This is a genomic window from Nonomuraea sp. NPDC050310, assembly GCF_040655795.1.
Lineage (GTDB): Bacteria > Actinomycetota > Actinomycetes > Streptosporangiales > Streptosporangiaceae > Nonomuraea.
Genome location: NZ_JBFAKP010000020.1, coordinates 1 through 56,935 on the forward strand (window position 1 = coordinate 1; position 56,935 = coordinate 56,935).

Below are 56,935 nucleotides of genomic sequence, written 5' to 3' on the forward strand. Positions count from 1 at the left end.
CCCCGCTCGACGGCGGGCGCGCGCGGGGGCACCAGGAGACAAGGCTGTGCGGCGTGCCAACCGCGACCGCCGAGGCAGGAGACGCCTCTGAGAGCGGGGTCAATTGGTGGGATGATCCTCTATGCTGGATCAGGCAAAAGATGGGATGACCCTCTGTTATGCGTAGGGACAAACCCTGGATAGCATCGGTTTACGTGACCACTGTGCGGCTGAACTCAGCAGACCCTGTCTCATATGACACCGACGCTCTGATCGTCGGATTCCACTCCGGCGCGGCCGGTCCCGCCGTCGCGGCGGGCGTCGAGGGGCTCGACGGTCTCGACGCGGCCTTCGGCGGCAAGCTCGGCGCCACGCTGGCCCAGCTCGGCTTCCACGGCAAGGCCGGGGAACTCGCCAAGGTGCCCACGTTCGGCGCCGTCACCGCCCCGCTCCTGGTCGCCGTCGGCCTCGGCGAGGAGACCAGCGTGGAGGGCCTGCGCCGCGCGGCCGGCTCCGCCGTACGCTCGCTGAAGGACACCAAGCGGGCCGCGCTGGCGCTGCCCGCGGGCAGCGCCGAGGAGGCCGAGGCGGTCGCGCTCGGCGCGCTCCTGGGCGCCTACACCTTCGACCGCTACCGCGCCGACAAGCAGCAGGCCGTCGAGACGATCGAGGTGCTGTCCGCCGCCGGGTCCGAGGCCGGGGAGCGCGCCTCGGTGCTGGCCGAGTCGGTCGCCCTGGTCCGTGACCTGGTCAACACCCCGCCGTCCGACCTGTGGCCGGGCAAGTTCGCCGAGATCGCCGAGGAGCGCGGCGCCGAGGCGGGCATCAAGGTCGAGGTGCTGGACGAGAAGCAGCTCAAGGAGGCCGGTTACGGCGGCATCCTGGGCGTCGGCCAGGGCTCCTCGCGCCCGCCGCGGCTGGTCCGCCTGTCCTACACCCACCCCGAGGCCGCCAAGACGCTGGCCTACGTGGGCAAGGGCATCACCTTCGACTCGGGCGGCCTGTCCATCAAGCCGTCGGCGGCGATGGACTGGATGAAGTCCGACATGGGCGGCGCGGGCGCGGTGCTCGGCGCGCTGATCGGCATCGCCAAGCTCGGCCTGAAGGTCAACGCGATCGGCTACCTCTGCCTGGCCGAGAACATGCCCTCCGGTACGGCGCAGCGTCCCTCCGACGTCCTGCACAGCTACAGCGGCAAGACCGTCGAGGTGCTCGACACCGACGCCGAGGGCCGCCTGGTCCTCATGGACGGCATCGCCCGCGCCGCCGAGGACGACCCCGACCTGATCGTCGACGTCGCCACCCTGACCGGCGCGCAGATCGTCGCCCTGGGCTGGCGTACGGCCGGCGTCATGTCCAACGACGACGAGGTGCGCGAGGCCGTCGTGGCCGCGGCCGACGCCGCCGGCGAGGGCGCGTGGGGCATGCCCCTGCCCGAGGAGCTGCGCAAGGGCCTCGACTCGCCGACCGCCGACATCGCCAACCTGCACCCCGAGCGCTGGGGCGGCATGCTCACGGCGGGCATCTTCCTGCGGGAGTTCGTGCCCGCGGGCGTCAAGTGGGCGCACATCGACATGGCCGGCCCGGCCTTCAACAAGGGCGAGCCGCACGGCTACACCCCCAAGGGCGGCACGGGAGCCTACGTCCGCACGCTGATCGGACTGGCCGAGCGGCACGCATCCAGCGCCGGCAAGTGAAAAGATGACGGCATTGAAACCGGACAAGGAGCAACCCCGTGGCCTATGACATCGTCGTCCTGGGTGGCGGTAGCGGCGGCTACGCCTGCGCGCTGCGCGCGGCCGAGCTGGGCAAGTCCGTCGCGCTGATCGAGAAGGACAAGATCGGCGGCACCTGCCTGCACCGCGGCTGCATTCCCACCAAGGCGCTCCTGCACTCCGCCGAAGTGGCCGACGAGGCCCGTGACGCCGCGGCGTACGGTGTGAAGGCTCGCTTCGAGGGCATCGACCTGCCCAAGGTGCACGAGTTCAAAGACAAGATCATCACGCGCGCCTGGAAGGGCGTCCAGGGGCTGCTCAAGTCCGCCGGGGTGACCGTCATCGAGGGTGAGGGCCGCCTGGTCGGCCCCAACCGCGTCCAGGTCGGCGACGAGGTCGTCGAGGGCGCGAACGTCGTCCTGGCCACCGGCAGCGCCCCGAGGTCGCTGCCGGGCCTGGAGATCGACGGCGAGAAGATCATCACGAGCGAGCACGTCCTGAAGATGGACCGCCTGCCCAGCTCGGTGGTCGTGCTCGGCGGCGGCGTCATCGGCGTCGAGCTGGCCAGCGTCTATAAGTCGTTCGGCGCCGAGGTCACCATCGTCGAGGCCCTGCCGCACCTGCTGCCGACCGAGGAGGAGTCCAGCTCCAAGCTGCTGGAGCGGGCCTTCCGCCGGCGCGGCATCAAGTACGAGCTCGGCGTCTTCTTCGAGGGCGTCAAGACCACCGACACCGGCGTCGTCGTCTCGCTGGCCAACGGCAAGACGCTGGAGGCCGACCTGCTGCTCGTGGCGGTCGGCCGCGGCTCGGTCAGCGCCGGGCTGGGCTTCGAGGAGCAGGGCGTCACGGTCGAGCGCGGCTCGGTCGTCGTCGACGAGTTCTGCCGCACCTCGGTGCCGGGCGTCTACGCCATCGGCGACCTGATCCCGACGCTGCAGCTCGCCCATGCCGGGTTCGCCGAGGGCATCCTGGTCGCCGAGCACATCGCCGGGCTCAACCCGCCGCCCATCGACTACGCGGGCGTGCCGCGCATCACCTACTCCGACCCCGAGGTGGCCTCCGTGGGCCTGACCTCGGCGCAGGCGGCCGAGCGCGGCATCGAGATCGTCGAGCAGGTCTACGACCTGGCCGGCAACCCCAAGAGCCAGATTCTCGGGACGGGTGGCGCCGTCAAGGTCATCGCCCAGAAGGACGGGCCCGTCGTCGGCGTCCACATGGTGGGCCGCCGCATCGGCGAGCTCGTCACCGAGGGACAGCTGATCTACAACTGGGAGGCGCTCCCCGCGGAGGTCGCCCAGCTCATCCACGCCCACCCGACCCAGTCGGAGGCTGTCGGCGAGGCCATGCTGGCTCTCGCGGGCAAGCCCCTGCACGTACACAACTAACAGGCCCTCGAAAGAGCGAGAGAAGAAACGATGCCGGTCTCCGTACAGATGCCCCAGCTCGGCGAGAGCGTGACCGAGGGCACCGTTACCCGTTGGCTGAAGAAGGAGGGCGAGCGCGTCGAGGCTGACGAGCCGCTCCTCGAAGTGTCGACCGACAAGGTCGACACCGAGATCCCGTCTCCGGCCGCCGGCGTGATCACCAAGATCGTCGTGGCTGAGGACGAGACCGTCGAGGTCGGCGCGGAGCTGGCCATCATCGACGAGAACGGCCAGGCCGGCGCGCCCGCCGCGCAGGAGGCCCCGGCCGCCCAGCCGGAGCCGGAGCCCGAGCCGGAGCCCGCTCCGCAGCCCGAGCAGCCCGCCTCCTCGATCCCGCAGCCCGCGCCCGCGCAGCCCGAGCCGGCCCAGGCGCCCGCGCCGCAGGCCGCCCAGCCCGCGCAGCAGGCTCCGGCCGCGCCGCAGCAGTCCGCTCCGGCCCAGCAGGCGCCGGCCCCGCAGGCTCAGCAGACGCAGGCGCAGTCGACCGAGCCCGCCCCGCTGCCCTCCTCCGGTGAGAGCCCCTACGTCACGCCGCTGGTGCGCAAGCTCGCCAGCGAGCACGGCGTGGACCTCAACACCCTGACCGGCACCGGTGTCGGCGGCCGTATCCGCAAGCAGGACGTCCTGGAGGCGGCCAAGGCCCAGCGCGAGCAGGCCCCCGCCCCGGCTCAGGAGGCCCCGGCCGCCCAGGCGCCCGCCGCCCAGGCTCCGGCTCCGGCCGCCCAGGCCCCCGCGGCCCAGGCTCCGGCCGCCGCTCCCGAGCCCGTCGCCGTCGACACCACCCTGCGTGGCCGCACGGAGAAGATGTCGCGCCTGCGGCAGACCATCGCCAAGCGCATGGTCGAGTCGCTCCAGACCGCCGCGCAGCTCACCACGGTCGTCGAGGTCGACGTCACCAAGATCTCCCGGCTGCGTGACCAGGCCAAGGCCGAGTTCCAGCGTCGTGAGGGCGTCAAGCTCTCCTTCCTGCCCTTCTTCGCCATGGCCGCCGTCGAGGCGCTCAAGCAGCACCCCAAGCTCAACGCGGTCATCAACGACGAGACCAGCGAGGTGACCTACCACGACGTCGAGAACCTCGGCATCGCGGTCGACACCGACAAGGGCCTCATCGTGCCGGTCGTCAAGGGCGCGGGCGACCTCAACATCGCCGGCCTCGCCCGCAAGATCGCGGACGTCGCCGACCGGACCCGCACCAACAAGATCAGCCCGGACGACCTGGCCGGCGGCACCTTCACGCTGACCAACACCGGCAGCCGCGGCGCCCTGTTCGACACCCCGATCCTGAACAAGCCGCAGGTCGGCATGCTCGGCACCGGGTCCGTCGTCAAGCGCCCGGTCGTCGTCGACACCCCCGAGGGCGAGGTCATCGCCGTGCGGTCGATGGTCTACCTCGCGCTCACCTACGACCACCGTCTCGTGGACGGCGCCGACGCCGCGCGCTTCCTGACCACGGTCAAGAAGCGCCTGGAGGAGGGCCGCTTCGAGGCTCAGCTCGGGCTCGCCTGAGCTACGCGGTAGGCGGTAACCGAACCCCGGCCGGGGCTTCCCGGCCGGGGTTCCTCTTTTCCGGCCGCCGCGTGCCGCGCCGTCCTTCTTCTCTCGTACGGCAGGCAGACGAAAGGCCGCCCGCCGTAACCGGCGGGCGGCCTTCCAGGGATACGGTCACCGGCCGCGCCGCGCACCCGCCGCGACGCCGGGCCGGGGGTCAGGAGTCGCGGGTGTCGGTCCAGCCGCGCTGGATCTGGGTGACGGAGTTCCAGACCGCCCCCGCCTCGAAGTCCTTCTGCAGCCCGCCCGGCGTGACCACCACGCTCTCCCGGGCCAGCGCGGCCCCGGCCGCCTCGTCGATGATCAGCCGGTCCTGGAGCACGCCCCGCTCCCCCGTCCGGGCGATCGAGTCGGTCTCGATGGCGACAGCCGTACCGGCCCGGCCCCGGGCGTCGGTGACCTGGCCGGTGGCGGTGACCGAGGGCAGCGCGGCCAGCATCCGGAAGGCGGCGGCCCGGACCCGGGCGCTGACCGGCATGTCGGTGATCAACCCGGCGGTGGTCTGGAAGAGCCACGCGTCCTGTCCCATGGGCCGGTCGGACTCGGTGTCGTGCCCGGCGTAGTAGCGCAGGAGCCACTTCTTCAGCCCGTCCGGGTCGTCCGGCAGGGCGCGCAGGTCGGCCATGGTGACGTTGCGGCCGAGCCAGAAGATCTCCTCGCCCGCGGCGTGCCCGGGCGACGGCTTGCCGGGCGCGGTGGAGAGGGTGATCGTGCCCTTGCCCGGCACCGCGACCTCGATCTCGGCGGGCGCGCCCGCCTCCTGCCACTTGGCCCGGTCGGCCTCGGAGGCGGGCTGGACGCCCAGAGGCTGGGTGACGTTCCAGTGGCCGCGGGCGGAGACCCACGTGCGGATCCGGGTCTCCTCGGCCACCAGGTAGCCCGCTGAGGCGCGGTAGAGGGTGCGCTGGAGGAACTCGGTGTGCCAGTAGGTCCCCGAGGCGGGCGGCTGCTTCTCCGCCGAGGTGGCGGCGACCAGGAGGACGTCCCTGGCCGACAGCTCGACCGGAGCCGGCGGGCCGGACGGGGTCGCCGTGCCGCCGGAGGCCGCGGTCGGCACGGGCTGCGGGGCCGTACCGCCGGGCAGGCCGCCGGTCACGACCACGGCGGTCGCCGCGGCGGCGGCGACGGCCAGGCCGAGCGCCCAGCCCCGGCGGCCACGCGCCGGGGCGCGGCGCGGCTCCGCGGGCTCGCCCTGGGCGAAGGCGTGGGCGAGTTCGGTCTCGCGGGTGCGCTCGTCCGGCGTGGAGGCGGCCAGGTGGGCCGGCCGGGCGGCGCGCAGGTCGTCGATCGGGTTCATGAGGGCTCCCTGGACAGGTCGAACCGGGACACGGCAGTAGGGGCGGGGCGGTCCAGCTCCTGCTGGAGGCGTTTGCGCGCCCGGTGCAGCCGGACGCGGAAGGTGGGCGCCGAGCAGCCGACCACCTTGGCCGCCTCGCGCGGCGTGAGCCCCTCCCAGGCGACCAGCAGGAGCAGGTCACGCTCGTCCTGGGTGAGGCCCTCCAGGGCCTTCAGGAGCGCGAGCCGCTCGGCGACCTGCTCTCCGACGTCGCCGGCGACCCATTCGCGCAGCTCGCGGCGGAAGCCCTCGCGGCGGGCCTCCTCCCTGATGTTCTCGCGCAGGACGTTCCTGGCGATCCCCAGCAGGTACGGCAGGGCGTCGGCGGGCAGGTCGCGGAACTTGCGCCAGGCGATGGCGAACGTCTCGCTGACCACCTCGTCCGCCACCTGCCGCCCCGCCCGGCTGACCACGTAGGCCCAGACCTGTTGCCGGTGCCGGTCGTACAGGGTGGTGAACCGCTGTCGATCGTGCGTCACCGCCTCAACTCCTCATGTCCCGGTTTCGGATTGACACTAGGGAGTGCTCCGGGCGGCCCGATCGTTACCGGCGATTTTCGCAACCGGGCGAAAACGGTTCGCCCGGGGGACACAACCCTTCTAGGGTGGCCGACCATGACCGACTCGATGCCACAGTTCACCGGGGCCATGCTCGACTTCAACGCCCCGCTCTCCCAAGCCCGTGCCGACCGGCTGGTCGCCCTCCTGGCCGCGCGGAAGCCGGCCACCGTGGTGGATCTGGGGTGTGGCTGGGGCGAGTTGCTGCTGCGGCTGCTGGAGGCCGTGCCGGAAGCGCACGGGACCGGGTTCGATCTGCGGCCGGAGGCCGTCGCGCGCGGGCGGGCGAACGCGAAGGCGCGCGGCCTGGACGGCCGGGTGGAGCTGAAGGAGGAGAGCGCCGAGGGGTTCGGCGGCACGGCCGACCTGGTGCTCAACATCGGGGCCTACCACGCCTACGGCACCATCGACGAGGCGCTCAAGGAGATCCGGCAGCGGCTGGCGCCCGGCGGTCGGCTGGTGTTCGGGGCGGAGTTCTGGGAGCGGCCGCCGAGCGAGGAGCGGCTGGCGCAGATGTGGCCGGGCACCTCGGCCGACGACTGCGTGGACCTGCCCACGCTGGTGGACCGGGCGGTCGCCGCCGGGTTCCGGCCGCTGGACATCGGGACCGCCACCCGGGTGGAGTGGGAGGAGTTCGAGTCGGGCTTCGCCGCCGAGGTCGAGGCGTGGCTGCTGGACAACCCCGGGCACCCCGAGGCCGAGGCCACCCGGGCCAAGCTGGACGACAACCGGCGGTACTGGCTGCGCGGCCACCGCGACCTGATGGGCTTCGCCTACCTCGTGCTCGGCTGAGCGAGGTCAGATCTGGACGTGCTCGCCCAGCGCGCGTAGGACCGCCTCGCGGACGACCCCCTTGAGCACCTCGGGGTCGTCCAGGTCGGCGCCCACGGCCAGGCCGTCGCGCAGCAGCACGAGGATCGAGGCGATCCGCTCCGCCTCCGGGTGTCCCGCCGCCGCGACCAGGTCGCGCACGGTCGAGCGGAACCACGCCCGCTGCGCGGCCACGGCCTGCCGTACCGGGTGGGCCGGGTCGGGGTACTCGGCGGCGGCGTTGATGAACATGCAGCCGCGAAAGCCGGGCTGGCGGCTCCACTCGCCCAGGGCGTCGTACAGGGCCAGCAGCCGCTCGCGCGGCCCGTCGCCGGGCACCCCGGCGATGGCGGCCCGCTGGAGCCGGCCCTGGTCCTCGATGTAGGCCCTGACCAGCTCGTCCTTGCTGGGGAAGTGGTGGTAGAAGGTCGCCTTGGCCACGCCGGCCTCGGCGATGATGCGGTCGATGCCCACCGCGTGGATGCCTTCGGCGTAGAAGAGCGCGGAGGCGGTCGCCATGATCCGGTGGCGGGCGGGGCTTTCCTGGCGGGCCATGACTTGACGATACCAGACAGATCTGTCTACTGTGGATTCGAGCCAGACAGACCTGTCTGTACAGAAGGAGTCCAGCATGAGCGCGCTCTACACCGCGATCGCCACCGCCAACGGCCGCGAAGGCCGCGGCGTCACCAGCGACGGCAAGCTCGACGTCACCCTCGCCCCGCCGAAGGAGCTGGGCGGCAGCGGCGCCGGCACCAACCCCGAGCAACTGTTCGCCGTCGGCTACGCCGCCTGTTTCAGCAGCGCGCTCCAGCTCGTCGCCAAGCGGATGAAGGTGGACGCCGCCGACGCCTCGGTGACCGCCGAGGTCGGCCTGGGCCCCAACGGCGACGGCGGCTTCACCCTGGACGTCACGCTGCGCGTGGAACTGCCCGACCACGTGGACCGCGAGCAGGGCGAGGCGCTGGTCGAGGCGACCCACCACGTCTGCCCGTACTCCAACGCGACGCGCGGCAACATCCCGGTCACCCTCGTGATCGAGTAGGACCCGGCATAGGCTGGACGCATGGTGATCGTGGTCACGGGAGCGTCCGGCCTGCTCGGCACCGCGCTGGTCCGCGCGCTGACCGAGGAGGGTCACGAGGTCGTCCGGCTGGTACGGCGAGCACCACGCGACCCCGGCGAGCGCACCTGGGACCCGACGGCCAAGGAGCCCGCGCCCGGCCTGCTGGACGGCGCGCAGGCCGTGGTGCACCTCGCCGGCGCCCCGATCGGCCGCCGCTGGAGCGCCGCGGTCAAGCGCGAGATCGTGCGCAGCCGCATCGACTCCACCCGCCTGCTCACCGAGGCCGTCCGCCGGACGGCCACCCCGCCCGAGACGCTGGTCTCGGCCTCCGGCATCGACTTCTACGGCGACACCGGCGAGGCCGTGATCGACGAGAGCACGCCGCGCGGCACGGGCTTCCTCGCCGAGCTGTGCGAGCGCTGGGAGCAGGAGGCCCGCAAGGTGCCCGCCCGCTCCGTGCAGCTCCGCACCGGCCTGGTGCTGAGCCGCGACGGCGGCGCGCTCGGCCCGATGCTGCCGATCTTCAAGCTCGGCCTGGGCGCGCCGCTGGGCTCGGGCCGGCAGTTCTGGCCGTGGATCGCGATCGACGACTGGGTCGGCGCGGTCCAGCACGTGCTGCGCACCCGCGAGGTTTCCGGCCCGGTCAACGTGGTCGGCCCGGACCCGGTGCGCAACCGCGACTTCACCCGCGAACTGACCGCCGCGCTGCGCCGGCCGATGATGCCGATCCCGGTGCCGAGGCTCGCGCTGGGCCTGGCGCTGGGCGACTTCGCGCGCGAGGCGCTGCTGTCCAGCCACCGCGCGCGGCCGAAAAAGCTGGAGGACAGCGGCTACGCGTTCCGCCATACCCGCCTCGATGGGGCACTGGCCGCCGTACTCTAACCAAGCGCCCTGGCGAGGCGAAGGGGTAGGGTGCGGGCTTGTTCGACCAGCACAACCACGTGGGAGTTCCAACCATGAGCAGCGGCCAGTCTCACATTCTCGCGATCGGCGGCGGATCGTTCCGCGCCACCGAGCGGCACGGATTCATCGAGGCCAGTCCCCTGCTGCGCTACGCGCTCGATCTGACCGGCCAGGACCGGCCGAAGCTCGGCCTGCTGGCCACCGCCACCGGCGACGACAGCGACTGGCTGCTGAAGATGTACGGCGCCTTCGCGGGCTGGGACGTCGAGGTCAGCCACCTGACCGTCTTCCCGATGCCGAACGTCGAGGACCCGCGCGCCTGGATCCTCGAGCAGGACATGATCTACGTCAGCGGCGGCAGCGTCGCCAACCTCGCCGCGCTGTGGCGGCTGCACGGTCTCGACGAGGCCTTCGCCGAGGCCTGGAAGGCGGGCGTGGTGCTGTCCGGGCAGAGCGCGGGCGCGCTGTGCTGGCACGTGGGCGGCAACACCGACTCCTTCGGGCCGACGCTGCGGGTGTGGGCCGAGGGGCTGGGACTGCTGCCGTACTCGTGCGGGGTGCACTACAACTCCGACCCGCAGCGGCGCGAGCTGCTGCAGGCCTCGGTGGCCAGCGGCGAGCTGCCCGAGGGGTACGCGGCCGACGAGGGCGTGGGGCTGCACTACGTCGGCACCGAGTTCATCCAGGCGGTCACGGTGGACCCGGCAGGCTTCGCATACAAGATTGAAAGGGACAAGGAGTTCCGGATCGAGCCTCGGCTGCTGACCGCCTGACATACCCTTGCCTATGTGCGCACGAATCCCTCCCGTCTCGCGCTTGTCCGCCTTGGGGTAGACGTCCCCTATGAACAGGCCTGGACCTTGCAGCGGAGTGTGCACGCCCAGCGGGTGGCCGACGCCGTCACCGACACCGTCCTGATGCTGGAGCACGCGCCGGTCTACACCGCGGGCCGGCGCACCGCCGCGCACGAGCGGCCCGCCGACGGCACGCCCGTCATCGACGTCGATCGCGGCGGGCGCATCACCTGGCACGGGCCCGGGCAGCTCGTCGCCTACCCGATCATGCGGGTGGCCGACGTGACCGAGTACGTGGGCCGGCTCGAAGAGGCGATGATCCAGATCTGCGCCGACTTCGGGGTGACCGCCCGGCGCATCCTGGGCCGCGGCGGCGTGTGGGCGATCGGCGACGCCGCGCTCGGCCTGCCCGACCGGCAGCTCGGCGCGGTCGGCGTCCGGGTGGCGCAGGGCGTGTCGATGCACGGGCTGTCGCTCAACTGCGCCAACGACCCGCGCTGGTTCAACCGGATCGACCCGTGCGGCATCGCGGGTGCCGGGGTCTCCAGCCTCAGCGCCGAGACCGGGCGGCGGATCGTGGTGGAGGAGGTCCTGCCGATCGCCGAGAAGCGGCTGGCCGAGATGTTGCGGCGCGAGCCGTACGACCTGCACGAAGAGGACCTGCGGCGGATGTGACCGGGCCGGTGCGGCCGGATCCCGCGATGGACGTAAGCTGGAACAGTGACCGTTGCTCCTGACGGGCGCAAGCTCCTCCGCCTGGAGGTGCGAAACGCCCAGACCCCAATCGAGCGCAAGCCCCCGTGGATCAAGACCAAGCTGAAGACGGGTCCCGAGTACACCGAGCTGAAGTCTCTGGTGCGCCGCGAGGGCCTGCACACGGTCTGTGAAGAGGCGGGCTGTCCCAATATCTACGAGTGCTGGGAAGACCGCGAGGCGACCTTCCTCATCGGTGGCGACCAGTGCACGCGCCGGTGCGACTTCTGCCAGATCGACACGGGCAAGCCCAAGGAGTACGACAAGGACGAGCCGCGGCGCGTGGCCGAGTCGGTCCAGCAGATGGGCCTGCGTTACGCCACGGTGACCGGCGTCGCCCGCGACGACCTGCCCGACGGCGGCGCCTGGCTCTACGCCGAGACCGCCCGGCAGATCCACACGCTGCTGCCCGGCTGCGGCGTCGAGCTGCTGGTGCCCGACTTCAACAACATCGACGAGCAGCTGGAGGAGGTCTTCTCCAGCAAGCCCGAGGTGTTCGCGCACAACATCGAGACGGTGCCGCGCATCTTCAAGCGGATCCGGCCCGCCTTCCGCTACGAGCGCTCCCTCGAGGTGATCACCAAGGCCCGCGCGGCCGGCCTGGTCACCAAGTCCAACCTGATCCTGGGCATGGGCGAGACGCGCGAGGAGGTCGTCGAGGCCATGCGCGACCTGCACGGCGCCGGCACCGACCTGCTCACGATCACGCAGTACCTCCGTCCCACCCCGCGCCACCACCCGGTGGAGCGCTGGGTCAAGCCGGAGGAGTTCGTGGAGCTCCAGGCCGAGGCCGAGGCGATCGGTTTCGCCGGCGTGCTGTCCGGGCCGCTGGTCCGGTCGTCCTACCGCGCCGGACGGCTCTACCAGCAGGCCATCGAGGCCCGGCAGAGCGCCTGACCCGTCGTCCCGTCGAAGGGGCCGCACCGTCATCGGTGCGGCCCCTTCGCGTTTCCCCACGAACCGGCAAAGGTAACGCAATGGTCTCAAACCTATCGAGCAGTCGGTTAGTTGGGTAACACTACCGACGTGGACTTCGACGCATTGATCAACAAGCTGGACCTGCCGACCAAGATCCGCCTGCTCACCGGCGCGGACATGTGGTCGCTCACCCCCCTCCCCGAGATCGGCCTGGACCGCCTGGTCATGAGCGACGGCCCGATCGGCGTGCGCGGCGAGCAGTGGAGCTCGGCCGACCCGTCGATCGCGCTGCCCTCCCCGACCGCGCTGGCCGCCACGTGGGACCTCAACCTGGTCCGGCAGGTCGGCCGGCTGCTGGCCCAGGAGGCGCGCCGCAAGGGCGTGCACGTGCTGCTGGCGCCGACGATCAACCTGCACCGCAGCCCGCTCGGCGGGCGCCACTTCGAGTGCTACTCCGAGGACGTGCACCTGACCGGCGAGATCGGCGCGGCCTACGTCGAGGGCGTGCAGGACGGCGGCGTCGCCACCACCCCCAAGCACTTCGTGGCCAACGACTTCGAGACCGACCGCTTCACGGTGAACGTGAAGGTGACCGACAAGGTGCTGCGCGAGGTCTACCTGCGGCCGTTCGAGCGGGTCGTGCGGGCCGGCGCGTGGGGTCTGATGTCGGCCTACAACTCGGTCAACGGCACGACCATGACCGAGCACTCCGACCTGGTCAACGGCGTGCTCAAGGACGAGTGGGGCTTCGACGGCTGCGTCGTGTCCGACTGGACCGCGGTGCGCAGCACCGAGGCGACCGCGCTCGGCGGCACCGACGTGGCGATGCCCGGCCCGCACGGCCCCTGGGGCGAGAAGCTGGAGGCGGCCGTCCGCGAGGGCCGCGTGCCCGAGTCGGCCGTGGACGACAAGGTCCGCCGGATCCTGCGCCTGGCCCACCGCACCGGCGCCCTGGGCGGTGCCGAGCGCGCCGAGCAGGCGGAGATCGACGGCATCGCCCTGGCCCGCGAGGTCGCGGCCCGTTCCTTCACCCTGCTCAAGAACTCCGGCGACCTGCTCCCGCTGACCGGCGTGCGCACGCTGGCGCTCATCGGCTCGGCCGCCGCCGAGGCCCGGATCATGGGCGGCGGCAGCGCGCAGGTCTTCCCCGACCGCGTCGTCTCCCCGCTCGACGGGCTGCGCGAGTACGGCGGAGCCGAGGTGCGCTACGCGCTGGGCACCGACCCGCGGCTCAAGCTGGCCCCGATCGCCGAGCCCGCCCGTGCGCTCTTCCTCGACGCCAGTGGCGAGCTGCTCGCCGAGCACGAGCTGCCCAACTCCGAGGCCCGCTGGGTCGGCCAGGCCCCCGCCGACGTGGACGTGGAGCGGCTGGCCGCGGTCGAGATCCGCGCCACCTGCACCGCCGAGGTGGCCGGCGAGCACCAGTTCGCCATCTCCGGCGTCGGCCGCTTCACGCTGACCGTCGACGGCACGACCGTCTTCGACGACACCATCGCACCCGCCGGCGACGACCCGGCCGTGGCCTTCCTGCACGCGCCCGAGAAGCGCTTCCCGGTCACCCTCGCCGAGGGACAGCGCGTCGAGGTCACCCTGCGCCAGCACTCGGTGGCCAGCTTCAACGGCATGGTCCTGATCATGTTCGTGCTCGGGCACGCCAACCCCACGCTCGGCGAGGACGAGCTGCTGGCCGAGGCCGCCGAGCTCGCCGCCGCCAGCGACGTGGCCGTCGTGGTCGCCTCCACCACTCTGGAGGTGGAGAGCGAGGGCTTCGACCGCAAGAGCCTGGCTCTGCCCGGCCGCCAGGACGAGCTCATCTCCGCCGTCGCCCGCGCCAACCCGCGCACGGTCGTCGTCGTCAACGCCGGCTCGCCGGTCGAGATGCCGTGGCTGGACGAGGTCGCCGCCGTCCTGCTCACCTGGTTCCCCGGTCAGGAGGCCGGCGGGGCCCTGGCCGACGTGCTGTACGGCGAGGCCGAGCCCGGCGGGCGGCTGCCCACGACGTGGCCGGTACGGCTGGCCGACTGCCCGGTCGTGGACGTCACGCCGGTCGACGGGGCGGTGCCGTACGAGGAGGGCGAGTACATCGGCTACCGCGCCTGGGCCCGGCACGCCGTGCCGCCCGCCTTCTGGTTCGGGCACGGCCTCGGCTACACGTCGTGGTCCTACGACGCGATCGACGCGGGCAACGGTTCCGTCACGGTCTCGGTGACCAACACCGGCTCGCGCCGAGGCCGCGAGGTGGTCCAGGTCTACCTCGCCGCGCCCGGCGGCGACCCCAGGCTGGCCGGATTCGACGTGGTCGAGGCCGGGCCCGGGGAGAGCGTGGTGACGACGGTCTTCCTGCCCGAGCGGGCGGTGCAGGAGTGGGACGGCTCCGCGTGGCGGGCCGTTCCCGGCGAGTACACCGTGACCGCCGGGCGTAGCTACGCCGACCGCCCCCTGACCGCCTCCCTCACCGTCTAGCAGGATTTACTGCCACAAAGCGGGTCCACTCCGATGCAGGAGTGGGCCCGCTTTCTCGATATCCTGGACAACATGGCGACGTCCGACGAGAAGCCGGGGCGCATCAAGCAGCTCCGCATGATCGCGCAGATCATCCAGCAGGCCAACCCCAAGGGCATGCCCATCGTCTTCCTTTCGGCGGTGGCCACCCTGGCGGTGGTCGTCGTGGTGGGTGTGCTGCTGGGCTTCGTCTGGTATGCCGTCTTCCTCGGCCTCATGCTGGCCGTGCTGGTCGGCCTCATCGTCTTCGGGCAACTGGCCCAGAAGGCGCAATACTCCATCCTCCACGGCCAGACCGGCGCCGCGGCGGCCGTGCTGCAGGGCATGCGCGGCAACTGGCAGGTCACCCCGGCCATCGCGGTCAACCGCGACCAGGACCTCATCCACATGGTCGTCGGCTTCCCGGGCGTCATCCTCGTCTCCGAGGGCCCGAAGAACCGCGTCGGCAAGATGCTGGCCGCCGAGAAGAAGCGCGTGGCGCGCGTCGTGCTCGGCGTGGAGATCTACGACATCCAGTGCGGTGACGACGAGGGCCAGGTGCCCATCGCCAAGCTGCAGCGGCAGATCATGAAGCTGCCGCGCAACCTCAAGAAGCCCGCGGTCAACGAGGTCAAGGACCGGCTGCGCTCGCTGCCGAAGAACCTCCCCATGCCCAAGGGCCCGATGCCCAAGGGCACGCGGATGCCGCGCGGCCCCAAGATGCGCTAGGTGCGCGGCTCCACCCCGGACGCGCCCGGCTCGGGCGCGTCCAGCGCGGCCAACCGGCACTGGTGGGACGGCAACGCCGACGACTACCAGCTCGAACACGGCTCCTTCCTCGGCGACGCCCGCTTCGTCTGGGGTCCCGAGGGCCTCGACGAGGCCGCCGCCCAGCTCCTCGGCCCGGTCTCGGGCCGGGCCGTCCTGGAGCTCGGCTGCGGCGCCGCCCAGTGCGCCCGCTGGCTGGCCGGCCAGGGCGCCCGGGTCGCCGCCTTCGACATCTCCCACCGCCAGCTCCGCCACTCCCAGCGGCTCGACCTGGAGACCGGGCTGCACGTGCCGGTCGTGCAAGCCGACGCCGAGGTGCTGCCCTTCGCCTCCGGCGCGTTCGACCTGGCCTGCTCGGCCTACGGCGCCCTGCCGTTCGTCGCCGATCCGCTCGCCGTGCTCACCGAGGTCCGGCGCGTGCTGCGGCCCGGCGGCCGGTTCGTCTTCTCGGTCAGCCATCCGATCCGGTGGGCCTTCCCGGACGATCCCGGGCCTCGTGGCCTGACCTCTGACCGGTCCTACTTCGACCGGACCCCGTACGTCGAGCGCTCGGGGGCGGTGGTCACGTACGTCGAGCACCACCGGACGCTGGGCGACTGGATCTCGCTGATCGTCGCCTCCGGGCTGCGGGTCGACGGCCTGGTCGAGCCGGAGTGGCCGGAGGGGCACGACGGCGTCTGGGGAGGGTGGAGCCCGTTGCGCGGGCGCCACCTTCCGGGGACGGCCATCTTCACCTGCTCGGCCGGCTGATCGGCCGCCTGCCGTACCCCGTCAGCGGACGGTGTTGCGGTAGGGCGGCATGAAGCGCAGCCGGGGCATCTGGTCGGCGAGGACGCCGCCGTCGACCACCAGGGTGGAGCCGGTGACGTAGCGGGCCTGCGGCGAGACCAGGTAGAGGACGGCCGCGGCGACGTCGGCGGGGGTGCCGTAGCCGCCGCGCAGCGGGATGCGCGCGGTCCAGGCGGCCTCGAAGGCCTCGCGGTCGAAGGGGAAGTCGCCGTCGATCGGCGTGGCGATCATGCCCGGGGCGACCGCGTTGACGGTGATGCCGTGCGGGCCGAGCTCGGCGGCCAGCGACTTGGTGACGAGTTCGAGGGCGCCCTTGGAGGCGTTGTAGTGGGCCAGACCGGCCTCGGCCATGAGGCCGTTCTTGGAGGAGATCATCACGATCCGGCCGGGGATCCGGTCGGCGATCATGTGCTCGGCGGCGCGCTGGGCGAGGAAGAAGGGCGCGTCGCAGTTGACGCGCATGACCCGCCGCCAGTCGGCGACGGTGATCTCGTTGAAGTGCTGGAGGGCGGCCACGCCGGCGTTGTTGACCAGGATCGAGACGGGGCCGTGCTCGGCGCGGACGGTGTCGATCAGGCCGGGGAGGGCTTCGGTGTCGGCCAGGTCGAAGCCGTAGGCGGCCGGGTCGTCCTCGGGGAGGGTGCCGGGCAGGTCCACGGAGACGACCCGGGCGCCGGAGTCACGCAGGAGGTCGGCGATGGCCCGGCCCAGGCCGCGGGCGGCGCCGGTCACGACGGCCAGCTCACCCTCGAGGCCGCCGGGGAGGCCGGTCATGACAGGCCCAGCAGGTCGAGGGACGGGCGGTGGATGAGCTTCTCGATCTCGTCGCGGTCCAGGGGCGGCAGGCCGGGGATGCCGGGGACGGCGCCGACCGCGCGCAGGCCCTCGACGGAGGCGTCCACGGTGGTGAAGGGGTAGTCGCTGCCGAACAGCAGCTTGCCCCAGACGCCGTAGTCCTGCGCCAGGCGGAGGCTGTGCCAGAGCTGGAAGGGCCGGTAGTGCAGGGCCGAGACGTCGGCGTAGACGTGCCGGTGCTTGCGGATGACCGCGATGCACTCCCCCTCGTAGGGGTGGCCGAGGTGGGCGAGCACCATGCGGAGCGAGGGGTGGCGGATGGCCACCTCGTCCAGGTGCACCGGCAGGGCATAACGCAGCGGGGCGGCCGAGACGAAGGTGGTGCCGGTGTGCACGAGCAGCGGCAGGCCGTGCCGCTCGGCGTAGCCGTACAGGAACTCGTAGGCCGGGTCGGCGGGGTCGAACCCGGCGTACATCGGCATGAGCTTGATGCCGCGCAGCCCGAGGTCCTGGTGGCCGTGCTCCAGCTCGTCCTGCCAGCCGGGCTGGGTGGGGTCGAGGGCGAGGTAGCCGATCAGCCGGGCGGGGTGGCCCGCGACGTAGCGGGCCACCTCCGCGTCGTCCACCCAGAGACCTGACCTGCGCGCCTTCCCGCCGACCACGATGGTGCGGGTGTCGGCGGGGCTGCTGGCCGCGTACTCCTCCCACCGCACGGTCAGGTCCACGTGACCGCCGTGCGCGCGGGCCGACTCGGCGGCGAACGGGTCGCCGACGTGCGAGGGGCAGGAGAACAGGTGCGAGTGGACGTCGATGATCATTTTTCCGGCCTAACGGTCACGCTTTTCCCAGCCTTCGGCGAACATGTTCCAGAAGCGGTGCGAGGGCGGGTGCTCCTCGAAGACCTCGTCGACCAGTTCGATGCCGAGCCCGGGCGCGGTGGGCAGGCCGATGTGGCCGTCCACGATCGGCAGCGCGCCGCGCACCGCGTCGTGCACGTGGGCGTCCACCATGCCGTCGAAGGTCTCCAGGATGTGGAAGTTCGGCAGGCCCAGGACGGCGTGCACCGAGACGGTGGTGCAGACCGGCGAGTTGGAGTTGTGCGGCGCGACCAGCATGGCGTGCACGTCGGCCTGGGCGGCGAGCTTCCTGACCTCGGTGAAGCCCCCGGCCATGGACAGGTCGGGCTGGATGATGTCGACCGCGCCGGTGGCGAAGAGCCGGGCGTACTCGTAGCGGTTGTGGAAGTGCTCGCCGCCGGAGATGGGCATCGTGGCGCGCTGCCGGAGCTCGGCGTAGCGCTCGATGTGCGTCCAGGGCAGCGGCTCCTCGAACCAGCCGAGGTCGAACGGCTCCAGCTCGTGCACCAGCCGCATCGCGGTGGGCATGGCGAAGCGGGCGTGGCCCTCGACGAACAGGTCGGCCTCGGGCGCGGCCTCGCGCACGGCGGCGACGATGTCGATCGAGCGGCGCAGTTCGGCCCGCGACAGGGTGCCGAGTCCGGCGCCGAAGGGGTCGAACTTCAGCGCGGTGTACCCGCGGGCCAGCGCCTCGCGGGCCTTCTCGGCGAAGGTGGCGGGGTCGCGCTCGCCGGTGTACCAGCCGTTGGCGTAGACCCGGACCTCGCTGCGGCAGGCGCCCCCGGTCAGCCGGTAGGCGGGCACGCCGAGTGCCTTGCCCATGAGGTCGTAGAGCGCCTGGTCCACGCCGGACACGACGATCCCGCCGACGTCGCCGCCGCGCAGGAAGTCGCCCTGGTACATGCGCAGCCAGATCTCCTCGACGTCGAACGGGTCGGCGCCCAGCAGGTGGCGTTCGGCCATCGCCTCGGCCAGCGAGCAGGTCTCGCGGCCACGGTAGGGATGGGTGATCTCGCCGACGCCGGACAGGCCCTCGTCGGTCCAGATGCGGACGTAGGAGAAGTCCCGCCAGGCGGTCCCGAGGGTGAGGGTCTCGACCCGGCTGATCCGCCCGGCCTGGCCGGTGGGCCGGCTCTTGTCGATGGTGAGCATCAGCCGGCCGCCCCGCCCATGGTGCTGGCGCCGGTCAGGTCGAGCTCGCCGCCGGCGGCGAGCTGCGCGCGGGCCGCGACGGCGGCCGACTCCAGCAGGTGGTCGACGTCGGCGTCGGTGTGCGCGTAGGACACGTGACTGCGCTTGAGGTTGAGCGGCAGCTCGAAGATGCCGTGGTCGAGCAGCCGGCGCCGGTAGCCGATGAACATGGTGGCATCATTGCGCAGCAGGTCGTCGTAGGTGCGGGCGGGTCCGGTCAGGAAGTACTCGACGAAGACCGAACCATAGCCGGTGACCAGCGCGGGGATGCCGAGCGAGCCGAACACCTCGCCCAGGCCGGTGCGGATGCGCTCGCCGAGGCGGAAGACGTGCTCGTGCACGGGCTCGGTGCGCAGCTTGCGCAAGGTGGCGAGGGCGGCGGCCACGACGGCGGGGTGGCCGTTGTAGGTGCCGGCGAAGAAGGCGGGTCCGCCGGGCCGGGAGCTGAACAGGTCCATCAGGTCGGCGCGGCCTCCGAGCGCACCCACCGGGTAGCCGTTGGCGATGGCCTTGCCCAGGGTGGTCAGGTCGGGCGTGACGCCGGAGATCGCCTGCCAGCCGCCGAGGTGGTGGCGGAAGCCGGTGATGACCTCGTCGAAGACCAGGACGCTGCCGGCGCGGGTGCACTCGGCGCGCAGCGCCTCCAGGAAGGGCTGCTCGGGCAGGAGCGCGCCGACGTTGTGCGGCACCGGCTCGACGATGACCGCGGCGATGTCGGCGCCGTGCTCGGCGAAGGCGCGGCGCAGCGCCTCGACGTCGTTGAAGGGCAGCACGAGGGTGGCGTCGAGCACCTCGGGCAGGATGCCGGTGGAGATCGGGTCGTGGCCGCCCACCCGGTCGGGCGCGGAGATCACGTTGAGGCTGACCGCGTCGTGCCAGCCGTGGTAGCAGCCCTGGAACTTGACCACCAGGCGGCGGCCGGTGGCGGCGCGGGCCACCCGCAGGGCGTGGAAGGTGGCCTCGCTGCCGGTGCTGGTGAGCAGCACCTTCTCGATGCCGGGCACCAGCTCGGCGAGCGTCTCCGCCAGCTCGATCTCGCCGCTGGTGACGCCGACGCCGCACAGGTCGAGGGTACGGCCGGCCTCGGCGACCGCGGCGCTGACGTCGGGGTCGTTGTGGCCGAGCAGGGGCGGGCCGAAGGCGGCGTGGTAGTCGACGTACTCCCGGCCGTCCTGGTCGCGGAAGCGGGCGCCCGCGGCCTCGGCGATGACGAGCTCGCTCAGGCCGGGGACGTTGCGCTGCCCGCTGTTCACGCCGCCGGGGATGACCCGGCTGGCGCGTTCGGAAAGGACACGCTGGTTCAAGATCTCTCCTCGGGTGCGCACGCCGGGCCCAGCCCGGTCCGGCGAGCGCTGCTCTTCCGCCGCGTTTTGAAAAACACCGAACACTGTTTGGTCTTACCGAACAGATGTGGAGGACGATAAACAGCCATGAGGCTGCGTGTCAACGGGGACAGCGGCTAAGCTGTTCGGCTGTGACGAACACCCCTGCTGAGGATTCGCGTTATTGGGTGCGGAGCGTGGCCCGTGCCGCCGAAGTGCTGGAGGCCCTGGCGCGCAGCCACGGGCACGAGGGCATGAGCGTGACCGACCTCGCCGCCGCCTGCGGACTGAGCAAGAGCGCCGCCTTCGCCACCCTGTACACGCTGCGCCAGTACGGGCTGGTCGCCGACGACGGCGAGGGCATGAACCGGCGCTACCGGCTCGGCATGGGCCTGGCCAGGCTCGGCGCCCGCGCCCAGGACCAGCTCAGCCTGCGCGACGTGGCCCGGCCCGCGCTGGTCGAGCTGACCCGGCTGACCGGGATGAACTCCCGGCTGGCCGTGCCGGACAACGGCCAGGCGGTCGTGGTCGACCAGGTCAGCAACGGCGAGCGCATCCAGGTCGACCTGCGGATGGGCACCCGGGAACTGCCGCACTGCACCGGGCTGGGCAAGGCGCTGCTGGCCGAGATGGACGACGCCGAGGTCGCCGAGCTGGTCGGCCGGATCGGCCTGCCGTACCGCACCGGGCACACGATCACCGAGCTGCCCGTGCTGCTGGCGCACCTGCGGACCGTGCGCGAGCTGGGCTACGCGGTCGACGACGAGGAGGACGCCGACGGCGTCTTCTGCATCGGCAGCGCGTTGCGCGACCACACCGGCGCCTGCGTCGGCGCGATCAGCATCACCTCGCTCAAGCGTGACCTGCCGGCCTGGCGCTACCAGGAGCTCGGCAGCCAGGTCAGGACCGCCGCCGAGCGCATCTCCCGGGAACTCGGCGCTTGACAGACCCCCCGGCGCTTGTTTAGCGTCCTCGCCAATCGTTTCGGGCGAATTCTCTGGCTCCCGTCGCGCCGCAGCCCCGGCGCCGGAAGTTCTGGCCAGCAGCACCGCCGCCTGCACGCCTTCCCTGCGTGTCGCCCGGCATGGACCCCCTTGATCCGAAGGCCAGAACCCCATGAAACAGGTGGCCGGCGTCGCGCGCCTGCTCGCGCTCGATGCCTCCAAACTCGCCGACGGCACGCTCGTCCGTGTCGCCGGCTACCACGCCCCGGGCGACGGGGGCGGGATGCTGGTGCGCTGGGACGCGGCTTCCACCGCCCCGGCCAACGGCGGCACCGTCCTGGGCGGCTCCCGGAAGGGCCGCTGGCACCAGTTGCACGACGGATGCCTGGATTTCCGGACATTCGGCATCTTCAACGCCGACACCCCCGCCGACGACGCGCTCGACGCCATGGTCAACGACCCCGCGGTCGCCCGTATCGAGGCCCACAGCGACCTGAACTTCGTCCGGCGGCACACCTTCCGCCGCTCCGGCCTGGAGCTCGACTTCGGCGGCCACCTGGTGAGCACCGAGGGCATCGAGAAGAACGCGCACGACAACCCGTTCGGCGCGGTGCTCTTCTTCCAGGGCGAGCGGACCGACACCACGCTCACCACCACCCTGACCGCTCCCATGCCGGATATGTCCGATATCTTCGAGGCGGATTCGAGCAGGTTCCAGGTCGGCCAGTGGTGGACCGTCGAGGTCGACCCGCTGGCCGGGAAGTACGAGCGCGAAGTGCAACGGCTGGTCCAGGTCACCCAGATCGTCGACGCGACCCACATCCGCGTCGGCTACAAGAACGGCTGGGACCTGGCGCCCGGCCGCACGCTCACCTGGACCAGGGTCCACCCGGTCGAGCGCGTGCACGTGCGCAACCTGCGCTTCACCGGCGTGCCCGCGGGCGACCAGTACACCGGCTCGCACCCGCTGGCCTACGAGTACGCCGTGCACTGCGACGCCTCCGACATCCACGCCACCGGCTCGTTCTGGCCGGTGATCATGCGCCGCTGGAACACCCACTTCACCACCCGCCGCTGCAGCCTGAAGAACCCGCCCACCGTCATGTACGGCGGAGCCGGCTACCTCACCCAGCAGATCTACTGCCTCTACGGCCACGTCGCCGACTGCACCACCTCCAACGTCCGCCACCTCAACGACTTCACCGCCAGCGCCTACTGCACGGTCGAGAACTGCCACGGCGACGGCGACGACGAGGGCGGCAACCCCTTCACCACGCACGGCCAGTACGAGCACGACCTGGTCTTCACCGGCAACTCCGGCCTGATGGACCTGGCCAACTCCGGCGCGCTGTGGGGCACCAGCGCCAAGCGGATCACCGTCCGCAAGCACCTGTGCTCCTGGTTCGTCGCGATCACCAAGATCACCGACCTGACCCTGGAGGACGTGCGGGTCATCCCCCGCTCAACCTTCGACCCGGCCGGAACGCTCCAGGTCAACGCGGACGGCGTCCAGATGCGCGGCTGCACCGCGAAGACCTTCGCCATCGGCCAGCGCTCCAACCGCTCCGGCCGCCCCAACGTGATCGAGGGCTGCGCCTTCGACCTGCCCAAGGACCAGGTCGTCGTGCAGACCCCGGTCAGCAACCCGGTGCACTTCAAGGAGTGCGTCTTCACCGGCCTGGACGGCGCGACCCTGCGCGGCTCCGGCCCGCTGACCTTCACCGGCTGCACCCTGTCCGGCACGGACCTCACCCTGGGCAGCGCCCGCACGGTCGTCACCGGCGGCCGGATCGACGGGGTGCGGGTCAAGCTGAGCGCGGTCCGCGACCAGTCGCTGCGGCTGCAGGGCGTCGAGCTCGAGGACGCCACGCTCACCCGCGCCGAGGGCCCGGGCCGCACCTCGTGGGAGCTGGCCGGTTGCCGCAGCACCACCGAGGGCGCCCACCTCGACCTCACCACCGGCGACAACCGCTACGTGGCCACCGGCAGCTCCTTCACCGGCGGCCGGCTCGTGCTGAGCGCCGCCTCCGCGCTGCTGCACAGCGGCAACGTCGAAGAGCGCGTCGAGCGCGCTTTACCGCAACCCGGACCGCGTGTTCTGGTCGCCCGCACCCTCACGGTCTGACACCCCCCAAAGGAACCCCCATGGAACGTCGTGACATCCTGCGTGTCTCCGGCCTGGCCGCCGTCGGCACCGCCCTGCTGGCCAAGCCCGCGCTCGCCGACCCGGTGAAGAAGCCGAAGGACGAGGTCCAGGCCGTCGGCACCGTCGCCGAGCTGCTCGCCTTCGAGGCCGGCAAACTGGAGGACGGCACCCTCGTCCAGGTCGCCGGCTACCACTCCCCCGGCGACGGCGGCGGCATGCTCGTGCGCTGGGACGCCGCCGCCACCGCCCCGGCCAACGGCGGCACCGTCCTGGGCGGCGCGGCGAAGGGCCGCTGGCGGCAACTCCACGACGGCACGCTCGACTTCCGGACCTTCGGCCTCTTCGACGCCAAGGCCCCCGCCGACGACGCGCTCGACGCCATGGTCGGCGACCCGGCGGTCTCCCGCATCGAGGCCCACACCGACCTCAACTTCGTCCGCCGCCACACTTTCACCCGCTCCGACCTGGTCCTCGACTTCGGCGGCCACCTGATGAGCACCGAAGGCATCGAGAGGGCCGGCGCCGACGACCCGTTCGCCGCCGTGCTCTTCTTCCGCGGCAAGGTCACCGACACCAAGCACACGCACACCCTCACCCAGGTCATGCCCGACCTGTCGGACGTCTTCGAGGTCGGCGACTCGGCCCGGTTCAAGGTCGGCGAGTGGTGGGCCGCCGAGGTCAACCAGGCCACCGGCCGCTGGGAGCGCGAGCTGCAGAAGCTCGTCGAGGTCACCCAGATCGTCAGCCCGACGCAGATCCGGGTCAACTACAAGAACGGCTGGGAGCTCAAGGCCGGGCGGGCCATCACCTGGACGCTGGTCGAGCCGGTGGCCCGTGTGCACGTGCGCAACCTGCGCTTCAAGGGCGTCGTGCCCGGCGACCAGTACACCGGCTCGCACCCGCTGGCCTACGAGTACGCCGTGCACTGCGATGTGGCCGACATCCACGCGGAAGGCAGCTTCTGGCCGGTCATCATGCGCCGCTGGGCCACCCACTTCCGCACCGACCGGTGCACGCTGAAGAACCCGGCCAGCGTCACCTGGGGCGGAGCCGGCTATCTGACCCAGCAGATCTACTGCCTCTACGGCCACGTCGCCGACTGCCACGTGGCCAACTCCCGGCACCTGAACGACTGGACCGCCAGCGCCTACTGCTACGTGGACAACTGCCACGGCGACGGCGACGACCAGGGCCCCTTCGTCACCCACGGCCAGTACGAGCACGACCTGGTCTACACCGGCAACTCCGGCCTGATGACCTTCGCCAACTCCGGCGCGGCCTGGGGCTCGGCGGCCAAGCGCATCACCGTGCGCAAGCACGTCTGCTCGTGGTTCGTGGCCCGGGTCAAGGTCACCGACCTGACCCTGGAGGACGTCCAGGTCATCGGCAAGCCGTCGCTCAGCGGCTCGGGCATGATCTGGGTCAACGCCGACGGCCTGCAGATGCGCGGCTGCTCGGCCAGCCACACGCTGATCGTCTCGCAGGCCTCCAAGCTGTCCGGCCGGCCCAACCTGATCGACGGCTGCACCTTCACGATGCCCGCCAAGAGCGAGATCGTGCAGGCCAACGTCACCAGCCCGGTGCACATCAGCCGCTCGGTCTTCCACGGCCTGGACGGCAACGCCATCAACGGCGCCGACGTGCGCTGCACCGCCGTGACCTTCAACGCCGCGCAGAACGCCGCCCCGCTCACCTTCGCCGGCGCCCTCGCGCTGACCGGCTGCGCGGTCAACGGGCTCGGGCTGCGCGCGGCGGGCAAGGCCGACCAGCGGGTCCGCCTCGACGGCGGCACCGAGGTCGGCGCCGAGGGCGCCCTGCTGTCCAGGGCGGACGCGACCGGCCTGGTGTCCTGGGAGCTCAACGGCTACCGGGGCCGGACGTCTGGCTCGCAGGCGCTGCTGGAGTCCGGCCGCAACCGCTGGCTGGCCACGGGCAGCCAGTTCGCCGGCGGCAAGCTGACGATCAAGGCGTTCGAGGTCGTGCAGCACACCGCCAACGTCGAGGAGGGCGTGACGCGGGAGCTGCCCGCCGACGGCCCCAAGGTCCTCACTTCAGGAAATCTGGTGATCTAGTTGCGCACAGTCACGCTGGCAGTCGCGGGAGCTGGCAACCGGGGGCAGACCTACGCCTCCTGGATCGCCCGCCACCCCGAGCGCGCCACCCTGACCGCGGTGGCCGACCCCGACCCCGCCCGCCGCGCCAAGCTGGCCGGGCCGGGCGTGCGGGAGTTCGGCGACTGGCGGGAACTGCTGGAGGAGCGCGTCGCCGACGCGGTCGTCCTGTCCACCCAGGACCGGCTCCACGTCGAACCGGCGATCGCGCTGGCCCGGGCGGGCTACGCGCTGCTGATGGAGAAGCCGCTGGCGCCCACCGAGGAGGAGTGCCGCCGCATCGTCGAGGCGGTCTCCGAGACCGGCGTGCTCTTCGCCGTCTGCCACGTGCTGCGCTACACCCCCTACACCGCCCTGGTGAAGCAGGTCGTCGACAGCGGCGTGCTCGGCGCGATCATGAGCGTCGAGCACCTGGAGCCGGTCGGCTGGTGGCACCACGCGCACTCCTACGTGCGCGGCCCCTGGCGCCGGGAGGACCTGGCCAGCCCGATGCTGCTGGCCAAGTCCAGCCACGACCTCGACTGGCTGGCCTACGTGACCGGCCTGCGGATCGAGCGGGTCTCCAGCTTCGGCTCGCTCGGCCACTTCCGGCCCGAGCGGCGGCCGGCCGAGGCCGCCGATCGTTGCCTGGACTGCCCGATCGAGCCGAGCTGCCCCTACTCGGCGCCCCGCCTCTACCTCGGCCGCGGCTACGACTGGCCCACCAGCCTGCTCGGCTCCACCGAGGCGCAGGTCATGGAGTCGCTCCGCACCGGACCGTACGGCAGGTGCGTCTACGACTGCGACAACGACGTGGTCGACCACCAAGTGCTGGCGATGGAGCTGACCGGCGGGGCCACCGCCACCTTCACCATGACCGCCTTCACCGAACAGACCCACCGGCAGACCAGGATCTTCGGCACGCACGGCCGCCTGGCCGGCGACGGGGAGTCGGTCGAGGTGCTCGACTTCCGCGACAGCCGTACCACCAGGCACACCACCGGGAACTCCGGCTCGAACGCCGGGGACGGCCACGGCGGCGGGGACGACGGCGTGATGGACGCCTTCGTCTCCGCGCTGGCCACCGGCGACCGCACCCACGTGCGCTCGGACCACACCGAGTCGCTCCACAGCCACCTCGCGGTCTTCGCCGCCGAGCGGGCCCGCCACAGCGGCACGGTCGTCACCGTGCCCGCGTCCTGAGAGGAAACCCCCATGCGCATCCGTGCCCTGGCCGCCGCCGCGCTGGCCACCGCGTCCCTGTCCTCCACCCTGGCCGCCTGTTCGTCCGGCGGAGGCGACGCCGCGGGCGAGAAGCAGACCGTGACGATGTGGATCTATCCCGTCATCGCCGACCAGGCCAAGCACCAGGCCTTCTGGGACGAGCAGGCCAAGGCGTTCGAGGCCGCCAACCCGGCGATCGACGTCAAGGTGGAGATCTACCCGTGGGCCAAGCGGGACGAGGCCCTGGCCACCGCGATCGCCGGCAACAAGGCGCCCGACGTGGTCTACCTGATCCCCGACCAGCTCCCCAAGTACGCCAAGACGCTGGAGCCGGTCGACGGCTACCTGACCGACAAGGGCGACTACCGGGACAACGCCCTGAAGTCGGTCACCATGGACGGCAAGGTGCTCGGCGCGCCGATCCTGATGTCGTCCAACCCGCTGGTCTGCAACCAGAAGGCGTTCGACGCCGCCGGCGTCACCGAGTTCCCCAAGACCTGGGACGACCTGATGAAGCTGGCCCCCGCCTTCAAGGCCAAGGACATCGACGTCACCAACTACTGGGCCGACCCGGCCGCCACCCTGAACCAGTCGTTCTACCCGCTGCTGTGGCAGGCCGGCGGCGACGTCTTCGCCCCCGACGGCAAGTCGGTCGCCTTCGGCGGGCCCGAGGGCGTCAAGGCGCTGACGCTGCTCAAGCAGCTCGCCGACGGCGGCTTCGTGGAGAAGGACCTGCTCACCGGCCTGCCCAAGTTCGAGCAGACCCGCACCGCGCAGAACAAGGTGGCCTGCACCTGGCAGCAGTTGCCCGGCGACGTCGAGTCCTTCTGGGGCAAGGAGAACGTCAAGGTGCAGCCGCCGCTGACCGGCGCCAAGCAGGTCGCCTACGGCACGGTCGGCTCGCTGTCGCTGCTGAAGGGCTCCGACGTCAAGGAGGCGGCCGGCAAGTGGATCGGCTTCGCGACCGGCGCGGCCCCGAGCAAGTCCTTCAACCTGGCCTCGAACTACTTCTCGCCCCGCAAGTCGACCGGCGCCCTGTACGCCGCAGACCCGGTGCAGTCGGCCGTCGAGCAGACCCTCGACCTGACCACCGCCGGACCCCTGCACGAGAAGGCCCGTGACGTCATGGGCGTGCTCGCGCCGGAGATCCAGGCCGCGCTGATCGGCAAGAAGACGCCGGAGCAGGCGCTGGCCGACGCGACCGCCGCCGCCGACGCGCTGCTGGGCCGATGAGGGTTCCGCTTCGCTGGGAAGCGCGGACCGGACTGCTGTTCGTCCTGCCGTGCCTCCTGCTCTTCCTGGCCTTCCGCTTCGGCCCGTCGATCGCGGGGGTGCTGCTCGGCTTCTTCGAGTTCGGGATCGGCGACACCCCGTCCTGGACCGGCCTGGACAACTACCGGCGGATGGCGGCCGACCCGGTCTTCTGGGAGTCGCTGCGGATCACGCTGATCTACACCGTGCTCTACGTGCCGGCCTCGATCGCCGCCTCGGTGGGCATGGCGTTGCTGGTGCGCCGCTCCTTCCGCGGCGTGCGCTTCTTCCGCTCGGTGTTCTTCCTGCCGGTGGTCACCAGCCTGGTGCTGGCCGGAACCGTCTTCACCTGGCTGTTCTCCTCCGAGGGCCCGATCACCAAGCTGACCGGCGTGTCCTGGCTGGCCTCGCCGACGCTGGTGCTGCCCGCGCTGGTGCTGGTCTCGGTCTGGTCGAGGTTCGGGTACGGCATGCTGATCATCCTGGCCCGGCTGCAGGACCTGCCGCGCGAGCTGGAGGAGGCCGCGCTCACCGACGGCGCCTCCACCTGGCAGCGTTTCCGCCACATCGTCGCCCCGCAGCTCCGCCCGGCGTTGTTCTTCGTCGCGGTGATCGAGACCACGAACTCCTTCCAGGTCTTCGACCTGGTCTACGTGATGACCGGCGGCGGCCCCGCGCACGGCAGCTACACCCTGGTGATGGCCCTGTACGAGCAGGCGTTCAAGAACTTCGACTTCGGCTACGCCAGCGCCATCGGCGTCGCGCTGTTCGTCATGACCCTCGTGGTCGCGCTGATCCAGCGCCTGGTGATCGGGAGGACCAAGTGAAGCCTCGGCCGTACCGCGCGCTGGAGCCCACCCGCGGCGGCAAGATCGCCCGGATCGCGCTGCTGGCGGTCGCCACCCCGGTGACGCTCTTCCCGTTCTACGCGATGGTCGTGCTCTCCCTGAAGCCGGGCGCGGCGGTCACCTTCCCGGAGAGCATGCTGCCCTGGCCGGTGGACTTCGCCGCCTACGGCGAGGTGCTGGCCGGGCGCGACCTGCTCAAGTGGACGGTGAACACGCTGATCTACTCGGTGGTCAGCGTCGTGGCCGTGCTGCTGCTGGCCTCGCTGGCCGGCTACGCCTTCGCCAAGAAGCGCTTCCCCGGCCGCGAGCCGATCTTCTGGTCGTTCCTGGCCATGGTGATGGTCCCCTACCACGTCACACTGATCCCGACCTTCGTGCTCATCGCCGAGCTGGGCGGCGTCGACACCTACTGGGGCCTGATCCTGCCGACGCTGGCCAACGCCCAGGCGGTCTTCCTGATGCGGCAGTTCATCATGGGCCTGCCGGACGAGCTGTTCGAGGCCGCGCGGCTGGACGGCGCCTCGGAGTGGCGCATCTTCACCCGCATCGTGCTGCCGCTGTGCAAGCCGATCCTGGCCACGCTGGGCGTCTTCGTCTTCCTGTGGCACTGGAACGACCTGCTGTGGCCGCTCATCGTCGGCGGCAGCGCCGACATGCGCACCCTCACCGTCGGCATCGCCTCGCTGCACCAGGAGAACGTGCCGCTCAGCGTGGTCCTGGCCGGGGCGACCGTGGCCTTCGTGCCGATCTTCGCCGCCTACCTGGTCGGCCAGCGCTACTTCACCGAAGGAGTCACCATGTCAGGAATCAAGGGCTGATGTTCGCTTCTGTCGAGGAACTGGAAGAACGCCTGACCCGGCCGTCGGAGGCGCTGGTCGCCTCGCTCGCGACCGGCTCCGGCGACCTGGCCGTGCTGGGCGCGGGCGGCAAGATGGGGCCGACGCTGTGCCGGCTCGCGCGGCGCGGCCTGGACGCCGCCGGGCGCGGCGGGGACCGCGTGCTGGCCGTCTCCCGCTGGTCCGACGCCACCGCCGCCGCCGAGCTGGCCGCGCTCGGCGTGGAGATCGTGCCGGCCGACCTGCTCAACGGCGACCTGCGCGAGCTGCCGGAGGCCGCCGACGTGGTCTTCATGGTGGGGGCCAAGTTCGGGACGTCGGCTTCGCCGTACCTGGCGTGGATCGTGAACGCGGCGCTGCCCGCGCGGGTGGCCGAGCGGTACGGCACGGCCCGGATCGCCGCCTTCTCCACCGGCAACGTCTACCCGCTCTCGCGCACCGGCTCGGTGGAGAGCGACCCCGTCGGGCCGGTCGGCGAGTACGCGATGAGCTGCCTCGGCCGCGAGCGCGTCTTCGAGCACGCCGCCGCGCAGGGCGCCCGGGTGTCGATCCTGCGCCTGAACTACGCGGTGGACCTGCGGTACGGCGTGCTGACCGACATCGGGCGGAGCGTGCTGGACGGAGCGCCGGTGGACGTGACGACCGGGCAGGTCAACGTGGTGTGGCAGGGGTATGCCAACGAGGTGGCGTTGCGCTCGCTGGCCGACGCCACCGCGGGGACGCCGTTCGTGCTCAACCTGACCGGCCCGGAGACCGCCTCGGTGCGCCGGCTGGCCGCGGCCTTCGGCGAGCGCTTCGGCGTCGAGGCGGCCTGCGTCGGCGCCGAGGCCGAGACCGCGCTGCTCAACGACGCCACCGAGTGCCACCGGCGCTACGGCTACCCGGACGTGCCGCTCGGCACGCTGCTCGACTGGCAGGCGGCCTGGCTGGCCGCCGGGCTGCCCACCTCGGGCAAGCCGACCAAGTTCGCGGTCAGGGACGGGAGGTTCTGATGCTGGACGTGCTCAGGGCCGGGACGGTCATCCCGGCGCACCCGCTGGCGCTCACCGCCGAGCGGGCCTTCGACGAGCGGCGGCAGGCGGCGCTGACCCGCTACTACCTGGCCGCGGGGGCGGGCGGACTGGCCGTGGGGGTGCACACCACGCAGTTCGAGATCCGCCAGGCCGGGCTGCTGGAGCCGGTGCTCCGGCTCGCCGCCGACGTCGCCCGCGAAACCCGGCCCACCGGCGAGGCCCGGAGCACCGAGGCCGGGCGCGAGGCGCGGCCCGCCGAAGCCGGCGGCGAGGGCCGGTCCGCTGCCGGGCCGGTGCTGATCGCGGGGGCCTGCGGGCCGGTGGCGCAGGCGGTCGCGGAGGCCGAGCTGGCCGCGTCACTGGGCTACCACGCGGTGCTGCTGTCCCCCGTGGTGCCCGGCGCGTCGGAGGCCGACCTGCTGGCCCGCGCCGCCGCGGTGGGCGAGGTGCTACCGGTGGTCGGCTTCTACCTGCAGACCGCGATCGGCGGCCCCGAACTGTCCCGCGCGTTCTGGCGGGACCTCGCCGCCCAGCCCTCGACGGTGGCGATCAAGGTGGCCGCCTTCGACCGCTACCGCTCCCTCGACGTGGCCCACGGCGTCGCCGCCTCCGACCGCGCCGGCCAGGTCGCCCTGTACACCGGCAACGACGACCACATCATCGCCGACCTGCTCGCCGACCTCCCGGGCGGGCTGCGCTTCGCCGGCGGCCTGCTCGGCCAGTGGGCGGTCTGGACCAAGGCGGCCGTGGACCTGGTCGCCGACCTGGAGCGGAACCCCGCGCTGTGGGCCCGCCGGGCGAGCGCCCTGACCGACGCCAACTCGGCCGTCTTCGACACCGCCCACGCCTTCCGCGGCTGCATCGCCGGGGTGCACGAGGTGCTGCGCCGCCAGGGGCTGCTGGCCGGGACCTGGTGCCTCGACCCGGCGGAGGGCCTGTCGCCCGGCCAGGCCGAGGAGCTGACCAGGGTCGCCGCGGCCTACCCGTGGCTGACCGACGACGCGTTCGTGGCCGAGCACCTCGACGAGTGGCTGCGCTGACATGGCCGCCGCGAAAGTGCTGGTCAGCGTCTCCCCCGAGCTGCGGGCGCAGTTCTTCCCCGACCCGGCGGCGCTGCGGGCGCTCGGCGAGGTGACCCTGCTCGACACCCACGCCGGGCTCGCCGAGGCGCTGCCCGGCGCCGAGGTGCTGGTCACCTCGTGGGGCATGCCGCCGCTGGAGGCCGGGCTGCTCGATCTCGCGCCCGGCCTGCGGCTGGTCGCGCACACCGGGGCGACGGTCAAGCCGTTCGTGACCGAGGAGCTGTGGGCGCGCGGCATCCGGGTGACCCAGGCCGGAGCCGGGATGGCCCGCTCGGTGGCGGAGGTGGCGCTCGCCTTCACCCTCGCGCTGCTGCACCAGGTGCACCGCTTCGACCACGCGCTGCGCGGCGGCATGCCCTGGGCCAGGGCCGAGGACGTGCCCGCGCGGCACGAGATCCTCGGCTGCCCGATCGGCGTCATCGGCGCCTCCCGTACCGGCCGCGCCTACCTCGACCTGGTCACCGCGCTCGGCGCGCGGGTCAAGGTGGCCGACCCGTACCACCCCGGAGCCGTCGAGCTCGACGAACTGCTGGCCACCAGCCGCATCGTCGCCGTGCACGCCCCCGCGCTGCCCGAGACGCGGCACCTGCTCGGCCGCCGCGAGCTGGCCCTCATGCCGGACGGCGCCGGGCTGGTCAACACCGCCCGCTCCTGGCTCGTGGACGAGGCGGCGCTGCTGGCGGAGGTGGCTTCGGGGCGCCTGGACGCGGCGCTCGACGTCTTCGACGAGGAGCCGCTGCCGGTCGGGCACCCGTTCCGCGCGCTGCCGAACGTGTTGCTCACCCCGCACCACGCGGCCGGCACGGTCGAGTGCCGTCGCCGGCAGGGGGACGTGGTCACCGCCGAGATCGCCCGGTTCCTGGCCGGGCATGGCCTGGAGCACGAGGTCACCCGCGACCTGCTGGCCAGGATGGGATGACCGGTTCGCGGCCCTTCGATACGGGCGTGCGCCGTGCCACGCCCGCCGACCGGGGCTCGCTGTACGCGCTGTGGGCGGCGTGCTTCCCCGGCTCGGCGCACGTCCGGCCGCTGTACGAGAGCGACCCCGGACGCTACGAGCGCACCTTCGTCGCCGGGGCGCCGGGCGCGGTGGTGGCGAGCGTCTACTACCTGCCGCGAGCCGTGCGCGACGGGCTCGGCGGGGTCCTGCGGGTCGGCGGCGTGGCCAACGTCGCCACCCTGCCGGAAGCCCGCGGGCAGGGGCTGGCCCGGCGGTTGCTGGAGGCGGCCTGCGCGGCGATGACCGCCGACGGGTGCGCCTGGTCGTTGTTGTTCACCGGGACGCCCGAGGTCTACGCCGGCTGGGAGTCGTTCTCGTTGCCCCTGGTCAGCGGGCCGCTCGCCCCGCCGGTGGCCGGTGCGCCGCCGCTGCGGCGGGCGCACGCCGCCGACCGGCCCGAGCTGGCGGCGCTGTACGAGCGGCACAACGCCGGGCGGCCGCTGACCACCGTGCGCGACCAGGCGCACTGGGCGGTGCGGGTCCCGGTCTGGTACGGCGAGCCGGTCGAGGTGCTGGTGCACTCCGGCGGCTACGCGGCGGTGCGGTGGAGCGGGGACGGGCTGGAGGTGCTGGAGGTCGCCGGGGAGACGGCCTCGGTGTTCGCCTCGCTCACCGCCCTGGCCGCGCGGCGCGGGGTCACCCGGGTGCGGGCCCGCGTCTCGTGGGCGGAGTCCGGCCTGCCGTACCTGCTGGGTGAGGTGCGGCGGGAGAGCGACCGGACCGGGATGGCCCGGCCGCTCCTGGCCGACCCGGCTCCCGTGGTGCGGGCGCCGGGTGCGACACACTGGCCGGCGGACTACTTCTGAGGCGCGGTCACGCCGGCCTGCCGGGACGGGTCAGGCCGGGCGGCACTGGCCGGTGCTCGGGCCGCCGACGGTGTTGGGCAGGCCGTTGTCGGACGGCTTGGGATCGTTGCCGGTGCAGGTCATCGGGCCGCCCACGGTGCTGGCTGCCACGACGGTCGGGCCCCGGTTGCCGGTGAGCGTCACCGGGCCGCGCGAGCGTGACCCTTCGACGGTGAGCTCGCCGGTGGTGCCGGTGGCCGTGATCGGGCCGCCGACGCCGGTGTCCAGCAGCACGACCTGCGCGGCCCCGGTGGCGGTCAGCGGGCCGCCGATGGTCGCGCCCGTCGCCAGCAGCGAGGCGCCCTGCCGTACGGTGACCGGACCGGAGACGGTGGCCCCGGCGGCCAGGCAGGTGACACCGTCCCCGACGGTCAGCGGCCCGCGATGGGTGCCGGTGACGGTCGTGGTGCACGCCGGGTCGGGCGCGGCCAGCAACTCCAGCTCGGCCAGGTTCCCCGAGGCCGCGGTGAGCCGGTAGTGGGCGTAGCGGCCGGGCTGGGCGATGCGGAACGGCCGGGTCTGCCGCCGCCAGTCGAACACCTCGCCCTGGCGCTCGTCGAGGACGGTCCAGGTGGTGCCGTCCAGCGAGCCCTCCAGCTTCCACGCCGGCGGATCGGTGGCCTGGGCGCCGGAGGTCAGGGTGTAGTGGGTGACCCGCTGTCGCGCCCCGGCGACCGCGAGCCGGACCGGGCCGCTGAAGACCGCCTCGGTGGCGGAGGTGTCGTCGCTCAGCGCCGCCGGGCCGCCGGTGACCTTGACGTCGGCCAGCGGAGCGGGCAGCCCGGTGCTGATCGACTTCGGGGCGTCCTCGGGGCGGGTGCCCCACGCCGACGGCTCCGTGCCCATGGTGAAGTCGAGCACCGCGCCCTCGGCCAGCACCGAGTGCGGGATCGAGGTCGAGGTCCACGCCTTGCCGTTGACCTTGAGGGACTGGACGTAGACGGTGGCGTCGGTGTTGCCGGGGGCGTTGACGACGAGCTTCTTGCCGTTGGGCAGGTTCACCGTCGCCTTGGTGAACAGGGGCGAGCCGATGGCCCACTCGGCGCTGCCGACCTGGAGGGGGTAGACGCCGAGCGCCGACAGTAGGTACCAGGCCGACATCTCGCCGTTGTCCTCGTCGCCGGGGTAGCCCTGGCCGATCTCGCTGCCCAGGTAGAGCCGCCGGAGCACCTCGCGCACCAGCGCCTGCGTCTTGTACGGCCGGCCGGCATAGGTGTACATGTACGGGATGTGGTGCGAGGGCTGGTTGGAGTGCCCGTACTGCCCCATCCGCACGTCACGCGCCTCGCGCATCTCGTGGATGACGCCGTTGTAGGAGCCGCCGAAGGTGGCCGTCTCCGGGGTGGCGAAGAACTGGTCGAGCTTGGCGGCCAGCTTGTCCCGCCCGCCGTACAGCGCGGCCAGGCCGGCGCCGTCCTGCGGGGCGTGGAAGGCCATGTTCCAGCCGTTGGTCTCGGCGTAGTCGAAGCCCCACACGCGCGGGTCGTACTGCTCCGGCGCCAGCCGGAAGTTCCCCGCGCCGTCGCGGCCCTGGAAGAAGCCGACCCGCGAGTCGAAGAGCTTGACGTAGTTGAGCGCGCGGTTGCGGAAGTACTCCGCCTCGGCCTGGTAGCGCGCCTGCTCGGCCCCGGTCGCCGTCTTGGCCAGCTCGGTGGCCATGTTGGCGATGCCGAAGTCGTTGAGGTAGCCGTCGAGCGCCCAGCTCAGGCCCTCTTTGGCCAGCTCGCTGGTGGAGGTGTAGCCGAGGAAGGGCGCGGTGCGCATGCCCTTGCGGCCGTAGTTGGCCCGGTCGGGCACCACGGTGGCGTTGCGCACCGCCGCCTGGTAGGCGGCCTTGGCGTCAAAGCCGCGCACGCCCTTGACGTAGGCGTCGGCGAAGGCGACGTCGGAGCTGGTGCCGGGCATCAGGTCGGCGTAGCCGGGCGAGGACCAGCGGGCGATCCAGCCGCCGTCTCGGTACTGCTGCACGAAGCCGTCGACCAGTTCGCCGGCGTTGGGCGCGAGGAGCGAGTAGGCGGGCCACGCCGTACGGAAGGTGTCCCAGAAGCCGTTGTTGACGTAGATCTTGCCGTCGACGATCTTCGACCCGGTCCTGGTCGGGGTGTCCTGGCCGGTCTTCGGGGAGACCGGGCTGGCGTAGCGGAAGCCCTCGGGGGTCTTCTCGAAGCCGGAGTTCGGGTAGAGGAAGAGCCGGTAGAGGTTGGAGTACAGGGTGGTGAGCTGGTCCTCGCTGGCGCCCTCGACCTGGATGATGCCGAGCTTGTCCTCCCACGCCCGCTGGGCCTTCGCCTTGACCTCGTCGAACGGGCCGGCCTCCTGCTCCAGGTTGAGCTTGGCCTGGTCGAGCGAGATGAACGAGGTGGCCAGGCGCAGCTCGACCGTGCGGGCGGCGAAGGCGGCGTAGCCGGTGACGTTGTCGCGGCCCGCGCCGGTCAGCTTGCCGCCGGCGGTGGGGGTCTGGTCGAAGACGCCGTAGACGAACATCCGGCCGTCGCCGGCGTTGTAGCCGCTGGGTGAGTCGGTCCAGCCGGTGACCACGTTGCCGGAGACGGTGAGGCCGCCGTCGTTGTTGATGTTGTCGAAGATGACGCTGCCGGAGTCGGCGGGGAAGGTGAAGCGGAAGACCGCCGCGTGGTCGGTCGGCGTCATCTCGGTCTTGATGCCGTTGGCGAAGGTCACGCTGTAGTAGTGCGCCTTGGCCACCTCGTCGGCGTGCGAGAAGCGCAGCGCCCTGGCCTCGCGCACCGCGCTGGGCCTGGCCAGCGGGGAGGGCATGAGCTGGAAGGACTGCCGGTCGCCCATCCACGGGCTGGGCATGTGGCTGGCGGCGAAGGCCTGGATGGTCGGCACGTTGTCCGGGTTGCCGTTGCGGTGGTACTCGTACACCCAGCTCCGCGAGCCGGAGCCGGTCATCGGGGTCCAGAAGTTGAAGCCGTGCGGGACCGCGGTGGCCGGGAAGTTGTTGCCGCGCGAGAAGCCGTTGCTGGAGTGCGTGCCCCGGGTGGTGAGCACGTAGTCGGCCGGGCTGGTGCGCGTCTCCTGGCGGGCCGGGCCGAGGGTGATGTCGTCCACGTAGCCGCTGAAGGACAGCGGCCCGGCGGGGATGTCCACGGCGAGCAGGATGCGCTTGATCCGCTTGCCCAGGGCGAGCTTGCCGAGCGGGACGCGCTTGAGGTTCCACTGGTCGACCGAGAGCGTCTTGGAGACGCCCTGGCCGCGCGCGCTCGCCTCGGCGCCGTGCTGGTCCTTCGCCTTCAGGTCGCTGAGGTAGGTGCCGTCGTCGAAGGCGAGGTCGAGGGCGGCGTAGGTGCTGGGGTAGGCCAGGTCGCCGTTAGCGAACTCGGGCGCGATCACGTAGGACAGCTCGGTGTCGGCCTTGACCTCGACGTCGGTCTCGAACACCTTGTTGTGCGCGTGGCCGCCCTGGGCCGACAGGGTGCTGCCGGAGTAGCGCAGCGACTTCAGCCCGGTGAAGCCGGCCTTGAACTTCGCCGTCCACGAAGCGCCCGGGCCGAAGTCGACCAGGGTGTTCATCGGGGTGGGCGGCTGGGAGTTCGGGTCGCCGTCGGACAGTTGCAGCTCGGCGAGCTGGATCAGGCCGCCGGAGCCGTTGGCGGTGATGTTGAGCCGGTAGTGGCTGAAGGCCTGCGGGCTGGCGACGTCGAACAGGCGGGTCTCGAAGCGGGCGCTCCAGCTCTGCCCGGTGCGGGTGTCCACCGGGGTCCAGGTCCGGCCGTCGGCCGAGCCCTCCAGCGCCCAGGCGCGCGGGTCGCGCTCGGGGGCGTCGTTGGCGGAGGCCATCGCGTACTTCTTGACGGCGATCGGCTTGGCGAGCTTGACCGCGACCCAGCCGGTCGGCTGGAAGACCAGCCACTTGGTGTTGGTGTCGCCGTCGAACAGGTTCTGCCGCACCTCGCCCGAGCCGGCGTTCTCGCCGCTGGCGGTGATCTCGGTGATCTGGTCGACGATGGTGCCCGGGATGCCGATCCGGCCGGTCACGCCCTCGGCGGGCTTGCCTTCCTCGGCCGTGCTCGTCCAGGTGGGCTGCGGGTCGGCGGCCTCGACCGAGGTGTGGAAGAGCGCGCCGGGCGGGGCCTGGCTCGCCGCGGCGGCGCTGCGGCTCTGGGCGGGCGTCTCGCCGCCCTGGCCGGCGCCGGGTCCGTGGGAGGGCCGGGCGGAGGGCTGGTCGCTGGGGACGGTCTGCGAGGTGGCGGGGCCGGAGCCAGGCGGGTCGCCGGGTGACGGGTCGGCCAGGGCCAGGCCGGGTAAGGCCAGGACGATCGCCGTGGCGGTGGCCGCCGCGACGAGGCCCAGCCGGTGGGGGCTGCGCATGGGGCTGCTCCTGGGGGGGCTGACAACGTTGTCAGCGCGATCTTCAGCCGGAAAAGACAACGTTGTCAACAGGGCACGCGAGAAAGGGCCGCCACCAGCGCGGTGACGGCCCTCCTCCGGCGGGAGCTACATACGCACGACCATCGTGTTGGACACCCGGTCGTGCAGGCCGCGCTGGTCGCGGTCGAAGATCGCCGCCGGGACGACCAGGCAGAGCAGGATCGTGCGGACCAGCACCGGGAACCACCTCGGCCGGCCGCCGTCCATCGCGGCCACCCGGATGCCCATCAGGCGGTGGCCGAACGTCTGGCCGAGCAGGCCGGTGAGCAGCAGGTACTGGGCGGCGAACACCAGGGCGGGCACCCAGGGCGAGCGGCCCGGGTTCACCCCGAGGACGAACTGCGCGATCGCCCAGGTGCAGATCAGCCAGTCGATGACCAGGGCGCCGATGCGCCTGCCGTACCGGGCGATCGACTCGGGACCCTCCTCGGACAGGCCCAGCCGCTCGCCCGGGTAGCCCAGGTCGATCCCGGCCGAGCGCACGCCGCCGATCCAGGTCTGCGTCCACCTCGGCTCGGGCCGCGCGGCCTCCCGCGCCTCCGCGTCCGGCTTGCGCGCGCCCTCGGCCGCCTTCGTGCTCGTACGGCCGGCCGCCCCGGCCTTCGCGGGCCGCCGGGATCGCTGCTTGCTCATGCCCTCCACGGTATCCGCCGTGGTGCGCGGTCGGGATCGTGACCCAACCGCGCTTCACCCGATCCTGCCCCACCCGCATCATTGACTGCATGTCTGACGGGGATGACATCGACGCGCGTTTCGACGAGCTGGTCGCACAGTTCGGCGAACGCGATGTCAAGCGCCTGCGGCGGGAGGCCGGCCGGGGGGCCAGGAGCGCCCGCCCGCGCGGCAGGAGCGGCGCGCCGAGGCGCTCGCGGGGCGCGGTACGCGAGTACGACCGGGTGGCGGCCGGCCGCAGCCCGCACTCGCGGCGCAAGGTCTGGCTGGCGGTGTGGCTGGTGATCGCCCTGATCGCGGCGGCCGGAACCGTCGTGACCGCCGATCCCGACCTGCTCACGCCCAAGGCCGCGCCGACACGCACGCCCGGGCCGGCCGCGACGGTCACCGCAGCGCCACCCTCGCCTGGCGGAGCGTAACAACCTCGAAACAATCGGGACACTGTCCGGAAACCACGCGGTCCTAGCGTCGGGCTGATAACCGGGTCCCTGGGAGGTTTCGAGAGTGTTCAACTCCGCCGACGACGTCCTGAACTACATCGGGGCCGAGGAGGTGCAGTTCGTCGATGTCAGGTTCACCGACCTGCCCGGGACGACGCACCACTTCACCTTCCCGGTGGAAAACTTCACCGCCAGCGTCTTCACCGACGGGCTGATGTTCGACGGCTCGTCCATCCGTGGCTTCCAGGCCATCCACGAGTCGGACATGCTGCTCCTGCCCGACCCGACGACCGCCGTGCTCGACCCGTTCCGGCAGCACAAGACGCTCAACATCAACTTCTTCGTGCACGACCCGCTGACCGGCGAGGCCTACAGCCGCGACCCGCGCAACGTGGCGCGCAAGGCGGAGGAGTACCTCAAGGGCACCGGGATCGCCGACACCGCCTACTTCGGTCCCGAGGCGGAGTTCTACATCTTCGACGACGTGCGCTTCGAGACCCGGCAGAACGCGGGTTACTACTACATCGACTCCATCGAGGGCGCCTGGAACACCGGCAAGGCCTCCGAGGGCGGCAACCTGGGCTACAAGCCGCGCTACAAGGGCGGCTACTTCCCGGTGCCGCCGATGGACCACTTCACCGACCTGCGCAGCGAGATGGTCCGCAACCTCATCGAGTGCGGCATCGACGTGGAGATGCAGCACCACGAGGTCGGCACCGCGGGCCAGGCGGAGATCGACTTCCGGTTCGGCACGCTGCTCAAGACCGCCGACCAGCTCATGCTCTACAAGTACGTGATCAAGAGCACCGCGCTGGAGTACGGCCACACGGTCACCTTCATGCCGAAGCCGATCTTCGGTGACAACGGCTCGGGCATGCACTGCCACCAGTCGCTCTGGAAGGACGGCGCGCCGCTCTTCTACGACGAGGTGGGCTACGCCGGGCTGTCGGACACCGCGCGGTACTACATCGGCGGCCTGCTCAAGCACGCCCCGTCGCTGCTGGCGTTCACCAACCCGACGGTCAACTCCTACCACCGGCTGGTGCCCGGGTACGAGGCGCCGGTCAACCTGGTCTACTCGCAGCGCAACCGCTCGGCCTGCGTCCGCATCCCGATCACCGGGTCGAACCCGAAGGCCAAGCGCATCGAGTTCCGGGTGCCGGACCCGTCGTGCAACCCGTACTTCGCCTTCGCGGCGATGCTGATGGCCGGCATCGACGGCATCCGCAACAAGATCGAGCCGCCGGAGCCCGTGGACAAGGACCTCTACGAGCTGCCGCCGGAGGAGGCCCGCAGCATTCCGCAGGTGCCGGGTTCGCTGCCCGAGGTGCTGGCCGCGCTGGAGGCCGACCACGACTACCTGCTGGAGGGCGGAGTGTTCACCCCCGACCTGATCGAGACGTGGATCGACTACAAGCGCACCAACGAGGTGGACCCGATCCGGCTGCGGCCGCACCCGCACGAGTTCGAGCTCTACTACGACGTCTGACCGCTGACGTGCGAAGGCCCGGGACGCTACGGCGCTCCCGGGCTTCTCGTTCGGCGTTTGCCCGGCCTGGGCCAGGGAAATGTCCGGTATGGCTACTCTCTTGTGGATCATCGCCGTCGTTCTCGTCATCGCCGGCGTCTACGTGCTCATCGCCCGCCGCGACATCCTGTGGGGTGTCGTGCTCATCGTCGTCGGCCTGCTCGTCGGGCCGGGCGGCGTCAGCATCTTCAACCCGTAACCCGTGACCGGTTCCACCGGCCCGGCCGTCAGGGGAGCGCGAAGGTCATCCTGATCGTGGTCCCCTCGGCCGACCGGCGGATGTCCAGGTCCGTCGCCGCGCGCCGGGCCAGCCACAGTCCACGGCCACCTGGGGCGTCGTCCGGCGGCGCCTCATGGCCTTCCGCGTAGCCCCCCGCCCCTGGATCCTTCCACCGGCCCGAGTCACGCACCTCCACGACGAGGTGCCCGTCAGCCCGCCACATGAGCAGGTGCGCGGGCATACTGCCGTGCGTGACCGCGTTGGTCGTCACCTCGTTGACCGCGATGACCAGGTCGACGAGGGAATCGCGGGCCAGACCGTGCCGGCGCGCAACGCGGGTGACCACGTCGCGCAGCCCCGGCAGATCGTCCAGGGTCACAGGGGCCGCCACCAGGTCGGGCGCGAGCGTCGCGTGCTCCATCACTGTCGCGTCCCTCCTTCTGCTCGCTTCCGGTTTGCGGGCCCACCCGTCCTCTCCCCAGGCTGACCCGCCTCATTCCTCACCCAGGCATCGACCCGTCCTGACCGAGGCCGGTTGAGGGAGCGCTCTCCATACCGATTGACGCGTGGTCAAAGCTGTGTCAGCTTGTCGAGAGAGCGCTCTCAGACGTTGCGTATTCGCGGTGCCACCCCCCGAAGGAGCAGCAATGCCTCGCAGCCGCCTCGCGGTGCTCTGTGCCGCCTTAGCCACCCTCACCGTCCTGTTCACCCCCGTCGCGCCGGTCGCGCACGCCGCCGTGCCGCCGCCGCCCGCCGGCTGGTCGCTGGTGTGGGCCGACGACTTCACCGGCCCGGCGGGCGCCCTGCCCGACGCGGGCAACTGGATCATCGACACCGGCCACAGCTACCCCGGCGGCCCGGCCAACTGGGGTACCGGGGAGATCCAGAACTACACCGCCGACCCGGCCAACGTCAGCCTCGACGGCTCCGGCAACCTGCGCATCACCCCGATCGGCGGCGGCCGGTCCTGGACCAGCGCCCGCATCGAGACCCGGCGGGCCGACTTCAAGCCCGCCGACGGCCGCATCCTGCGCATCGAGGGCCGGATCCAGATGCCGAACGTCACCGGCGACGCCGCCCTCGGCTACTGGCCGGCCTTCTGGGCGCTCGGCTCGCCCTTCCGCGGCAACTACTGGAACTGGCCGGGCATCGGCGAGTTCGACGTGATGGAGAACGTCAACGGGCTCAACTCCGTCTGGGGCGTGCTGCACTGCGGCGTCGCGCCGGGCGGGCCGTGCAACGAGTTCTCCGGGCTCGGCGCCAGCCGTACCTGCCCGGGGGCCTCGTGCCAGTCGGCCTTCCACACCTACCGGTTCGAGTGGGACCGCAGCGTGAGCCCCAACCAGTTGCGCTGGTCGGTGGACGGCCAGCAGTTCCACAGCGTCAGCCAGGCCCAGATGGACGCCACCACCTGGGCCAACATGACCGGGCACGCCGGCTACTTCCTGCTGCTGAACGTGGCGATGGGCGGGGCCTTCCCCGACGGCGTCGCCGGGTTCGCCACGCCCACCGCGGCGACCGTCTCGGGACGGCCGATGGTCGTCGACTACGTGGGCGTCTGGCAGAGCGGCGGCCCCACCCAGCCGGGCGGGGTGGACGCGCGCTCGACCATCCAGGCGGAGAGCCGGCAGGCGCAGTCGGGCACCTTCAACGAGCCCACCACCGACACCGGCGGCGGCCAGAACGTCGGCGGCATCGGCAACGGCGACTGGCTGCGCTTCGACGGGGTGAACTTCGGCTCTGTGCCGGCCGCCCAGTTCAGGGCGCGGGTCGCCTCGGGCGCGGCGGCCGGGGTCAGCGGCCTGGTGCAGGTACGGCTGGGCAGCCCGACCGCCCCGCCGATCGGTGACTTCGCCCTGGCCAGCACCGGCGGCTGGCAGAGCTGGCGGACCGTCCCGGCCAACATCACGCCGGTGACCGGGACGCACACGGTCTACCTCACCTTCTCCTCCGGCCAGCCGGCCGACTTCGTCAACGTCAACTGGTTCACCTTCTCGACGAACTGACCGGCTGCCTGACCAGCTCGGCCAGCTCGGGCAGCACCGCGCCGGCGACCACGACCGGCCGGTCGATCAGACCGGCCGCGTGGAACAGGTCGGCGGCGCGCTGCTGCTCGGCGACGAACTCCTCGCTCACCGGCTCCAGGCCGAAGGGCCGGTGACGCAGGGCGTGCTCCCAGGCCGCCACGTCACCGCCGTCGTCGGCGGCGAACAGCTCGGCGGCCTCGCGGTAGTTCTCCTTGATCCAGGCGTCCGACTCCTGGAGGGCGTGGACGATCGCGGCAAGCTCGGCGGGGTGCTCGGTGGCGAAGTCGCGGCGGGTGAACCAGAGCGAGCGGTGGCTGAACAGCCCGTCGGTCTCGACCAGCGTGCGGGTGCGGGCCTCGATCGCGCCCAGCGCCGGGTAGGAGCCCACCCAGGCGTCGACCTCGCCGTCGAGCAGGAGCCGGGCGGCGTCCACCCCGGCGTCCACCGGCTCGATGTCGCCCCACGACAGCCCGGCGTCGTCCAGGGCGAACAGCAGCAGCGTGGTCTGCCAGCTCCCGTGGCCGAGCGCGACCTTGCGGCCGCGCAGGTCGGCGACCGAGGTGACCGGCGAGTCGGCCCGCGTCACCAGCCGCCCGTTCTCGTGCCTGGGGCCCGAGACGGCCACGTAGACGATGTCGTGGCCCTTGCCCTGCGCGGTGACCGGCGGCGTCGAGCCGGTGCCGATGAAGTCGTAGCCGCCGTCGAACAGGTGGTCGCCGTGCACCGACGGCAGCCCCTCGCGCGGCGAGGGCCGCTCGCCCGGCGGCAGCTCGCGCAGGTCCACCCACTCCACGGACGGCAGGGACCGCTCCAGGATGCCGCGGTGGCGCAGCACCCACAGCGAGTTGTTGTGCGGGAAGAATCCGACCTTGACGCTCATCTGGTGCTCCTCTGCAACAGGGGCAGGACGTGCTCGCCCACCCGGTAGGCCTCCTCCAGGTGCGGCACACCCGCGAGGATGAAGGACCCGACCCCGAGCTCGATCAGCTCGTCGAGCCGGGCGGCGACCTGCTGGTAGCTGCCGACCAGGCCGAAGGCCGGCCCGCCGCGCAGCAGATGGAAGCCGCCCCAGACGTTGGGCTCGACCTCCAGGTCGCGGTGGCCGGTGACCCGGCCGGTGACGAAGGAGCGGCTGCGCTCCCAGCCGATGGAGTCGCCGGTGGCGTCCTGGAGCACTGCGGGATCGATGTTGTCCCAGCCGCGCCGGATCTCCGCCCAGGCCTCCTCCTCGCTCTCGCGCGCCACCACGTCGATGCGCACGGCGAAGCGCGGGTCGCGGTCGCTGTGCTCGCGCACCTGGCCGAACTTCTCGGCCAGCGGCCCGAACGGCTCCAGCCAGGACAGGTAGTAGTCGGCGTGCCGCCCGGCCGCCTCGATCGCGGCCTTGGACGAGCCGGAGAAGTAGATCTCCGGGAAGGGCTGGGCGGCCAGCTCGTCCGGCAGGTGCGCGCCGTCCACCTGGTAAAAGCGGCCCTTGTGCCGGTACGGCTCGCCGCTCCAGACCCCGCGCAGCACGTCGAGGAACTCCGAGGTGCGCGCGTAGCGGTCGTCGTGGTCGACCTTGTCGCCCCACCAGAGCTGCTGCGGCCCGCCTCCGCCGGAGATGATGTTGTAGACCAGCCGGCCCCCGGTCGCCTGCTGCAACGTCGCCGACATGCGGGCGGCCTGCACCGGATGGAGGAAGCCCGGCTGGTAGGCGACCATGAAGCGGTAGGTGGAGGTCTCGGCGGCCAGGCTCGCCGTCGCCGCCCACGGATCGTCGGTGAACGGGAAGCTCGGCAGCAGCCCGCCGACGAAGCCGGCGCTCTCGGAGGCACGGGCCACGTCGCCCATGTGCTCCAGGTGGCTGTAGCCGTCCGGCCGGCCCCCGCGCAGGCCGGGGGCCAGGCTGCCGGGACCGAGCGGCGCCCAGCCGCCCCGGCTGGCCACCCGCCGCCGCAGCGACGGCTGGTCGCCGTGGGTCCCGATCCGCCAGTAGACGTCAACGGACACCGGCGTCCTCCTTCGCCAGCAGCGGCAGCAGGTGCTCGCCGATCCGGTAGGTCTCCTCCAGCGCGGGCGCGGCCTCCAGGTGGAAGACGGTGACGCCGCGCCGGGCGAACTCGCGCAGGGCGGCGGCCACGCCCTCGTAGCCGCCGGTCAGGTCCCCGTCCAGGCCCGCGGCCTCGGCCGCGTCCTCGCGGGCCGCGATCCGCAGCCGCACGCCGTACCGCAGGCCGGGCAGGCGCTCGGTGGCGGCCTCGATGTCGTCCCAGGGGTCGAACAGGTGCACGTCGCCGTGCTCGGCCGACAGGTCCAGCTCCTCCGGCGAGGTGCCGGACAGCACCACCCTGGGCAGCGGGTGCCCGGCCAGCGGCGGCTCGCCGAAGCCGCCGTCCAGCACCTCGAAGTGGCGGCCGCGGAAGCTGAAGCCGCCGCCGCTCCACACCCCCTTGGCGATGGTCAGGAACTCGGCGGCACGGCGGAAGCGCTCGGGGCCGTCCAAGAAGTCGCCGTGCGCGCGGGCGAGCACGGGGTCGAGGTCGGCCAGCTTCCAGTCGAGCCGGTCGGCCGAGAAGCGGGCCAGCGACAACGAGAGCTTGGCCGCGTAGACCGGGGTGGCCACGGCCGGGTGGAACTCGGCGGTGACCCGCAGGTAGCGGGTACGGCGCAGCACCGCCCCCGCCAGCACGAAGCTCTCCGCCCCGCCCGGGTCGAAGGGGAGCACCGCCCCGCTCAGCCCGGCCAGTTCGGCGGCCCGGGCGACCTGCGCGACGTGGTCGTGGGGGCCGGCGGCCCGGCGCGGGTCGGTCAGGGCGGCGGCGAAGCGCCGTCCCCGCCGCGAGCGCGTGGGCAGGACGATGTGGAACTCCAGCTCCGGCGGCTGGGGGGCCATCACGCCACCGCCCGTTCGGCCAGGATCTCGCGGGCCCGCTCCAGCGGCTCGTGCGCGGCCCAGGCGGCCACGTCCACGTCGGCGGCCAGGAAGCCGTGCTCCAGCAGGAAGTCCTTCTGCAGCCCGAGCAGGTCCAGCCGCTCGGGTGACAGGTCGGGGCGCAGCCGGGTGTGGAAGCCGTCGCGGTAGGCCGCGCGCACCCCGGCCGCCCCGGACCGGGTCTCCCCCGCCAGGATCCGGCGGACCCCGGCCAGGTCGCCCGCCGCCCAGTCGGCGGCGCGCAACGTCTGCACCAGGAAGCGCACGACCAGGTCGGGCCGCTCGGCCAGCAGGTCCTCGTGCACGGTGATCGGCCGCGGGGTGCCGTTGTTGACCCGGGTGGCCGGATCGGGGTGGGCGTCGAGGTCGACGGCGACCACGGCTCCGGCCGCGACCGCCTGCTCGGCGGCCCGCGCGCCCTTGACGTAGACCGCGTCCACCGCCCCCGCGGTCAGCTCGGCGAGGCCGGGCCACGACCACTCGCCCGGCGGCTGCTCGACCTCCACGAACTCCACCGCGTCGAGGGTGAGGCCGCCCTGGCCGAGCGCGCCCTTGGCGCCGTGCAGGGCCATCGCGCGGGGGAAGCTCTCGGCCCTGGTGGCGGCCCAGCGGGGCAGGGCGAAGCGCGCTCCCCTGAGCCCGGCCGCGCCGGTGATCCCCGAATCGGGGCGGACCAGGACGGACTGCGCCTCCTCGATCCAGGTGAGGCCGATCAGCCGGGTGCGCGCCCCTTCGGAGCGGGCGGCCAGCGCCGGCACGTTGCCGCCCTCGCGGAACAGGCCGGGCAGGTCGTGGTCGAAGTGGTGCCGGGCGATCTCGGGCGGGGCGTCCTGCAGGACGCCCACCTCCCCGAGCTCGTCGGCCAGCCAGCCGAGCCGGTGGGCCAGGCCGCTGGCCGTGGGGACGGGGCAGCGGGTGTACCAGAGGGTGGTCATGACACTCCCAGGGTCGACAGGAACAGGCGGCGGGCGGCGAGGAAGGCGGGGTCGTCGCGATCTCGCGGGTGGGGCAGGTCGATCGGGCGTTCGACGGCGAAGCGGCCCTCGCGCAGCACCGCGACGCGGTCGGCCAGCCGTACGGCCTCCTCCACGTCGTGGGTGACCAGCACGACGGCCGGGCGGTGGCGCGCGCACAGCTCGGCGACCAGCTCCTGCATCTGCAGGCGGGTCAGCGCGTCCAGCGCGGCGAAGGGCTCGTCGAGCAGGAGCAGTTCGGGCTCGCGGACCAGGGCTCTGGCCAGCGCGACCCGCTGGGCCTCACCGCCGGACAGGGTGGCGGGCCAGGCTCTGCCGTACCCCTCCAGGCCGACCTCGGCCAGCGCCCGCGCGCCGCGGGCGGCGGCCGAGCGCGGCAGCCCGAGCACGACGTTGGGCAGCGTCCGGCGGGCCTGCACCAGCCGCGGCTCCTGGTAGACGGTGGTACGGCGGGGCGGCGCGAGCACGCTGCCGGCGTCCGGCCGTTCGAGGCCGGCCAGGATGCGCAGCAACGTGGTCTTGCCGGTGCCGCTCGGCCCGAGCAGGGCGAAGAACTCGCCGCGCCGGATCTCCAGGTCGATGCCGTCGAGGACGGTCTTGGGCCCGAAGCTCTTGCGCAGCCCGCTGATGAGGACGGCGGTCTCGCTCATCGCGCCGCCAGGTGCTCGCGCCAGGGCATGGCCAGCCGTTCGAGTCCGCGGATGCCCAGGTCGATGAGGAGCCCGAGCACCGCGTAGAGCAGCACGCACAGCAGCATGTAGTCGTTGCGGTAGTACTGCTGGGACAGGGTGACGAGGTAGCCGATGCCCTCGGTGGCGCCGATCTGCTCGGCGGCGATGAGGCCGGTGAGCGAGATGCTGAGGCAGACGCGCAACGCCATCAGGATGTTGGGCAGCGCGCTCGGGATGATCACGCCGAAGGTGAGCCGCGCTCCGCTCAGGCCGAAGCCACGGGCGGCCTCGACCACCTTGCGGTCCACGCCGCGCACCCCGAGGTAGGTGTAGGCGTACATCGGGCCGACGGCGGCGACCGCGATGAGCACGACCTTGAAGGTCTCCTGCACCCCGAACCAGGAGATGAACAGCGGGACCAGCGCCAGGAAGGGCACCGCGCGCTTCATCTGCAGGGTCGGGTCGACCAGGTCCTCGCCCAGCGCCGACAGCCCGGAGACGACGCCGAGCAGCAGGCCGGTCCCGGCGCCGAGCGCCACGCCCAGCCCGGCGCGGCCGGCCGAGGCCAGCAGGTAGTCGCCGAGCTGGCCGGTGGCCAGGAGTTCGCCCAGCGCGCCGGCGACCGCGGGCGGCCCGGCGAGGATGCCGGGGTCGAGCGCGCCGGTGACCGAGCCGATCCACCAGGCGGCCAGCAGCAGGAGCGGGACGCCGGCCCGCACGGACAGGGTCAGGGCCGGGTGCCGGCGGCGGGTGCCGAGGTGGCGCGGGGTCTCCAGCGCGAGCGCGCGTTCGGCCAGGACGGTCATGGCCGCGCCTGGTGGATGACCGCGCCGGCGTCGAGCGTCGCGGGGAGCACGCCGTACTTGGCGAACAGGGCCGCCACGTCCTTGACGAAGCCGGCGTCGGCGGGGAGCGCCGGGCGGGGCAGGCCGGCGAAGCGGGCCTTGGCCAGCTCGACCTCCAGGCGGGCTCCGCTGACGGCGGTGGGTCCCTGCTGGAGGAAGACGTTCTGGAAGCGCTCGGGGCTGGTGCGGGCCTCATTGGTGAGCTCGCGGACCACGTCGAGGTAGACCTTGACCGCCTCCGGGTGCTCGTCGAGGAGTTCGGTGCGGGCGGCGTGGATGCTGAGGTCCTGGTCGGGCAGGGCGGTGCTGTCGACCAGCACGCGGGCGCCCTTGGCGACCACCTCGGGGTAGGCGCGGACGATCGCCCACCAGGCGTCCACCTTGCCGGTGGCGAAGGCGGCGGCGGCCTGGTCGGGGTTGAGGTAGACCCGCTTGACCTGGTCGACCGGGACGCCCTCCTTCTCCAGGGCGAGCAGCAGGAGGTACTCGCCCCGGCCGCCCTTGTTGACCGCCACCTGCCGGCCCGCCAGGTCCTTGACCGTCTTCACCGGGCTGTCCGGGTGCACGACGAGGCCGTCGGTCTTGGGCGCGGCCGGGTCGGTCACCCGGTCGGTCACGGAGAAGATCTTGAGGTCCTTGGCGCCGGACAGGTAGCCGAGGACCGGGGAGATGGCGCCCTGCAGCACGTTGACCGAGCCGGAGCGGACCGCGTCGATGGTGGCGGTGAAGGAGGCGTAGCTGCCGCCCCACTCCACGCGGGCTCCCACCTGGGCCAGGCGCTTCTCCAGGATGCCGTGCTTCTTGGCGTAGGCCAGGGGGCCGGCGTTGCCGGGGTCCTGGAGCTTCAGGACCGCTCCCTCGGCGGCTCCGGCCGAGGAACAGGCGGTGGCGGTCAGGGCGGCGGCGAGCAGGAGGAGCAGGAGGCGATGGGGAATCCGCATATTCCCCATAATTCAGGTAGGTATTTAGGAAGTCAAGCCGTGGGCGAGCCCGGTCTGTGCTCGTTCCAAGGGTCAGCCTCGTTTGAAGCCGGTGATCCGCCGCAGGATGTCCCACCAGAACGGCGCCCCGAACAGCAGCGCCAGGTAGGTGAGCAGGAAGCCCGGCCAGTGGCTCGGCGTGGTGATCCGGTCCCACCACCCGCCGCCGTTCCAGTGCACGCTCGGATCGCCGTCGGCCGGTACGGTCACCTTCACGATCGCGTTGCCGAGCGCCTTGATCAGCGCGGGCGAGCTGAGCGTCTCGGTGATGCAGTCGGCCAGTTCGACCGACTCGCCCGGCTGGCTGCACTTGGCCTTGAGCTGCTCGATCGCCTCCGGGCCCCCGGCGGTCGCGGCGGCGACGGCCGCGCGGTAGGCGTTGTCGCGCAGCACCGACTTGGCGAACTCCACCCCGTCGAGGCTGAACAGCAGCGTGATGACCAGGCCGAGGGCGGAGACCACCCACCTGACGTAGCGCCGGTACAACATCGACAGGCGTTGCATCTCGGAGTCGAACCAGGTCTCCACGCCCTTGCGGAAGCGGTCGAGGTCGCGCTGGGCGCCCTCCCACAGGCCCTTGAGGTGGCTGTGCAGCGGGCTCTTGAGCTCCTGCAGCTTGCCGAGCAGCCCCTCGACGCCGTCGGGCTCGGCGGCGGCCATCTCCATCACCGCCACCGCGAAGCGCTCCGGCGGGATGTTGGCGATGCTGGTGCGGCCGGTCTTGGGGTGGTCGATCTCCCGGACCCGCTCGTACAGGCGCTTGGTCATGTCGTCCTGGGCGGGCGCCTCCTCGGCCTGCTCGGCGGGGGCGGGACGGGCGTCGCTGGGGGCGGGCTGGTCGCTGAAGACGGGGCGGGGATCATGGGTGAAGGGCAGGGCGGCGAAGACGTCGCGCACCTTGGCCGGCAACCAGGAGCGGCCCTGGGCGTCGCTGCCGTCCATCGTGTCGCGCAGGTAGGCCCACAGGAACTTGCTGCGGATGGACAGGAGCCGGACGAAGCCCTCGTTGAGGCCGCTGACCAGGAGCGACATCAGGAGGAACAGCATGACCAGGCCGACTGCCAGGTCCACGTAAAGAGACAGCAAAGCGATCACCCCGCGCCTTGATACACCCGGGGGGATCTCCGCGCAACGAACCGCGCCGAACGAGCCGGCCGTGCGGGGGATCAGTCGCCGTAGAAGGCGCGTTCGGTCACCTGGCGGGCGCGGCGGGTGATGCGGCGGTAGTCGTCGAGGAAGTCCTCCGAGCCGTCCGGCGGGTAGCCCAGGGTGCGGGCCAGGCGGCGGCGTTCGCGGGTGTCGGCGGGGACGAGGTCGCCGGGCCGCCCCTTCACCAGCATGATCGCGTCCCGGATCCGCGAGGCGAACCGCCAGGCCTCGGCCAGCACGTCGGCGTCGGCCGCCTCCAGCAGTCCCTCGGCCACCGCCGCCCGCAACGCCTCGACGGTCCGGGTGGTGCGCAGCGCCGGGCGGTCCCCGGCGTGCCTGAGCTGCAGGAGCTGGGCCACCCACTCCACGTCCGACAGCCCGCCGCGCCCGAGCTTGGTGTGCAGGGCCGGGTCCGCGCCGCGCGGCAGCCGCTCGGCCTCCATCCGGGCCTTGAGCCGCCGGATCTCCCGCACCGCCTCCTCGCCGATCCCGCCGGCCGGGTAGCGCAGCTCGTCGGCCAGCGCCAGGAAGCGCTCGCCGAGTTCCCGGTCCCCGGCCGCGAACCGGGCCCGCAGCAGCGCCTGCGCCTCCCACGGCGACGACCACCGCGCGTAGTAGGCGCGGTAGGAGGCCAGGCTCCGCACCAGCGGGCCCTGCCGCCCCTCTGGCCGCAGGTCGGGGTCGATCAGCAGCGGCGGGTCGGGCGCGGGCAGGGCGAGCAGCCGCCGCACCTCGTTGGCCACCGCGAAGGCCGTCTCGGTGGCGTCGCCGTCGCCGTGCACGAACATCACGTCCGCGTCGCTGGCGTAGGAGCATTCCAGGCCGCCGAGCCGGCCCATCGCGATCACCGCCAGCCGTACCGGCGGTTGCCGTTCGAGGCCGACCTTGGCCTGTGCGGCCTGGAGCGCGGCGTGGAGGGTCACGTCGTTGAGCGCCGACAGGCTCTCCCCCACGCCTTCGATGTCGATCGTGCCGGACAGGTCGGCGACCGCCGTACGGAACAGTTCGCGGCGGCGCAGCGAGCGGACGGCGGCGACGGCGGCCTCGGCCTCCTCGTGCCGGGCCAGCGCGGCCTGCGCCTCGGCGAGCAGCGCCTCCGCCGGGCGGGGCGCGACGTCGGCGCCGAGCAGCTCGACCGCCTCGGGGGCGTGCAGCAGCAGGCCGGTGGCGTAGCGGCTGGTGCCCAGCAGCCGGGCCATCCGCCCGGCGACGGCGGTCTCGTCGCGCAGCAGTCGCAGGTACCACGGGGTGGTGCCCAGCTTGTCGCTGACCTGCCGGAACCCGAGCAGCCCTGCGTCGGGGTCGGGGGTGTCGGCGAACCAGCCGAGCAGCACCGGCAGGAGCGTGCGCTGGATCGCCGCGCGCCGCGAGACGCCTGTGGTCAGCGCGGCGATGTGGCGCAGCGCGCCCTCGGGGTCCTCGTAGCCCAGCGCGCGCAGCCGTGCGACGGCGGCGGTCGGCGAGAGCCGGTCCTCCGACTCCGGCAGCCGCGCGACCGCCTGCAGCAGCGGCCGGTAGAACAACTTCTCGTGCAGCCGCCGCGCCTGGCTCGCGTGCTGCCGCCAGCGGGCGAGGAAGGCCGCCGCCGGGTCGGGCTGCAGGCCCAGTGCCCGGCCGAGCCGCCGCAGGTCCGCCTCCGCCTCCGGCACCAGGTGCGTACGGCGGAGCCGATGCAGTTGCAGCAGGTGCTCCACCCGGCGCAGGAAGGTGTACGCCTCGGCCAGCGCCCTGGCGTCCTCGCGCCCGACGTACCCGCCCCGCGACAGCGCCGCCAGCGCGGCCAGCGTGGAGCGCCGGCGCAGCAGCGGGTCGAGCCGGCCGTGCACGAGCTGCAGGAGCTGCACGGCGAACTCGATGTCGCGCAGCCCGCCCGGCCCGAGCTTCAGATGGCGCTCGCCCTCCTTGGCCACGTGCTGCTCGACCCGGCGGCGCATCGCCTGGACGTCCTCGACGAAGTTGTCGCGGGTGGCCGCCGTCCAGACCAGCTCGTCGGCCATCTCGGCGTAGGCCGCGCCCAGCTCGGCGTCACCGGCCACCGGGCGGGCCTTGAGCAGCGCCTGGAACTCCCACGTCTTGGCCCAGCGGCGGTAGTAGGCCTGGTGGCTGGCGAGGGTGCGGACCAGCGGCCCGGCCTTGCCCTCCGGACGCAGCCCGGCGTCGACCTCCCACAGGGCGCCTTCGGCGGTCACCGTGGAGCAGGCACGCATCAGGGCCTGGGCCAGCCGGGTCGTCGCGCGGGTGTCGTCCTCGGCGGCGGAGACGAAGATCACGTCCACGTCGCTGATGTAGTTGAGCTCGCGGGCGCCGCACTTGCCCAGGCCGATGACGGCCAGCCGTACCCCGTGCTCGCCGGTCTCGGCGCGGGCGACGGCCAGCGCGGCCTCCAGGGCGGCGGCGGCCAGGTCGGACAGCGCGCCGGTGACCTCCGGCAGGCTCAGCTCGCCGGTCAGGTCGCGTCCGGCCAGCGCCAGGAGCCGGCCGCGGTAGCCGACCCGGAGCGCGTTGAGCGGCTCGGGTGCGCTCGCCACCGGGCGGAGGTGGGCGGGGTCCGCGCCCACGGCTTCCAGCAGGGCGGCGCGCGGGTCGGTGGCCGGTGGGCGCTCCAGCAGGGCCAGGTCGGCGGGGTGCCGGGCCAGGTGGTCGCCCAGCGCGGCGCTCACCCCCAGGACGCTCACCAGGCGCGGGGTCGGCTCGGCCCCGCGCAGCCGGGTGAGCGCCGTCAACGCCAGATCGGGATCGGCGGCGCCGGCCAGCAGGCTCTCGTAGGCCCGGGCGGCGTCCGGCGGGCTCTCCGGCGACCGGGCAGTGTCCGTCGGGTTTCCCTGCGGCACAACGGTGTCCGGCGGGTTTGTCTGCGGCACGACGGTGTCCGGCGGGTTTGCCTGCGGCCGGGTGGCGGTCAGTTCGGTGAGGAGGCGTTCGGCCCGGGCCACGTCGGTGAAGCCCAGCTTGGCCAGCCTGGCTGCGGTCGACTCGATCCGGGGCACCCGGCCATTGTGGCAGGCGCGGGCCCGCCGGTCCCGGACCCGCTCACGGGCGCGGGCACGAGCCGGACAACACCACCTCGACCGCCCGCTCGGCGAAGCCCGGCTCGGGGACCTGCCGCCGGAGCAGCACCCGGGTCCACACCGCACCGCTGAGCAGGTCGATGACGAGCAGGCGGTCGAGGTCGCCGGCGACCTCCCCGCGCTCGACCGCCCGGTCGAAGATGGCCTGCTCGCGGGCGAAGCGGTCAGCGAAGAAGGTGGCGAACAGCGGCCCCAGCTCGTCGTCCCGCCCGCCGCCGGCGATGGCCGCCACCACAGTCTGCACGCCGGGGTCGGACAGCAGCTCGATGACCCGCTCGACCAGCATGACCAGGTCGCCGCGCAGGGAGCCGGTGTCGGGCGTGTCCAGCGCGAGGACCTCGCCGTCGGTCAGCGCGGCGCTGAGCAGGGCGGCCTTGGACGGCCACCAGCGGTAGATCGTGGTCTTGTTGACGCCGGCCTCGCGGGCGACGCCTTCGACGGTGAGCCCCTCGTAGCCGTGCTCGCCCAGGAGCCGCAGGGTCGCGGCGAAGATCGCTTCGGCGGAGCGTGGCGGCATGGCGGGCCCTCGGCGGATAGACGCGACGTTGCGTCGCGCAGTCTAGCCGTCCGTCCGGCGGTGCATCGCGAGCAGGGCGATGTCGTCACCCGACCCGGTGCCCGACGCTGTTCCCCAACCGGTGCCGGAACCGGTGCCGGCCGTGGGGAGGTCGTCGCGCGGGTCCGTGCCGGTCATCGAGCGCATGGCCAGCGCGCACAGTCCCTCCGGGTCGCCGCCGTGGCCGCTCAGCGTCCGGCACAGCTCGGCCATGCGCTCGGCCAGCGGCTGGGTCCTGTTCTCGACCAGCCCGTCGGTGTACAGCAGCAGGGTCGCGCCGGGCGGCACCGCGAAGGTCTGGCCGCGGTAGGGGAAGCCGGGATCGACGCCCAGCGCGAGCCCGTGGTGGACCGGCAGCAACCGGGCCGGGCCGTCGCGCGGCACGAGCAGCGGCGGCAGGTGCCCGGCGTTGGCGAGCTGGAGCGCGTGCGTGTCCGGGTCGTAGATCGCGTAGCAGAGGGTGGTGAACTGCCGCTGGCCACCGGCGTGCAGGAACTGGTTGACCCGCTCCAGCAGCGGCGCGGCCGGGAGCCCTTCGAGGCTGTAGGCCTGGATCGCGGTGCGGAGCTGGCCCATCAGCGCCGCCGCGCGCACGCCCCGGCCCATCACGTCGCCGATGGTCAGCGCGATCCGGCCGTCGGGCAGTTCGAGGGCGTCGTACCAGTCGCCGCTGGCCTGTTGGCCCGCGCTGCCCGGGCGGTAGCGGGCGGCCAGCCGTACGGGCGCCATCTCGGGCAGGGCCTGCGGCAGGAGGGAGCGCTGGAGGTGGACGGCGATGCGGTGCTGGCGGTCGTACTGGGCGGCGTTGTCGAGCGCGAGCGCGGCCCGGCCGACCAGCTCGTCCAGGAACGGCCGCCGGGCCGGGTGCGTGGCGGCGGGCGTCGGCCCCGCCAGGACGGCCAGCCCGATCACCCGCCCGCGGTGCCGAAGCTCCACGACCTCGTCCGGGCCGAGTTCGCCCGGCGGTCGGTGGAGCGCCTCGGCCGGCAGCGGGTCGGCCGCGCGGGTGGCCTGCAGCACCGGGGCGAGGTGGCCCTCGTTCTCCTCGGCCTCGGTGTGCAGCCAGACCGCGCACCCGGCGGCGAAGGCGGGCACGATCTCCGCGCACAGCACCCGGCTGATCTCGGCCGGGTCGAGGCTGGCGTTGAGCCGGCGGCTCACCTCGGCCAGCGCGGTCAGATGCTCGGCGGCCTCGCGTTGCTGGCGGGCGGTGCTCAGGTGGGTGCGGACGCGGGCGATCAGCTCGGCGGTGGTGAACGGCTTGATCAGGTAGTCGTCGGCGCCCGCGTGCAGGCCCTCGATGGCCGACTCCTGGCCTGCCCTCGCGGAGATCATGATCACCGGGAGGTGCCGGGTGCGCTCGTCCGCCCGGAGCGCCTCCAGCAGGCCGAACCCGTCGACGCCGGGCATCATCACGTCGGTCAGCACCAGCTCGGGCGGGTCGGCCTCGACCGCCGCCAGCGCCGCGCGCCCGTCGGCCACCGCCCGCACCCGCCAGTGCGGGGCCAGCACCCGCTGCAGGTAGGCCCGCATGTCGGCGTTGTCGTCCACGACGAGCACCTCCGGCCCGCCCGCCGCGGCCTGCTCGCCCCCGGCCGCCCAGCCCAGCGCCTCCCGCAGATGCGCCCCAGCCGTCCGCGGATCCCTCTCCGCACGATCCGGCAGGCCGTCCGTCTCCCCGCTCCGGCCCGGCAAGCCGCCCGCCTCGGGCTCCGCCGTACCGTGCGCCAGGCCGCCCGCCTCCGCCTCCTCCGTCCGGTACGGCAGGCGCACGGTGAAGGTGGAGCCCCGCCCCGGCTCGCTGGCCACCTCGACCGTCCCGCCATGCAGATGGACCAGCTCCCGGACGAGCGACAGCCCGATCCCGCTGCCTTCCTCGCTCCGCCCCCCGCTCCCCGGCACCCGGTGGAAGCGGTCGAACAACCGCGGCAGCTCCTCGGCGGGGATGCCCACCCCGGTGTCGGCCACCTCCAGCCGCACCTCCTCCCCCACCGCCTCCAGCCGCACCCGGATCTCCCCGTCCAGGGTGAACTTGAAGGCGTTCGACAGCAGGTTGAGGATGATCTTCTCCCACATGTCCGGATCGACCGGCACCGGCCGCGGCAGGGGCGGGCAGTCGGTGACCAGCCGGAGCCCGCCCCGCTCGACCGCCACCTCGAACAGGCTGGCCAGCTCGGCGGTGAGCGCGGCCAGGTCGAGCGGCTCCAGGCGCGGCGTCATCCGCCCGGCCTCGGCCCTGGAGAAGTCGAGCAGGGTGTTGACCAGCTTGAGCAGCCGCAACGCGTTGCTGTGGATCAGCTCGGCCCGCTCCCGCCCGCCCTCGCTCAGCGCCTCGCGTTCGGCCAGCAGGTCCTCGACCGGGCCGAGCAGGAGGGTGAGCGGGGTGCGGAACTCGTGGCTGATGTTGGAGAAGAACATGGTCTTGGCCCGGTCGAGGGCGGCCAGTTGCTCGGCGCGGTGCCGCTCGGCCTCGAAGGCCACGGCGTCGGCGACGGCGGCCGAGACGTGGTCGGCGATCAGGGCGGCGAAGCCGCGGGCGCTGTCGTCGGCCGGGCGGGCGCTGTTGATCCCGGCCACCAGGAGCCCGGCGGGCTGCTCGCTGCCGGGCCGGGCGACCGGCAGCACCCAGGCTCGGGCGGGCGGCTCGAAGCCCTCCCGGGCGTGCCCGGCAAGTTCGGGGGCGCCGGGCTGGGCCACCTCGATGATGCCGGTGCGGGCTCGGCCGAGCGACCACACGTCCGCCTCGGCTGCGGCGCCTGCGGCGAGGTCCACCTCGCGGGGGCTCAGCCGGCCGCCCGGCGGGAGGCCTGCCGTACCGGCGAGCCGGGCGCGGTCGCCGTCGAGCAGGTAGAGGAGCGCGAACGGCACGTCGGCGGGGTGGCCGGAGAGCACGCCGGCGGCGCGGGCGCAGGCCTCGGCGGCGGTCGTGGCGCTGCGGGCGCGTTCGCCCAGCTCGCGGATCAGGGCCAGGCGGCGTTCGGTGACCACCCGTTCGGTGGTCTCGGTGACCGCGCAGAAGACGCCGCCGATGCCGCCCGACTCGGCGCGGATCGGGCTGTAGGAGAAGGTGAAGTAGCACTCCTCGGCGAAGCCCGAGCGTTGCAGGATCAGCAGCAGGTCGGTGGAGTAGGTGGCCTTGCCCTGGTAGAGGACCTGCTCCAGCATCGGGCCGATGACCGTCCAGGCCTCATGCCAGCACTCGCGGGCGGCCTGG

The 56,935-nt window shown here is 72.7% G+C and carries 48 protein-coding genes (1 of these 48 cut by a window edge); 27 read left to right on the plus strand and 21 right to left on the minus strand.

The features are described 5' to 3' along the window. Positions 1-158 precede the first annotated feature (158 nt). The 3 genes from AB0I67_RS33185 to sucB are packed head-to-tail and all read left to right on the plus strand — an operon-like array spanning position 159 to position 4,624. Positions 159-1,676 carry a leucyl aminopeptidase gene (locus AB0I67_RS33185; protein WP_357931732.1) on the plus strand — a complete coding sequence of 506 codons (1,518 nt, stop codon included), beginning with the start codon at positions 159-161 and terminating at the stop codon, positions 1,674-1,676. 38 nt (positions 1,677-1,714) lie between these two features. After that, positions 1,715-3,079 carry a dihydrolipoyl dehydrogenase gene (gene lpdA, locus AB0I67_RS33190; protein WP_357931735.1) on the plus strand — a complete coding sequence of 455 codons (1,365 nt, stop codon included), beginning with the start codon at positions 1,715-1,717 and terminating at the stop codon, positions 3,077-3,079. Between the two features lie 30 nt (positions 3,080-3,109). Beyond that, on the plus strand, positions 3,110-4,624 hold the full coding sequence (gene sucB / locus AB0I67_RS33195; protein ID WP_357931737.1) for a 2-oxoglutarate dehydrogenase, E2 component, dihydrolipoamide succinyltransferase: 1,515 nt from the start codon (positions 3,110-3,112) through the stop codon (positions 4,622-4,624). A gap of 199 nt (positions 4,625-4,823) precedes the next feature. On the opposite strand, the gene AB0I67_RS33200 is transcribed toward sucB, so the two are convergent. Together AB0I67_RS33200 and AB0I67_RS33205 are read right to left on the minus strand one after the other, a co-directional pair. Further along, positions 4,824-5,963, minus strand: a complete 1,140-nt coding sequence (locus AB0I67_RS33200; RefSeq protein WP_357931740.1) for a CU044_5270 family protein — start codon at positions 5,961-5,963, stop codon at positions 4,824-4,826. Further along, entirely contained in the window at positions 5,960-6,481 is a 522-nt protein-coding gene (locus tag AB0I67_RS33205; RefSeq protein ID WP_357931743.1) for a sigma-70 family RNA polymerase sigma factor, read from the minus strand. The genes AB0I67_RS33200 and AB0I67_RS33205 overlap by 4 nt, the downstream gene beginning before the upstream one ends. 135 nt (positions 6,482-6,616) lie before the next feature. Between AB0I67_RS33205 and AB0I67_RS33210 the strand changes: the two genes are divergently transcribed. Further along, on the plus strand, positions 6,617-7,351 hold the full coding sequence (locus AB0I67_RS33210) for a methyltransferase (RefSeq protein ID WP_357931745.1): 735 nt from the start codon (positions 6,617-6,619) through the stop codon (positions 7,349-7,351). Between the two features lie 6 nt (positions 7,352-7,357). Here the strand turns inward: AB0I67_RS33210 and AB0I67_RS33215 are convergent, their stop codons facing one another. Next, entirely contained in the window at positions 7,358-7,924 is a 567-nt protein-coding gene (locus AB0I67_RS33215; protein WP_357931748.1) for a TetR/AcrR family transcriptional regulator, read from the minus strand. Positions 7,925-8,000: 76 nt separating this feature from the next. Between AB0I67_RS33215 and AB0I67_RS33220 the strand changes: the two genes are divergently transcribed. The 8 genes from AB0I67_RS33220 to AB0I67_RS33255 all read left to right on the plus strand — a co-directional run bounded on the left by AB0I67_RS33220 (position 8,001) and on the right by AB0I67_RS33255 (position 15,802). After that, positions 8,001-8,414: an organic hydroperoxide resistance protein gene (locus AB0I67_RS33220; RefSeq protein ID WP_357931751.1), complete on the plus strand. Its 414-nt coding sequence runs from the start codon at positions 8,001-8,003 to the stop codon at positions 8,412-8,414. A gap of 21 nt (positions 8,415-8,435) precedes the next feature. Further along, on the plus strand, positions 8,436-9,317 hold the full coding sequence (locus AB0I67_RS33225; RefSeq protein WP_357931754.1) for a TIGR01777 family oxidoreductase: 882 nt from the start codon (positions 8,436-8,438) through the stop codon (positions 9,315-9,317). Between the two features lie 74 nt (positions 9,318-9,391). Continuing rightward, the gene (locus AB0I67_RS33230) at positions 9,392-10,111 is read left to right on the plus strand and encodes a peptidase E (protein WP_357931757.1); all 720 of its coding nucleotides are present in this window, start codon (positions 9,392-9,394) and stop codon (positions 10,109-10,111) included. A gap of 15 nt (positions 10,112-10,126) precedes the next feature. Further along, entirely contained in the window at positions 10,127-10,807 is a 681-nt protein-coding gene (gene lipB, locus AB0I67_RS33235; protein WP_357931760.1) for a lipoyl(octanoyl) transferase LipB, read from the plus strand. 45 nt (positions 10,808-10,852) lie between these two features. Then, complete coding sequence (lipA, locus tag AB0I67_RS33240) at positions 10,853-11,782, plus strand: lipoyl synthase (protein ID WP_357931762.1); 930 nt, start codon at positions 10,853-10,855, stop codon at positions 11,780-11,782. Between the two features lie 129 nt (positions 11,783-11,911). Further along, entirely contained in the window at positions 11,912-14,266 is a 2,355-nt protein-coding gene (locus AB0I67_RS33245; RefSeq protein WP_357931765.1) for a glycoside hydrolase family 3 C-terminal domain-containing protein, read from the plus strand. Between the two features lie 72 nt (positions 14,267-14,338). Further along, positions 14,339-15,013, plus strand: coding sequence for a DUF4191 domain-containing protein (locus AB0I67_RS33250; protein ID WP_357931767.1), 675 nt, complete (start codon positions 14,339-14,341; stop codon positions 15,011-15,013). Next, complete coding sequence (locus AB0I67_RS33255; protein WP_357931770.1) at positions 15,014-15,802, plus strand: class I SAM-dependent methyltransferase; 789 nt, start codon at positions 15,014-15,016, stop codon at positions 15,800-15,802. Between the two features lie 21 nt (positions 15,803-15,823). Here the strand turns inward: AB0I67_RS33255 and AB0I67_RS33260 are convergent, their stop codons facing one another. Genes AB0I67_RS33260 through AB0I67_RS33275 form a run of 4 tightly spaced genes read right to left on the minus strand, consistent with a single transcriptional unit; the run spans position 15,824 to position 19,988 of the window. Continuing rightward, on the minus strand, positions 15,824-16,615 hold the full coding sequence (locus AB0I67_RS33260; RefSeq protein ID WP_357931773.1) for an SDR family NAD(P)-dependent oxidoreductase: 792 nt from the start codon (positions 16,613-16,615) through the stop codon (positions 15,824-15,826). After that, entirely contained in the window at positions 16,612-17,454 is an 843-nt protein-coding gene (locus AB0I67_RS33265) for an amidohydrolase family protein (protein WP_357931776.1), read from the minus strand. The genes AB0I67_RS33260 and AB0I67_RS33265 overlap by 4 nt, the downstream gene beginning before the upstream one ends. Positions 17,455-17,463: 9 nt before the next feature. Further along, positions 17,464-18,645, minus strand: a complete 1,182-nt coding sequence (locus AB0I67_RS33270) for a mandelate racemase/muconate lactonizing enzyme family protein (RefSeq protein ID WP_357931778.1) — start codon at positions 18,643-18,645, stop codon at positions 17,464-17,466. Then, on the minus strand, positions 18,645-19,988 hold the full coding sequence (locus AB0I67_RS33275) for an aspartate aminotransferase family protein (RefSeq protein WP_357931781.1): 1,344 nt from the start codon (positions 19,986-19,988) through the stop codon (positions 18,645-18,647). The genes AB0I67_RS33270 and AB0I67_RS33275 overlap by 1 nt, the downstream gene beginning before the upstream one ends. 215 nt (positions 19,989-20,203) lie before the next feature. On the opposite strand from AB0I67_RS33275, the gene AB0I67_RS33280 reads away from it, so the two are divergent. The 11 genes from AB0I67_RS33280 (at position 20,204) to AB0I67_RS33330 (ending at position 33,246) form a co-directional block, all read left to right on the plus strand. Further along, on the plus strand, positions 20,204-20,950 hold the full coding sequence (locus tag AB0I67_RS33280; RefSeq protein ID WP_357931783.1) for an IclR family transcriptional regulator: 747 nt from the start codon (positions 20,204-20,206) through the stop codon (positions 20,948-20,950). 172 nt (positions 20,951-21,122) lie between these two features. Beyond that, positions 21,123-23,075 (plus strand): hypothetical protein, encoded by a 1,953-nt coding sequence (locus AB0I67_RS33285; RefSeq protein WP_357931786.1) that lies wholly within the window; start codon positions 21,123-21,125, stop codon positions 23,073-23,075. Positions 23,076-23,095: 20 nt separating this feature from the next. After that, positions 23,096-25,168, plus strand: a complete 2,073-nt coding sequence (locus tag AB0I67_RS33290) for a hypothetical protein (protein WP_357931789.1) — start codon at positions 23,096-23,098, stop codon at positions 25,166-25,168. Continuing rightward, positions 25,169-26,389, plus strand: coding sequence for a Gfo/Idh/MocA family oxidoreductase (locus AB0I67_RS33295; RefSeq protein ID WP_357931792.1), 1,221 nt, complete (start codon positions 25,169-25,171; stop codon positions 26,387-26,389). A gap of 12 nt (positions 26,390-26,401) precedes the next feature. Next, positions 26,402-27,643: a sugar ABC transporter substrate-binding protein gene (locus AB0I67_RS33300; protein ID WP_357931795.1), complete on the plus strand. Its 1,242-nt coding sequence runs from the start codon at positions 26,402-26,404 to the stop codon at positions 27,641-27,643. After that, the gene (locus tag AB0I67_RS33305; RefSeq protein WP_357931797.1) at positions 27,640-28,488 is read left to right on the plus strand and encodes a sugar ABC transporter permease; all 849 of its coding nucleotides are present in this window, start codon (positions 27,640-27,642) and stop codon (positions 28,486-28,488) included. Before AB0I67_RS33300 ends, AB0I67_RS33305 begins: the two co-directional genes overlap by 4 nt. Beyond that, the gene (locus tag AB0I67_RS33310) at positions 28,485-29,327 is read left to right on the plus strand and encodes a carbohydrate ABC transporter permease (RefSeq protein WP_357931799.1); all 843 of its coding nucleotides are present in this window, start codon (positions 28,485-28,487) and stop codon (positions 29,325-29,327) included. The genes AB0I67_RS33305 and AB0I67_RS33310 overlap by 4 nt, the downstream gene beginning before the upstream one ends. Further along, on the plus strand, positions 29,327-30,337 hold the full coding sequence (locus tag AB0I67_RS33315) for an NAD-dependent epimerase/dehydratase family protein (protein ID WP_357931802.1): 1,011 nt from the start codon (positions 29,327-29,329) through the stop codon (positions 30,335-30,337). The genes AB0I67_RS33310 and AB0I67_RS33315 overlap by 1 nt, the downstream gene beginning before the upstream one ends. Then, positions 30,337-31,398: a dihydrodipicolinate synthase family protein gene (locus AB0I67_RS33320; RefSeq protein ID WP_357931805.1), complete on the plus strand. Its 1,062-nt coding sequence runs from the start codon at positions 30,337-30,339 to the stop codon at positions 31,396-31,398. Before AB0I67_RS33315 ends, AB0I67_RS33320 begins: the two co-directional genes overlap by 1 nt. Position 31,399: 1 nt before the next feature. After that, positions 31,400-32,359 carry a hydroxyacid dehydrogenase gene (locus tag AB0I67_RS33325; protein WP_357931808.1) on the plus strand — a complete coding sequence of 320 codons (960 nt, stop codon included), beginning with the start codon at positions 31,400-31,402 and terminating at the stop codon, positions 32,357-32,359. A gap of 26 nt (positions 32,360-32,385) precedes the next feature. Further along, a complete protein-coding gene (locus tag AB0I67_RS33330; RefSeq protein ID WP_357931811.1) occupies positions 32,386-33,246 on the plus strand; it encodes a GNAT family N-acetyltransferase in 861 nt (286 codons plus the stop codon). Between the two features lie 30 nt (positions 33,247-33,276). On the opposite strand, the gene AB0I67_RS33335 is transcribed toward AB0I67_RS33330, so the two are convergent. Continuing rightward, positions 33,277-37,617 (minus strand): GH92 family glycosyl hydrolase, encoded by a 4,341-nt coding sequence (locus AB0I67_RS33335; protein ID WP_357931813.1) that lies wholly within the window; start codon positions 37,615-37,617, stop codon positions 33,277-33,279. A gap of 126 nt (positions 37,618-37,743) precedes the next feature. After that, positions 37,744-38,310, minus strand: coding sequence for an RDD family protein (locus AB0I67_RS33340; RefSeq protein ID WP_357931816.1), 567 nt, complete (start codon positions 38,308-38,310; stop codon positions 37,744-37,746). 89 nt (positions 38,311-38,399) lie between these two features. Between AB0I67_RS33340 and AB0I67_RS33345 the strand changes: the two genes are divergently transcribed. The 3 genes from AB0I67_RS33345 to AB0I67_RS33355 all read left to right on the plus strand — a co-directional run bounded on the left by AB0I67_RS33345 (position 38,400) and on the right by AB0I67_RS33355 (position 40,516). After that, complete coding sequence (locus AB0I67_RS33345; RefSeq protein ID WP_357931819.1) at positions 38,400-38,768, plus strand: hypothetical protein; 369 nt, start codon at positions 38,400-38,402, stop codon at positions 38,766-38,768. A gap of 85 nt (positions 38,769-38,853) precedes the next feature. Next, positions 38,854-40,278, plus strand: a complete 1,425-nt coding sequence (gene glnA, locus AB0I67_RS33350) for a type I glutamate--ammonia ligase (protein WP_357931822.1) — start codon at positions 38,854-38,856, stop codon at positions 40,276-40,278. Positions 40,279-40,366: 88 nt separating this feature from the next. Further along, positions 40,367-40,516, plus strand: a complete 150-nt coding sequence (locus AB0I67_RS33355) for a GPGG-motif small membrane protein (protein ID WP_357931825.1) — start codon at positions 40,367-40,369, stop codon at positions 40,514-40,516. Between the two features lie 28 nt (positions 40,517-40,544). Here the strand turns inward: AB0I67_RS33355 and AB0I67_RS33360 are convergent, their stop codons facing one another. After that, complete coding sequence (locus AB0I67_RS33360) at positions 40,545-40,958, minus strand: ATP-binding protein (protein WP_357931828.1); 414 nt, start codon at positions 40,956-40,958, stop codon at positions 40,545-40,547. 226 nt (positions 40,959-41,184) lie between these two features. On the opposite strand from AB0I67_RS33360, the gene AB0I67_RS33365 reads away from it, so the two are divergent. Continuing rightward, positions 41,185-42,543 carry a glycoside hydrolase family 16 protein gene (locus AB0I67_RS33365; RefSeq protein ID WP_357931831.1) on the plus strand — a complete coding sequence of 453 codons (1,359 nt, stop codon included), beginning with the start codon at positions 41,185-41,187 and terminating at the stop codon, positions 42,541-42,543. Here the strand turns inward: AB0I67_RS33365 and AB0I67_RS33370 are convergent. The 11 genes from AB0I67_RS33370 to AB0I67_RS33420 all read right to left on the minus strand — a co-directional run. After that, entirely contained in the window at positions 42,524-43,444 is a 921-nt protein-coding gene (locus AB0I67_RS33370; protein WP_357931834.1) for an ABC transporter substrate-binding protein, read from the minus strand. The genes AB0I67_RS33365 and AB0I67_RS33370 overlap by 20 nt on opposite strands. Further along, the gene (locus tag AB0I67_RS33375) at positions 43,441-44,556 is read right to left on the minus strand and encodes an LLM class flavin-dependent oxidoreductase (RefSeq protein WP_357931836.1); all 1,116 of its coding nucleotides are present in this window, start codon (positions 44,554-44,556) and stop codon (positions 43,441-43,443) included. The genes AB0I67_RS33370 and AB0I67_RS33375 overlap by 4 nt, the downstream gene beginning before the upstream one ends. Then, on the minus strand, positions 44,546-45,439 hold the full coding sequence (locus AB0I67_RS33380) for an LLM class flavin-dependent oxidoreductase (protein WP_357931839.1): 894 nt from the start codon (positions 45,437-45,439) through the stop codon (positions 44,546-44,548). Before AB0I67_RS33380 ends, AB0I67_RS33375 begins: the two co-directional genes overlap by 11 nt. After that, positions 45,439-46,413 (minus strand): ABC transporter substrate-binding protein, encoded by a 975-nt coding sequence (locus AB0I67_RS33385; protein WP_357931840.1) that lies wholly within the window; start codon positions 46,411-46,413, stop codon positions 45,439-45,441. The genes AB0I67_RS33380 and AB0I67_RS33385 overlap by 1 nt, the downstream gene beginning before the upstream one ends. Continuing rightward, on the minus strand, positions 46,410-47,102 hold the full coding sequence (locus tag AB0I67_RS33390; protein WP_357931842.1) for an ABC transporter ATP-binding protein: 693 nt from the start codon (positions 47,100-47,102) through the stop codon (positions 46,410-46,412). Before AB0I67_RS33390 ends, AB0I67_RS33385 begins: the two co-directional genes overlap by 4 nt. Continuing rightward, complete coding sequence (locus AB0I67_RS33395; RefSeq protein WP_357931845.1) at positions 47,099-47,929, minus strand: ABC transporter permease; 831 nt, start codon at positions 47,927-47,929, stop codon at positions 47,099-47,101. Before AB0I67_RS33395 ends, AB0I67_RS33390 begins: the two co-directional genes overlap by 4 nt. Then, positions 47,926-48,909 carry an NrtA/SsuA/CpmA family ABC transporter substrate-binding protein gene (locus AB0I67_RS33400; protein ID WP_357931848.1) on the minus strand — a complete coding sequence of 328 codons (984 nt, stop codon included), beginning with the start codon at positions 48,907-48,909 and terminating at the stop codon, positions 47,926-47,928. The genes AB0I67_RS33395 and AB0I67_RS33400 overlap by 4 nt, the downstream gene beginning before the upstream one ends. A gap of 72 nt (positions 48,910-48,981) precedes the next feature. Continuing rightward, positions 48,982-50,019 carry a hypothetical protein gene (locus tag AB0I67_RS33405; protein WP_357931850.1) on the minus strand — a complete coding sequence of 346 codons (1,038 nt, stop codon included), beginning with the start codon at positions 50,017-50,019 and terminating at the stop codon, positions 48,982-48,984. Positions 50,020-50,114: 95 nt separating this feature from the next. Then, on the minus strand, positions 50,115-53,084 hold the full coding sequence (locus AB0I67_RS33410) for a bifunctional [glutamine synthetase] adenylyltransferase/[glutamine synthetase]-adenylyl-L-tyrosine phosphorylase (RefSeq protein WP_357931852.1): 2,970 nt from the start codon (positions 53,082-53,084) through the stop codon (positions 50,115-50,117). A 43-nt stretch (positions 53,085-53,127) separates the two neighbouring features. Beyond that, positions 53,128-53,682, minus strand: a complete 555-nt coding sequence (locus AB0I67_RS33415; protein WP_357931854.1) for a TetR/AcrR family transcriptional regulator — start codon at positions 53,680-53,682, stop codon at positions 53,128-53,130. Positions 53,683-53,724: 42 nt separating this feature from the next. Continuing rightward, positions 53,725-56,935: the 3' portion of a SpoIIE family protein phosphatase gene (locus AB0I67_RS33420; RefSeq protein ID WP_357931856.1), read on the minus strand. Its footprint extends 263 nt past the window's final position; 3,211 of the gene's 3,474 nt are visible here — the last part of the coding sequence; its start codon lies beyond the right edge, outside the window; the stop codon is at positions 53,725-53,727.

What these genes read in the sequence shown, in the direction of transcription:
- AB0I67_RS33415 (WP_357931854.1), bottom strand. Translation starts at nt 53,682, where the DNA reads ATGCCGCCACGCTCCGCCGAAGCGATCTTCGCCGCGACCCTGCGGCTC.
- AB0I67_RS33385 (WP_357931840.1), bottom strand. Translation starts at nt 46,413, where the DNA reads ATGACCACCCTCTGGTACACCCGCTGCCCCGTCCCCACGGCCAGCGGC.
- AB0I67_RS33265 (WP_357931776.1), bottom strand. Translation starts at nt 17,454, where the DNA reads ATGATCATCGACGTCCACTCGCACCTGTTCTCCTGCCCCTCGCACGTC.
- AB0I67_RS33360 (WP_357931828.1), bottom strand. Translation starts at nt 40,958, where the DNA reads ATGGAGCACGCGACGCTCGCGCCCGACCTGGTGGCGGCCCCTGTGACC.
- AB0I67_RS33390 (WP_357931842.1), bottom strand. Translation starts at nt 47,102, where the DNA reads ATGAGCGAGACCGCCGTCCTCATCAGCGGGCTGCGCAAGAGCTTCGGG.
- AB0I67_RS33305 (WP_357931797.1), top strand. Translation starts at nt 27,640, where the DNA reads ATGAGGGTTCCGCTTCGCTGGGAAGCGCGGACCGGACTGCTGTTCGTC.
- AB0I67_RS33315 (WP_357931802.1), top strand. Translation starts at nt 29,327, where the DNA reads ATGTTCGCTTCTGTCGAGGAACTGGAAGAACGCCTGACCCGGCCGTCG.
- AB0I67_RS33210 (WP_357931745.1), top strand. Translation starts at nt 6,617, where the DNA reads ATGACCGACTCGATGCCACAGTTCACCGGGGCCATGCTCGACTTCAAC.
- AB0I67_RS33270 (WP_357931778.1), bottom strand. Translation starts at nt 18,645, where the DNA reads ATGCTCACCATCGACAAGAGCCGGCCCACCGGCCAGGCCGGGCGGATC.
- AB0I67_RS33290 (WP_357931789.1), top strand. Translation starts at nt 23,096, where the DNA reads ATGGAACGTCGTGACATCCTGCGTGTCTCCGGCCTGGCCGCCGTCGGC.
- AB0I67_RS33285 (WP_357931786.1), top strand. Translation starts at nt 21,123, where the DNA reads ATGAAACAGGTGGCCGGCGTCGCGCGCCTGCTCGCGCTCGATGCCTCC.
- AB0I67_RS33365 (WP_357931831.1), top strand. Translation starts at nt 41,185, where the DNA reads ATGCCTCGCAGCCGCCTCGCGGTGCTCTGTGCCGCCTTAGCCACCCTC.
- AB0I67_RS33370 (WP_357931834.1), bottom strand. Translation starts at nt 43,444, where the DNA reads ATGAGCGTCAAGGTCGGATTCTTCCCGCACAACAACTCGCTGTGGGTG.
- AB0I67_RS33225 (WP_357931754.1), top strand. Translation starts at nt 8,436, where the DNA reads ATGGTGATCGTGGTCACGGGAGCGTCCGGCCTGCTCGGCACCGCGCTG.
- AB0I67_RS33200 (WP_357931740.1), bottom strand. Translation starts at nt 5,963, where the DNA reads ATGAACCCGATCGACGACCTGCGCGCCGCCCGGCCGGCCCACCTGGCC.
- AB0I67_RS33230 (WP_357931757.1), top strand. Translation starts at nt 9,392, where the DNA reads ATGAGCAGCGGCCAGTCTCACATTCTCGCGATCGGCGGCGGATCGTTC.
- AB0I67_RS33400 (WP_357931848.1), bottom strand. Translation starts at nt 48,909, where the DNA reads ATGCGGATTCCCCATCGCCTCCTGCTCCTCCTGCTCGCCGCCGCCCTG.
- AB0I67_RS33215 (WP_357931748.1), bottom strand. Translation starts at nt 7,924, where the DNA reads ATGGCCCGCCAGGAAAGCCCCGCCCGCCACCGGATCATGGCGACCGCC.
- AB0I67_RS33320 (WP_357931805.1), top strand. Translation starts at nt 30,337, where the DNA reads ATGCTGGACGTGCTCAGGGCCGGGACGGTCATCCCGGCGCACCCGCTG.
- AB0I67_RS33345 (WP_357931819.1), top strand. Translation starts at nt 38,400, where the DNA reads ATGTCTGACGGGGATGACATCGACGCGCGTTTCGACGAGCTGGTCGCA.
- AB0I67_RS33325 (WP_357931808.1), top strand. Translation starts at nt 31,400, where the DNA reads ATGGCCGCCGCGAAAGTGCTGGTCAGCGTCTCCCCCGAGCTGCGGGCG.
- AB0I67_RS33395 (WP_357931845.1), bottom strand. Translation starts at nt 47,929, where the DNA reads ATGACCGTCCTGGCCGAACGCGCGCTCGCGCTGGAGACCCCGCGCCAC.
- AB0I67_RS33335 (WP_357931813.1), bottom strand. Translation starts at nt 37,617, where the DNA reads ATGCGCAGCCCCCACCGGCTGGGCCTCGTCGCGGCGGCCACCGCCACG.
- AB0I67_RS33355 (WP_357931825.1), top strand. Translation starts at nt 40,367, where the DNA reads ATGGCTACTCTCTTGTGGATCATCGCCGTCGTTCTCGTCATCGCCGGC.
- AB0I67_RS33220 (WP_357931751.1), top strand. Translation starts at nt 8,001, where the DNA reads ATGAGCGCGCTCTACACCGCGATCGCCACCGCCAACGGCCGCGAAGGC.
- sucB (WP_357931737.1), top strand. Translation starts at nt 3,110, where the DNA reads ATGCCGGTCTCCGTACAGATGCCCCAGCTCGGCGAGAGCGTGACCGAG.
- AB0I67_RS33185 (WP_357931732.1), top strand. Translation starts at nt 159, where the DNA reads ATGCGTAGGGACAAACCCTGGATAGCATCGGTTTACGTGACCACTGTG.
- AB0I67_RS33300 (WP_357931795.1), top strand. Translation starts at nt 26,402, where the DNA reads ATGCGCATCCGTGCCCTGGCCGCCGCCGCGCTGGCCACCGCGTCCCTG.
- AB0I67_RS33260 (WP_357931773.1), bottom strand. Translation starts at nt 16,615, where the DNA reads ATGACCGGCCTCCCCGGCGGCCTCGAGGGTGAGCTGGCCGTCGTGACC.
- AB0I67_RS33380 (WP_357931839.1), bottom strand. Translation starts at nt 45,439, where the DNA reads ATGGCCCCCCAGCCGCCGGAGCTGGAGTTCCACATCGTCCTGCCCACG.
- AB0I67_RS33340 (WP_357931816.1), bottom strand. Translation starts at nt 38,310, where the DNA reads ATGAGCAAGCAGCGATCCCGGCGGCCCGCGAAGGCCGGGGCGGCCGGC.
- AB0I67_RS33250 (WP_357931767.1), top strand. Translation starts at nt 14,339, where the DNA reads ATGGCGACGTCCGACGAGAAGCCGGGGCGCATCAAGCAGCTCCGCATG.